The sequence below is a fragment of the Sporosarcina sp. P1 genome (genome assembly GCF_002743155.1).
GTDB lineage: Bacteria > Bacillota > Bacilli > Bacillales_A > Planococcaceae > Sporosarcina > Sporosarcina ureae_B.
In genome coordinates this window covers 1-57,671 of the sequence record NZ_PDYS01000006.1, presented here as the reverse complement: position 1 = coordinate 57,671, position 57,671 = coordinate 1, and the positions used below count along the sequence as shown (strand labels likewise).

At 39.5% G+C, this 57,671-nt stretch carries 61 protein-coding genes, 1 other RNA gene and 2 riboswitches (1 of these 64 running past the window's edge); of the genes, 43 read left to right on the top strand and 19 right to left on the bottom strand.

Annotation, left to right across the window (positions count from 1 at the left end; all coding sequences use genetic code 11):
* The 3 genes from CSV73_RS08245 to CSV73_RS08235 form a co-directional block, all read right to left on the bottom strand.
* On the bottom strand, nucleotides 1–659 hold the 5' portion of the coding sequence (locus tag CSV73_RS08245) for a GMC family oxidoreductase (RefSeq protein WP_099627160.1). It extends 1,087 nt beyond the left edge of the window; 659 of the gene's 1,746 nt are visible here — the first part of the coding sequence; its start codon is at nucleotides 657–659; its stop codon lies beyond the left edge, outside the window.
* A 17-nt stretch (nucleotides 660–676) separates the two neighbouring features.
* The gene (locus CSV73_RS08240; protein ID WP_233202857.1) at nucleotides 677–1,510 is read right to left on the bottom strand and encodes a gluconate 2-dehydrogenase subunit 3 family protein; all 834 of its coding nucleotides are present in this window, start codon (nucleotides 1,508–1,510) and stop codon (nucleotides 677–679) included.
* Nucleotides 1,511–1,734: 224 nt separating this feature from the next.
* A complete protein-coding gene (locus CSV73_RS08235; protein ID WP_085131807.1) occupies nucleotides 1,735–1,965 on the bottom strand; it encodes a translocon-associated protein subunit alpha in 231 nt (76 codons plus the stop codon).
* A gap of 294 nt (nucleotides 1,966–2,259) precedes the next feature.
* Between CSV73_RS08235 and CSV73_RS08230 the strand changes: the two genes are divergently transcribed.
* The gene (locus CSV73_RS08230; RefSeq protein ID WP_085131806.1) at nucleotides 2,260–2,772 is read left to right on the top strand and encodes a flavin reductase family protein; all 513 of its coding nucleotides are present in this window, start codon (nucleotides 2,260–2,262) and stop codon (nucleotides 2,770–2,772) included.
* Between the two features lie 106 nt (nucleotides 2,773–2,878).
* Here CSV73_RS08230 and CSV73_RS08225 read toward each other — a convergent pair whose 3' ends face one another.
* Nucleotides 2,879–4,285, bottom strand: coding sequence for a purine-cytosine permease family protein (locus CSV73_RS08225; protein WP_085131805.1), 1,407 nt, complete (start codon nucleotides 4,283–4,285; stop codon nucleotides 2,879–2,881).
* A 513-nt stretch (nucleotides 4,286–4,798) separates the two neighbouring features.
* The gene (locus CSV73_RS08220) at nucleotides 4,799–5,683 is read right to left on the bottom strand and encodes a hypothetical protein (protein ID WP_085131804.1); all 885 of its coding nucleotides are present in this window, start codon (nucleotides 5,681–5,683) and stop codon (nucleotides 4,799–4,801) included.
* A gap of 216 nt (nucleotides 5,684–5,899) precedes the next feature.
* Here CSV73_RS08220 and CSV73_RS08215 point away from each other — a divergent pair, with 216 nt between their 5' ends.
* The 4 genes from CSV73_RS08215 to CSV73_RS08200 all read left to right on the top strand — a co-directional run bounded on the left by CSV73_RS08215 (nucleotide 5,900) and on the right by CSV73_RS08200 (nucleotide 10,405).
* Nucleotides 5,900–7,000 carry a hypothetical protein gene (locus CSV73_RS08215; RefSeq protein WP_099627158.1) on the top strand — a complete coding sequence of 367 codons (1,101 nt, stop codon included), beginning with the start codon at nucleotides 5,900–5,902 and terminating at the stop codon, nucleotides 6,998–7,000.
* Between the two features lie 100 nt (nucleotides 7,001–7,100).
* Nucleotides 7,101–7,946, top strand: coding sequence for a response regulator (locus tag CSV73_RS08210; protein ID WP_158232311.1), 846 nt, complete (start codon nucleotides 7,101–7,103; stop codon nucleotides 7,944–7,946).
* Complete coding sequence (locus tag CSV73_RS08205; RefSeq protein ID WP_099627157.1) at nucleotides 7,939–8,979, top strand: HEAT repeat domain-containing protein; 1,041 nt, start codon at nucleotides 7,939–7,941, stop codon at nucleotides 8,977–8,979. Before CSV73_RS08210 ends, CSV73_RS08205 begins: the two co-directional genes overlap by 8 nt.
* A gap of 1 nt (nucleotide 8,980) precedes the next feature.
* Nucleotides 8,981–10,405, top strand: coding sequence for a glycosyltransferase family 2 protein (locus CSV73_RS08200; RefSeq protein WP_099627156.1), 1,425 nt, complete (start codon nucleotides 8,981–8,983; stop codon nucleotides 10,403–10,405).
* A gap of 244 nt (nucleotides 10,406–10,649) precedes the next feature.
* On the opposite strand, the gene CSV73_RS08195 is transcribed toward CSV73_RS08200, so the two are convergent.
* On the bottom strand, nucleotides 10,650–11,540 hold the full coding sequence (locus tag CSV73_RS08195; RefSeq protein WP_099627155.1) for a catalase: 891 nt from the start codon (nucleotides 11,538–11,540) through the stop codon (nucleotides 10,650–10,652).
* A gap of 113 nt (nucleotides 11,541–11,653) precedes the next feature.
* On the opposite strand from CSV73_RS08195, the gene CSV73_RS08190 reads away from it, so the two are divergent.
* Nucleotides 11,654–12,205 carry a YusW family protein gene (locus CSV73_RS08190; protein ID WP_085131798.1) on the top strand — a complete coding sequence of 184 codons (552 nt, stop codon included), beginning with the start codon at nucleotides 11,654–11,656 and terminating at the stop codon, nucleotides 12,203–12,205.
* A gap of 81 nt (nucleotides 12,206–12,286) precedes the next feature.
* Here the strand turns inward: CSV73_RS08190 and CSV73_RS08185 are convergent, their stop codons facing one another.
* Nucleotides 12,287–12,631: a DUF3899 domain-containing protein gene (locus tag CSV73_RS08185; RefSeq protein WP_099627154.1), complete on the bottom strand. Its 345-nt coding sequence runs from the start codon at nucleotides 12,629–12,631 to the stop codon at nucleotides 12,287–12,289.
* A gap of 191 nt (nucleotides 12,632–12,822) precedes the next feature.
* On the opposite strand from CSV73_RS08185, the gene CSV73_RS08180 reads away from it, so the two are divergent.
* From CSV73_RS08180 to ytvA, 6 genes are all read left to right on the top strand, one after another.
* Nucleotides 12,823–14,553, top strand: a complete 1,731-nt coding sequence (locus CSV73_RS08180) for a peptide ABC transporter substrate-binding protein (protein WP_099627153.1) — start codon at nucleotides 12,823–12,825, stop codon at nucleotides 14,551–14,553.
* A gap of 172 nt (nucleotides 14,554–14,725) precedes the next feature.
* Nucleotides 14,726–15,658, top strand: coding sequence for an oligopeptide ABC transporter permease (gene opp3b / locus CSV73_RS08175; RefSeq protein ID WP_099627152.1), 933 nt, complete (start codon nucleotides 14,726–14,728; stop codon nucleotides 15,656–15,658).
* Complete coding sequence (gene opp3C, locus CSV73_RS08170; RefSeq protein ID WP_099627151.1) at nucleotides 15,658–16,683, top strand: oligopeptide ABC transporter permease; 1,026 nt, start codon at nucleotides 15,658–15,660, stop codon at nucleotides 16,681–16,683. Before opp3b ends, opp3C begins: the two co-directional genes overlap by 1 nt.
* A 15-nt stretch (nucleotides 16,684–16,698) precedes the next feature.
* The gene (locus CSV73_RS08165; RefSeq protein WP_085131793.1) at nucleotides 16,699–17,763 is read left to right on the top strand and encodes an ABC transporter ATP-binding protein; all 1,065 of its coding nucleotides are present in this window, start codon (nucleotides 16,699–16,701) and stop codon (nucleotides 17,761–17,763) included.
* Nucleotides 17,763–18,695, top strand: a complete 933-nt coding sequence (locus tag CSV73_RS08160; protein WP_099627150.1) for an ABC transporter ATP-binding protein — start codon at nucleotides 17,763–17,765, stop codon at nucleotides 18,693–18,695. Before CSV73_RS08165 ends, CSV73_RS08160 begins: the two co-directional genes overlap by 1 nt.
* Before the next feature lie 185 nt (nucleotides 18,696–18,880).
* Nucleotides 18,881–19,618 carry a YtvA family blue-light photoreceptor gene (gene ytvA / locus CSV73_RS08155; RefSeq protein ID WP_085131791.1) on the top strand — a complete coding sequence of 246 codons (738 nt, stop codon included), beginning with the start codon at nucleotides 18,881–18,883 and terminating at the stop codon, nucleotides 19,616–19,618.
* 45 nt (nucleotides 19,619–19,663) lie between these two features.
* Here ytvA and CSV73_RS08150 read toward each other — a convergent pair whose 3' ends face one another.
* On the bottom strand, nucleotides 19,664–20,152 hold the full coding sequence (locus CSV73_RS08150; protein WP_085131790.1) for a DinB family protein: 489 nt from the start codon (nucleotides 20,150–20,152) through the stop codon (nucleotides 19,664–19,666).
* 80 nt (nucleotides 20,153–20,232) lie between these two features.
* Between CSV73_RS08150 and CSV73_RS08145 the strand changes: the two genes are divergently transcribed.
* The 6 genes from CSV73_RS08145 (at nucleotide 20,233) to CSV73_RS08120 (ending at nucleotide 24,720) form a co-directional block, all read left to right on the top strand.
* Nucleotides 20,233–20,871, top strand: a complete 639-nt coding sequence (locus tag CSV73_RS08145; RefSeq protein ID WP_099627149.1) for a pentapeptide repeat-containing protein — start codon at nucleotides 20,233–20,235, stop codon at nucleotides 20,869–20,871.
* 168 nt (nucleotides 20,872–21,039) lie between these two features.
* Entirely contained in the window at nucleotides 21,040–21,594 is a 555-nt protein-coding gene (locus CSV73_RS08140) for a GNAT family N-acetyltransferase (protein WP_099627148.1), read from the top strand.
* A gap of 93 nt (nucleotides 21,595–21,687) precedes the next feature.
* Nucleotides 21,688–22,353 (top strand): peptide-methionine (S)-S-oxide reductase MsrA, encoded by a 666-nt coding sequence (gene msrA, locus CSV73_RS08135; RefSeq protein WP_085131788.1) that lies wholly within the window; start codon nucleotides 21,688–21,690, stop codon nucleotides 22,351–22,353.
* Nucleotides 22,354–22,449: 96 nt separating this feature from the next.
* Nucleotides 22,450–23,622, top strand: coding sequence for an MFS transporter (locus CSV73_RS08130; RefSeq protein WP_099627147.1), 1,173 nt, complete (start codon nucleotides 22,450–22,452; stop codon nucleotides 23,620–23,622).
* Nucleotides 23,623–23,633: 11 nt separating this feature from the next.
* Complete coding sequence (locus tag CSV73_RS08125; RefSeq protein WP_099627146.1) at nucleotides 23,634–24,218, top strand: histidine phosphatase family protein; 585 nt, start codon at nucleotides 23,634–23,636, stop codon at nucleotides 24,216–24,218.
* A complete protein-coding gene (locus CSV73_RS08120; protein ID WP_085131785.1) occupies nucleotides 24,208–24,720 on the top strand; it encodes a YcxB family protein in 513 nt (170 codons plus the stop codon). Before CSV73_RS08125 ends, CSV73_RS08120 begins: the two co-directional genes overlap by 11 nt.
* 34 nt (nucleotides 24,721–24,754) lie before the next feature.
* Here CSV73_RS08120 and CSV73_RS08115 read toward each other — a convergent pair whose 3' ends face one another.
* The gene (locus CSV73_RS08115; protein ID WP_099627145.1) at nucleotides 24,755–26,377 is read right to left on the bottom strand and encodes an ABC1 kinase family protein; all 1,623 of its coding nucleotides are present in this window, start codon (nucleotides 26,375–26,377) and stop codon (nucleotides 24,755–24,757) included.
* Between the two features lie 29 nt (nucleotides 26,378–26,406).
* Entirely contained in the window at nucleotides 26,407–26,598 is a 192-nt protein-coding gene (locus CSV73_RS08110; RefSeq protein ID WP_085131783.1) for a hypothetical protein, read from the bottom strand.
* A gap of 127 nt (nucleotides 26,599–26,725) precedes the next feature.
* Between CSV73_RS08110 and CSV73_RS16460 the strand changes: the two genes are divergently transcribed.
* Nucleotides 26,726–26,875 (top strand): hypothetical protein, encoded by a 150-nt coding sequence (locus CSV73_RS16460; protein WP_157111232.1) that lies wholly within the window; start codon nucleotides 26,726–26,728, stop codon nucleotides 26,873–26,875.
* A 49-nt stretch (nucleotides 26,876–26,924) separates the two neighbouring features.
* Here the strand turns inward: CSV73_RS16460 and CSV73_RS08100 are convergent, their stop codons facing one another.
* Nucleotides 26,925–27,671, bottom strand: coding sequence for an AAA family ATPase (locus tag CSV73_RS08100; protein ID WP_085131782.1), 747 nt, complete (start codon nucleotides 27,669–27,671; stop codon nucleotides 26,925–26,927).
* Nucleotides 27,672–27,721: 50 nt separating this feature from the next.
* Entirely contained in the window at nucleotides 27,722–28,513 is a 792-nt protein-coding gene (locus tag CSV73_RS08095) for a class II aldolase/adducin family protein (RefSeq protein ID WP_085131781.1), read from the bottom strand.
* Nucleotides 28,514–28,688: 175 nt separating this feature from the next.
* Here CSV73_RS08095 and CSV73_RS08090 point away from each other — a divergent pair, with 175 nt between their 5' ends.
* The 3 genes from CSV73_RS08090 (at nucleotide 28,689) to CSV73_RS08080 (ending at nucleotide 30,776) form a co-directional block, all read left to right on the top strand.
* A complete protein-coding gene (locus tag CSV73_RS08090) occupies nucleotides 28,689–29,510 on the top strand; it encodes a Cof-type HAD-IIB family hydrolase (protein WP_099627143.1) in 822 nt (273 codons plus the stop codon).
* A 145-nt stretch (nucleotides 29,511–29,655) separates the two neighbouring features.
* Nucleotides 29,656–30,192: an acyl-CoA thioesterase gene (locus tag CSV73_RS08085; protein WP_085131779.1), complete on the top strand. Its 537-nt coding sequence runs from the start codon at nucleotides 29,656–29,658 to the stop codon at nucleotides 30,190–30,192.
* Nucleotides 30,193–30,428: 236 nt separating this feature from the next.
* On the top strand, nucleotides 30,429–30,776 hold the full coding sequence (locus tag CSV73_RS08080) for a rhodanese-like domain-containing protein (protein ID WP_085131778.1): 348 nt from the start codon (nucleotides 30,429–30,431) through the stop codon (nucleotides 30,774–30,776).
* Nucleotides 30,777–30,930: 154 nt separating this feature from the next.
* Here the strand turns inward: CSV73_RS08080 and tatA are convergent, their stop codons facing one another.
* Nucleotides 30,931–31,143, bottom strand: coding sequence for a twin-arginine translocase TatA/TatE family subunit (tatA, locus tag CSV73_RS08075; RefSeq protein WP_029054194.1), 213 nt, complete (start codon nucleotides 31,141–31,143; stop codon nucleotides 30,931–30,933).
* Between the two features lie 135 nt (nucleotides 31,144–31,278).
* Between tatA and CSV73_RS08070 the strand changes: the two genes are divergently transcribed.
* From CSV73_RS08070 to CSV73_RS08060, 3 genes are read left to right on the top strand one after another with little or no spacing between them, the layout of a single operon-like run.
* Nucleotides 31,279–32,694 carry a spore germination protein gene (locus CSV73_RS08070; RefSeq protein WP_233202856.1) on the top strand — a complete coding sequence of 472 codons (1,416 nt, stop codon included), beginning with the start codon at nucleotides 31,279–31,281 and terminating at the stop codon, nucleotides 32,692–32,694.
* Nucleotides 32,691–33,788, top strand: a complete 1,098-nt coding sequence (locus tag CSV73_RS08065) for a GerAB/ArcD/ProY family transporter (protein WP_099627142.1) — start codon at nucleotides 32,691–32,693, stop codon at nucleotides 33,786–33,788. The genes CSV73_RS08070 and CSV73_RS08065 overlap by 4 nt, the downstream gene beginning before the upstream one ends.
* The gene (locus CSV73_RS08060) at nucleotides 33,785–34,909 is read left to right on the top strand and encodes a Ger(x)C family spore germination protein (RefSeq protein ID WP_099627141.1); all 1,125 of its coding nucleotides are present in this window, start codon (nucleotides 33,785–33,787) and stop codon (nucleotides 34,907–34,909) included. Before CSV73_RS08065 ends, CSV73_RS08060 begins: the two co-directional genes overlap by 4 nt.
* A gap of 360 nt (nucleotides 34,910–35,269) precedes the next feature.
* Here the strand turns inward: CSV73_RS08060 and CSV73_RS08055 are convergent, their stop codons facing one another.
* Both CSV73_RS08055 and CSV73_RS08050 read right to left on the bottom strand, forming a co-directional pair.
* Nucleotides 35,270–35,767 carry a DUF3231 family protein gene (locus CSV73_RS08055; RefSeq protein ID WP_085131775.1) on the bottom strand — a complete coding sequence of 166 codons (498 nt, stop codon included), beginning with the start codon at nucleotides 35,765–35,767 and terminating at the stop codon, nucleotides 35,270–35,272.
* 66 nt (nucleotides 35,768–35,833) lie between these two features.
* The gene (locus CSV73_RS08050; RefSeq protein ID WP_233202855.1) at nucleotides 35,834–36,319 is read right to left on the bottom strand and encodes an antibiotic biosynthesis monooxygenase family protein; all 486 of its coding nucleotides are present in this window, start codon (nucleotides 36,317–36,319) and stop codon (nucleotides 35,834–35,836) included.
* A gap of 152 nt (nucleotides 36,320–36,471) precedes the next feature.
* Here CSV73_RS08050 and CSV73_RS08045 point away from each other — a divergent pair, with 152 nt between their 5' ends.
* A complete protein-coding gene (locus CSV73_RS08045) occupies nucleotides 36,472–36,795 on the top strand; it encodes a four-helix bundle copper-binding protein (RefSeq protein ID WP_085131773.1) in 324 nt (107 codons plus the stop codon).
* Between the two features lie 56 nt (nucleotides 36,796–36,851).
* Here CSV73_RS08045 and ssrS read toward each other — a convergent pair.
* Nucleotides 36,852–37,046: non-coding RNA, 6S RNA (gene ssrS / locus CSV73_RS08040), on the bottom strand.
* A 111-nt stretch (nucleotides 37,047–37,157) separates the two neighbouring features.
* Here ssrS and CSV73_RS08035 point away from each other — a divergent pair.
* The gene (locus tag CSV73_RS08035; RefSeq protein ID WP_085131772.1) at nucleotides 37,158–37,391 is read left to right on the top strand and encodes a hypothetical protein; all 234 of its coding nucleotides are present in this window, start codon (nucleotides 37,158–37,160) and stop codon (nucleotides 37,389–37,391) included.
* Nucleotides 37,392–37,808: 417 nt separating this feature from the next.
* Here the strand turns inward: CSV73_RS08035 and CSV73_RS08030 are convergent, their stop codons facing one another.
* The gene (locus tag CSV73_RS08030; protein ID WP_085131771.1) at nucleotides 37,809–38,444 is read right to left on the bottom strand and encodes an HD domain-containing protein; all 636 of its coding nucleotides are present in this window, start codon (nucleotides 38,442–38,444) and stop codon (nucleotides 37,809–37,811) included.
* A gap of 282 nt (nucleotides 38,445–38,726) precedes the next feature.
* Here CSV73_RS08030 and CSV73_RS08025 point away from each other — a divergent pair, with 282 nt between their 5' ends.
* Nucleotides 38,727–39,242 (top strand): type 1 glutamine amidotransferase domain-containing protein, encoded by a 516-nt coding sequence (locus CSV73_RS08025; RefSeq protein WP_099627140.1) that lies wholly within the window; start codon nucleotides 38,727–38,729, stop codon nucleotides 39,240–39,242.
* A gap of 219 nt (nucleotides 39,243–39,461) precedes the next feature.
* The gene (locus CSV73_RS08020) at nucleotides 39,462–39,644 is read left to right on the top strand and encodes a hypothetical protein (protein WP_085131769.1); all 183 of its coding nucleotides are present in this window, start codon (nucleotides 39,462–39,464) and stop codon (nucleotides 39,642–39,644) included.
* An 86-nt stretch (nucleotides 39,645–39,730) separates the two neighbouring features.
* On the opposite strand, the gene CSV73_RS08015 is transcribed toward CSV73_RS08020, so the two are convergent.
* Complete coding sequence (locus tag CSV73_RS08015; protein WP_099627139.1) at nucleotides 39,731–40,492, bottom strand: glucose 1-dehydrogenase; 762 nt, start codon at nucleotides 40,490–40,492, stop codon at nucleotides 39,731–39,733.
* 150 nt (nucleotides 40,493–40,642) lie between these two features.
* Nucleotides 40,643–41,773 (bottom strand): methionine biosynthesis PLP-dependent protein, encoded by a 1,131-nt coding sequence (locus CSV73_RS08010; protein WP_099627138.1) that lies wholly within the window; start codon nucleotides 41,771–41,773, stop codon nucleotides 40,643–40,645.
* A gap of 79 nt (nucleotides 41,774–41,852) precedes the next feature.
* A riboswitch (SAM riboswitch) is annotated at nucleotides 41,853–41,953 on the bottom strand.
* Nucleotides 41,954–42,108: 155 nt separating this feature from the next.
* Here CSV73_RS08010 and CSV73_RS08005 point away from each other — a divergent pair.
* The 14 genes from CSV73_RS08005 to CSV73_RS07940 all read left to right on the top strand — a co-directional run bounded on the left by CSV73_RS08005 (nucleotide 42,109) and on the right by CSV73_RS07940 (nucleotide 57,303).
* Complete coding sequence (locus tag CSV73_RS08005; RefSeq protein WP_085131766.1) at nucleotides 42,109–42,444, top strand: DMT family transporter; 336 nt, start codon at nucleotides 42,109–42,111, stop codon at nucleotides 42,442–42,444.
* A 2-nt stretch (nucleotides 42,445–42,446) separates the two neighbouring features.
* A complete protein-coding gene (locus CSV73_RS08000) occupies nucleotides 42,447–42,761 on the top strand; it encodes a DMT family transporter (RefSeq protein ID WP_085131765.1) in 315 nt (104 codons plus the stop codon).
* Nucleotides 42,762–42,767: 6 nt separating this feature from the next.
* Nucleotides 42,768–43,295 (top strand): methylated-DNA--[protein]-cysteine S-methyltransferase, encoded by a 528-nt coding sequence (locus CSV73_RS07995; RefSeq protein ID WP_233202854.1) that lies wholly within the window; start codon nucleotides 42,768–42,770, stop codon nucleotides 43,293–43,295.
* 5 nt (nucleotides 43,296–43,300) lie between these two features.
* Complete coding sequence (locus tag CSV73_RS07990; protein WP_099627136.1) at nucleotides 43,301–44,023, top strand: FadR/GntR family transcriptional regulator; 723 nt, start codon at nucleotides 43,301–43,303, stop codon at nucleotides 44,021–44,023.
* A gap of 151 nt (nucleotides 44,024–44,174) precedes the next feature.
* Entirely contained in the window at nucleotides 44,175–44,894 is a 720-nt protein-coding gene (locus tag CSV73_RS07985) for a (Fe-S)-binding protein (RefSeq protein WP_099627135.1), read from the top strand.
* A gap of 23 nt (nucleotides 44,895–44,917) precedes the next feature.
* A complete protein-coding gene (locus CSV73_RS07980) occupies nucleotides 44,918–46,339 on the top strand; it encodes a LutB/LldF family L-lactate oxidation iron-sulfur protein (protein WP_099627134.1) in 1,422 nt (473 codons plus the stop codon).
* Nucleotides 46,340–46,341: 2 nt separating this feature from the next.
* Nucleotides 46,342–47,058: a LutC/YkgG family protein gene (locus tag CSV73_RS07975; protein WP_085131761.1), complete on the top strand. Its 717-nt coding sequence runs from the start codon at nucleotides 46,342–46,344 to the stop codon at nucleotides 47,056–47,058.
* 248 nt (nucleotides 47,059–47,306) lie between these two features.
* Nucleotides 47,307–48,776, top strand: a complete 1,470-nt coding sequence (locus CSV73_RS07970) for a nicotinate phosphoribosyltransferase (protein WP_085131760.1) — start codon at nucleotides 47,307–47,309, stop codon at nucleotides 48,774–48,776.
* Nucleotides 48,777–48,792: 16 nt separating this feature from the next.
* A complete protein-coding gene (nadE, locus tag CSV73_RS07965) occupies nucleotides 48,793–49,617 on the top strand; it encodes an ammonia-dependent NAD(+) synthetase (RefSeq protein WP_099627221.1) in 825 nt (274 codons plus the stop codon).
* Nucleotides 49,618–49,739: 122 nt separating this feature from the next.
* Nucleotides 49,740–50,690 carry an AAA family ATPase gene (locus CSV73_RS07960; protein ID WP_099627133.1) on the top strand — a complete coding sequence of 317 codons (951 nt, stop codon included), beginning with the start codon at nucleotides 49,740–49,742 and terminating at the stop codon, nucleotides 50,688–50,690.
* The gene (locus CSV73_RS07955; RefSeq protein ID WP_099627132.1) at nucleotides 50,687–51,865 is read left to right on the top strand and encodes a DUF58 domain-containing protein; all 1,179 of its coding nucleotides are present in this window, start codon (nucleotides 50,687–50,689) and stop codon (nucleotides 51,863–51,865) included. Before CSV73_RS07960 ends, CSV73_RS07955 begins: the two co-directional genes overlap by 4 nt.
* Nucleotides 51,862–54,030 carry a transglutaminase-like domain-containing protein gene (locus CSV73_RS07950; RefSeq protein ID WP_099627131.1) on the top strand — a complete coding sequence of 723 codons (2,169 nt, stop codon included), beginning with the start codon at nucleotides 51,862–51,864 and terminating at the stop codon, nucleotides 54,028–54,030. The genes CSV73_RS07955 and CSV73_RS07950 overlap by 4 nt, the downstream gene beginning before the upstream one ends.
* Nucleotides 54,031–54,234: 204 nt before the next feature.
* Nucleotides 54,235–55,788 (top strand): glutamine-hydrolyzing GMP synthase, encoded by a 1,554-nt coding sequence (guaA, locus tag CSV73_RS07945; RefSeq protein WP_369802579.1) that lies wholly within the window; start codon nucleotides 54,235–54,237, stop codon nucleotides 55,786–55,788.
* A riboswitch (purine riboswitch) is annotated at nucleotides 55,788–55,889 on the top strand. It overlaps the preceding gene by 1 nt.
* A 79-nt stretch (nucleotides 55,890–55,968) precedes the next feature.
* Complete coding sequence (locus CSV73_RS07940; RefSeq protein WP_099627130.1) at nucleotides 55,969–57,303, top strand: NCS2 family permease; 1,335 nt, start codon at nucleotides 55,969–55,971, stop codon at nucleotides 57,301–57,303.
* Nucleotides 57,304–57,671: the final 368 nt, after the last annotated feature.

Below are 57,671 nucleotides of genomic sequence, written 5' to 3'. Positions count from 1 at the left end.
TTTAATTTTTCACCGTCTGGATTCGTATACGCTTGTGATAAGTTTCCGGAAGCAACTTGAAATGGGTGATAACCCATTCTCTTAGTCGTTTCTTTAAATAGCTTTACAGCGGGCGATGCTAGCATAGGAGGGTTAGGATAATCATTTGAACGTTTATCGCCAAGTGGATCGGGTTCGCCTGAAATACCAGCGGTTTTTTCCCACTTATCATAATAAGGTTCCATTTCATCATACGTGATGCCCCAGTCTTGAATCGTCATACCTTCAGGGATTTTCTCTTTGCCGTAACGTTCAATTGTCTTGGAACGTAATTCAAAATCGATAGCTCTCCATCGATATGTAGCACCTGCCCAGTGCACACTGCCGCCACCTAAATCGGTCCCGGCCATCATTTCTGCTCTTGTCCGGACGGGAAGAGCGGTATCTTCTATTTTCACGCGTGACGTAATCGTTTCAGGCGAAAGATTTTGCATCATCTCGTAACGGTCGGTATAGCGTAATTCATCTTTAACACCGATATAATCCTGTCGTTCTTGTTTTTTACCTCGTTCTAGGGTGACTACTTGATAACCAGCTTTAGCTAATTCGGCAGAAACTACTCCACCTGCCCAACCACTTCCCACTACGACTACATCTACTTTTTTTAGTTTTTTCGCCATATGAGTTCCTCCCGTTATTAGTGACCTTGGTAATTCCGTAAGCTCTCAGGTTTCATTACGATGAAGTCTTCTTTTTCAATATCTGCTGTATAACTCATACGTGGACCAGGGAATTCCTTCATCCTCCAGCCTTCCATATTACGGTTCCCGCCATAGACTGGATCGGCATAAGCACCTTCAATGGTTGTTTGTAATAATAGATTAAAGAATGTCGTCGAAGCGACACCGTTCATCTTCGCTTTTCCGCTATCGAACATCTGCAAGATCTCGTCTTGCTGTTCGGGCTCCAACTTGCGGAAGTTCATTTCGAATTTCTCTTGAGCTGTTTGTTCCAGTGCATGTACACCTTCCATGAAAATATCACCTCTTGTCATAGGAGTTTGATATCTGAAGGCTGGCGTAGGTACTTGCGTTTCAGCATTTGGACCTTGATCTTGTGTCGTATCTGCTTGGCTTTCATATGGATCTATCGCACCTGTTTGCAAAAAAGGCCCTTTCATATATTCTTTTCCGTTCATTCCCCATTCTCCGGCAAGTTGTCTATCGATAAAATAGGGGACACCTAGTTCAATAGCGCCTGGCCCTAGATCATCTTTAGGGAATAGCCTTTCAGTAGCAGCGGAAAGTATTAGAAAATCTTCAGCATTACTAAAGAATGTACGGGCCTCCAATAAGTGAGTATCCTCTTTTCCCATGTCTGCAGGGGCGCTTGGTTTTTGGAGCTGGTTAGTCAATAATCCGCCGAATAATGATCCACCAACTAGACCTCCAGCTAATAGGCCGGTATTTTTCATGAAATTCCTACGACTTATTCCTTTTTGCGTGTCTTCAGGTTGTCTAGGTTCTGTCACGTTGCTCTCCTCCTTGTATATATGACTTTCATAATTTACCAATGCACCTCTACTAGACATGGTGTGACGAATGGATAGAAACTATACGTTGTGCCAGGACTTTACACATTAAAACAGGGGAAAATTGAGTGATTCAGAACGTAGAATGAATATATATAATAAAAACCCCTCTATAAATCATCGTATTTGCGTGATTACAGAGGGGTTTTTCGTATTATAGGTTATTAATCGTTAGTTTTAACTTCAGTATCTGTGTCAGGTTCCATGTCTACTTCGGGCTCGTCCACATTCACATCATCATCTGGCGTTACATCAGCTGGTTGATCTACTTCAACATCGTCATTTTCATCGATTACGGGATCGTCATCTCCACAAGCACTAAGAACACCAACAGAAAGAATTGCAGCGGTTCCTACTTTCAATAAATTACTTTTCTTAAGTTTATTCAAATTCATTATAGATTTCCTCCTCTAGATGTTTGATAGACTTTCTTATGTTATTAATATCCTTATTTTAGTTTTGTAAACATAAAATATTAGAAGTGATTCTTTAGTAATGATAATGACAATAAAGTAGAAGATGACAAACGGTGGAGAAATTGCATATTCTAAAAGAAAACGTGACACCAAGAGGAGAAAACTGAAGAAAGGTGGTGAAAGTGCTATGATGGATGTAGACATGCCTACTTTAAGAGTGATGGACTAGATCTGTTACGCAAATTGGCTTATTTATAAAGGAGAGAATGTTTCATGAAAAAAGAAGAACAACAGAATTTATTCAAAGAAATTATGGGGAATTATCCTACTGGTGTAACAGTGGTGACTGCAGTAACCGAAGATGGTACACCAGTTGGACTGACAGTAAACTCGTTTGCCTCTGTATCCTTGGATCCGATGCTTCTCTTATGGTCTATTGATCATAGAGTTTCTTCTATTAAAGCATTCACAGAAGGAGGTAAATTTGCTGTACACGTACTTGCTGGAAACCAACAGGAGCTTTGTAATACATTTGCAAGCCGTGTAGAAGATCGTTTCTCCACATGTAAATGGGAAATGTCAGATAATGGGTTACCGATTATCGAGGATGCATTCGGTGTATTCGAATGTAAAACATTCCAAACCATTGAAGCTGGAGATCACACCATTATTATAGGCGAAGTAATCGATCTAAAAGTTGAGAAAGATAAAGATCCTATGTTATATCACCGTAGAGTATTTGGATCTGTGCCGCCAGTTTTCTATCAACAAGATGACAAAGCGTGAATTTGAATCATTTTACAGCAATACAAAAGCCGTCTTCCAGGAGACGGCTTTTTTTATGCATATTCTATTATTTACGTACTATACAGTTTTCTAAAGTGGCTTAATATTACCCTAGTTTATCGTCTGCTGTAATATCATTTGGTTCTCGTACTAAATAATATTTACCTTTTGTATACAGAGCGATAACTACTGTCAAGACAGCAGCCAATATGGCAGCGATAAATGCAGCTGTAGATTGTAGGAATATGCCTAAATAACCAGCCGCGGCGATAGAGCCGAATGTGCTTGCTATAAGTAGCGATGCAACACCAACGGGATTCCATTTATATAAATACTCTTGTCTTGCAACGTAATAGGTGGGGCCAATTTTTAGCCACTTCTTGACGACTACTGCATCTGTCACGAGAATAGCAGCCCAAGAAAATAAGAACACACCTTGGAATGTCATGACCGTATCTAAGTGATCAACAATACCACCAAGCATTAATAAAATAGCACTTACAGCTGAGATTACTACCCAGAATCTACGTCCTGGCGTGAAGCGGAATACATTCTCGAAAAAATTTGATAGTGATAAAGAACTGCTGTAGATATTGGTGACATTAATTCGCAATTGTGTCAACATCGTAAATAATGCACCACCAATGCCTAGCAACAGTACGATATATACGCCTGGATCTTTTTCCAAGAATCGCACACCGAACCAAATACCAAGTCCACCCATTACTCCGTAACAAAAAATCTGCGGGATGAAACCGATTGCAATCGAACCGAACTTTCTATCGGATGGCTTTAGGAAACGTGCATAGTCTGATGCGAGTAAAGCCGTTAATCCCATAATTCCATTGTGCATCCCGATACAGAACAATAGTGCAGTTCCCCCAAATTGAACGCCTTCGGGCATATAAGAGAATACGGGCCCTGTGTAAACAGCCGGTTTGATGAACGATAATATAATGGCTGTGAAAAGGAATACCATAAATATTGGCATAGACCATTTTTGAAGTTTGTCCAACTGCTCAATTCCGAACCAATTCAATGGAATAACAAGTGTGCCAAAGATGATAATTAAAATCCATTTAGGAAAGTCAGGCGTGAAATAATGAACAGCTGAAACGAGGATTAACCCTTCAAACGCGCAATACATAATGAAGTTCGAAGCGTAAATTAATGAAGTTAGCGATGATCCGATATAGCCAAATCCCCCACCACGTGATAAAAGGTTAACGTTCATGCCGGATTTAGCGGATAGATATGCAATGACAGTACCAAGCAAACCGGCGACGATGATAGCATAGATAGCCGAAACGATAGCGTTTGGTGCACCGAATTGCAAAGCCATGACACTGCCCATTTGAAAATAAAAAATGGCAGTCGCGATGCCGAACGTGATATTGGTAATACTCAGCCAACTCTTATTGCGATCTTCCAAAGGAACACGATCTAAGGAATAATCTTTTTCTGTTTCATCTTCTTCTATAGTATTCAGTGCTCTTTCTTCTTCTGTTGTCATACACATCAGCTCCTTGTAGTAAGTCGTCAATCTCTCTTGCCAGCTTTGCTAGTATGTTCTGATTCATGCAACATGATGAATTAGATTCGTTCATTGAATTGACACGTTACTATTTTAACAAAATTGTAATGAAAAAATCAAATTTAAAATATATTTGTGAAAATGACTATATAAAATTCTTATTTTATAAAAGGTTATAGAATGATAGAGAAATCAGACGTAGAAAAAAATCCTTAAAAGTATAGTTTTTAAATGAAAAGATGCAGTCTTTTATCTGGCTAGTACTTTTCTAACTGAAAGGACTAGTAGATGAAAGGATCAATCGTTAGTACCGTTACTGTAAACGATGGAGTATAAAAAAAGATGACTTCAGCACAATACTGAAGTCATCTACTAGTAGCGTAATTACTGCAACTCAATTCAAACCAGTTCACAAATTAGGGCTTAGCCCAAAGGTAAGAAAGTTTCTTGAAAATCTTTTTCAAGGAGGTTGTTTTTCCCATACCTAATCTATTATTTACGTATCATCCAGCTTTCTAATGAGTGAATAGCAATTCCACGGAACGCCTCAGCATGACTGAATGATTGTTCTACTTCTTTTAACTGTTTTTCCATATATGCATTATTTTTACCGAAGAAAGATAGATAATCACCTTCAGAAGATTTACTAGTTTCTATTGCTACACGTGCTTGCTTGCCTCTAGCGCTCGCATAATCCATTTCGCTTTGTGCTAAACTGATCATTCCATTACTACCACCTGCTTTGTTACGATAGGCCATGACATTTATACTGTCGGATTGGTCGATCAGCCATTCTGAAAGTACACCTTCACCCATACTATTCGAATAGTAGATGGAATCGAACCAAAACGGTATATCAATTCCAAAATGTAATCCAAGGCGAGTAGATTTACTAGCCGCGAATTGGATATTTTGCTGATAGCTCTTGATAGTCTCTTGTAAATTAGAATCCCATGTAGGTAAAATATACGGTTCGATATCCAAATGAATACCGGCAAACTGTTCATTATTCTCTGAAACGGATTGATACATTTCTACCCATTGAAAGAAACTTTGAACGGATTCTTGGTCAGTTGCCCAATACGGTGCGCCATCAAGGGCGTGTACTTCTATATTTTGCTCGCTAGCTTTGCGAATAAAGCGTTGATAAGCATCATTCGGAATATCTGCGTTGACTTGCAAATACAGCGTTGATACATTTTTTTTCTTTGAAAATTCGATGAGTGCATCAGATTGACTAAGTATTTGCGATGTATGCCACAACCAAGTAGCTTTTGGTTGGTCAATGCGCATCGTTAACATTGGTTTTAACCAAATGAAGTTAGATAGAATCAATAGACTTGCCACCATCCAAATTACTCGTGCTTTTTTAGACATAGTAGTCACCTTTCTCTAGTAACGTAAGATAGAACAGTATTTCATGATGTTTTAGTACTACTAATAAATTATACACTAAGATATCTGCTATATTCTAGTATATTTATACTGCAATTATGTACATTCAGATTGTTTGAGAGAATACTAGACTGTATAATAAGAATGAAATGTGAAAAATTGGCTAGTAATCGATATAAGTAAAGGAGAGACATATTAGTGAAAAAAATAGCCATAGCCATACTGTTGATTTTACTCGTGTTGTCTCCACGAATCTATTGGGCCTTAAAAGAAGAGAAAGTAATGGATATCGCTGTGATCGATAAATCGGTCGCGAAGAAAGATTATCGTGAGCATAACGGTTTATTTCATGTATTAGAAGGTAAGAAAATTGTTCGGCCTGACAGGGAAGCTTATGATAGGAGTCTTGATTATTATGGATTCGATCCATACGACCAGGTCGCGCTGGAGCCATTCCATGAACGACCACTTGATATGATCTATGTTGCGGATACATATGGCGTATTCAGCGATGATCTTAAAGCCAAACCTGATGGTTCTCGATCCGAACTACTATATGGCGGTATGGAATTGACGGAGTGGAACGAACTAATGGCTAGCAAAGGCGAGGATACGACATTAATCGCAGAATTCAATAGTTTTGCATCGCCAACTAGTGAAGAAATGAGTACGATCATGCAAAAGGAACTGGGAATTACTTGGACAGGCTGGATCGGCCGGTATTTCAATGACATGTCGAATGCAGAAGTACCGAAGTGGCTTGTCGAAGGGTATAAAGAGCAGAAGAATAGTGAATGGTTGTTTGCCGGTTCTGGTCTTGCGTTTGTCCATACATCTGGAAAAGTGATTGTCTTAGATGGACAAGAAAATAAAAGTGCTGCCCATTTCAAATTAACAAAAGACGGAGAGGAAAAGTTTCCGAAAGTGTATTCATCGGATTATATGTATTGGTTCGATGTAGTAGAGCCAAATGAAAAAACCAATACTTTGGCGACATATGAATTTGATTTGACGGAAAAAGGTCGTAGTGTATTGCAAGAGGCGGATATTCCGGAAATATTCCCCGCGGTGTTGCATCAAGAACACGCGAATACCTATTATTTTGCGGGAGACTACGCAGATTTTGATAAGAACCCCATTGTTAAATGGCAAGGGATACATACTGTATATAAATACTTTGCTAAAGATGTATCTGCCTTCTATTGGCTTACATATTTTCCGATGATGGAAGAGATCTTAGATGAAACCTATCACAGAAAGAACAGTGAAAAGAGTAGCGATTCCTCTACTAGAAAATAGGAGTGAGTTTACTAACATAGGGATGGGAGATTCGCTGATTGCGCATAGTCTATTTGAAAAAAGACTACTAATAAGTCAGCTGAAGAAGGGTGTAATGAGTATGAAAATAAATAAAAATGAACTGAATATGCTGGATGCTTCTCTCTTTCATCAACTCTTTCATTGGCAGATGGCGAATACGAAACGTTTCCGTCAAGTGTTCACCATAGTCTTTGTCAAAAGTCCTGAAAGTCCAGAAATTAAGCAAATTCTTCTAGAGCAGATGCGTACTTCAGATTTATTGTTCAGTTTCCCGACCGGTGAACCGGATATCATTTTAATGGTGAATACCGGCGAAGATGAAGCAGATGTCTTTATTGAGAGATTGCGCCGTACTGAATCGACTCGCTCTTACCGAGTAGGCGTTTCGGTAATTGAAATTCGTAATGGAGATGCAACGCTTGAAGATGTACTACAAGTGGGAAATGATTCAGTAAACCGTGCATTACAATTACCAGGTGGTACGCCTTATGTAAAAGATCGCACCTTTAGAACATTAGAGCGACAATGTGTGCGAGTGAGTATTATTGACAATGACCCCGTTATCACGATGATTATACAAAAACTGGTGGAGCGTATTTCCATAAAACAACTGGATCTGGATATCCAAGTATTCCATGATGGACAATATTTCATTGAATCCAAATGGTACCAGTCTTCCCACACACATTTAGTTATTATGAATGACATTCTTCCGAGAAAGAATGGATTAGAAGTATTATATACATTACGCGAATTGCCGAATACGCAGAAATATCATGTCTTTATGATGACCAAGAGAAAAAGTGAAGCGGAAATGATTTACGCCTATCAAAACGGTGTTGATGAATATATAACGAAACCATTTAATCCAAAGTTATTTGAATCACAAATTAAGAAAGTATTGAGACGGATTTATTATGGATAAGATATTAATATCATTGTTATTAGTCATCGTAGTGTTGTTGATTATACTATTCGCTTTGTTCTTTTTACTTGTGTTTTATAGAATGCAAGAAGTGAAAAAAAAAGAGAAGGTTATAAAGTATATTGAAGATCGTCAAGTCGACTGGTATGAATATTTACTAGAAGAAGATATGTCACTTGAAGGGCTTAAACCCCATGGGAATCTAGAACTCGAAGCGATTGATGAATTGTTTTTTCGCGTTAACTACCACATCTCTTCAGATGAAATTAAAGAAAAGGTAAATGCTTTTGCCGCTGTATATATGAGTGATTACTATAAGGGAAAACTTGCTAGTCGGAGTAGGGAATTGCGTATTAATACACTCAATAAAATCAGCTTATTTCACTTGCGATTTATGCTGGATCCGGTTTCCGCGCTGTTGGAAAAGAAGAAAAAACATTCGAAAACTGAATTATTATTAATGTATGAGATTATAGGAAAGTTTTCTCGTACTGATTTCGTAGCACACTTCATCGCGCCGAAAGTTCCGCTAGGTGAATTTGATTATAAAAAATTGTTGATGGGGCTAGATGAAGAACAGATTAATTTACTAGCTGAAGACTTCGATGTTTTGCCTGAATTGCTTCAGCTGACGATGATCGAAATTATAGGTGTTCATCATTACCTTGATTGGCTTCCTTTATTGCATAAGTGTTTGGATAGTTCGGATCAAGAAATGCGAATTAGGGCATTAAAAAGTATTGCTGAACTGGAAGTAGCGGACTCGCTTGAGTTATATGAGCCATTCTCCCATTCAACTATCTGGGAAGAACGCCTGATGACAGCTAAGATTTTCCGTTTTGCACCGACAGAAGAAGCATTGCCTATACTTAAACACTTGATCAAAGATCCTACTTATCAAGTTCGTGCACAAGCCGCAAAATCGATTAAATCTTTAAAAAATGGTCATCAAGCACTTTACTCTGTAATAACCATGTCATCTGACGAGTTTGCGGTCGATGTAGCGGAAGAGATGTTCGGAAAGGAGTACTAAGATGAACGCACCTCTAATAACGTCGTCGTTTTTTGGGTTTATTGGCTATATACTGCTCGTCTATATGCTAGCTGTTATTTTTTCATATACATCCATGCTAATTATCGCATTTATTCAGTTAGGAAAAGAACGAAAGTTGCAGAAAAATTTATCGGATGAAGGAGCTGTAGATTTTATATATACGCAGCCCGTAACGATAATTGTTCCTGCTTACAATGAGCAAGAAGGTGTGCTTGGAAATATTTATTCGTTGTTGGCATTGCAGTATCCTCAATTTGAGATATTGGTGATCAATGATGGATCTGTAGACAATACGGAAGATATTATAATTGAGCATTTCAATATGAAGCCAATTCGAAAAGTAGTGAATCAACAACTTGAAACGCAACCTATCGAAGCTATCTATCAATCCGATATGCACCCCAATTTACTGTTGATTACGAAAGTGAATGGTGGGAAAGCGGATGCCTTAAATGTAGGAATTAATGTGTCGAAATATCCATATTTCTGTTCAATCGATGGAGATTCCATATTGGATAGTACATCACTGCTGCGTGTAATGAAGCCTATCATGGAATCCAATAAAGAAGTTATTGCGACAGGCGGCACTGTACGGATTGCGAATGGTTATGAAATCCAAATGGGGCAAGTGGTCAGAGAAGGTTTGCCAGGCTCGGCTATCGTAATAATGCAAATTATAGAGTATATGCGTGCGTTTCTTATGGGACGAATGGCGCTTAGCAAATACAATATGGTGCTAATCATATCCGGAGCATTCAGTGTCTTTTCAAAAAAATGGGTAATGCAAGTAGGCGGATATACGAAGAATACAGTTGGAGAGGACATGGAACTAGTAGTTAAGCTACATGAAGAAATATCGGATTGTAAAGAAGATAAAGAAATTGTTTTTACACCAGATCCGGTTTGTTGGACAGAAGCTCCTGATAACTTCAAAGATCTACGTACTCAGCGTCGACGTTGGCATCAAGGACTGGCCGAAAGCCTCTGGTTACATAAGAAAATGGCATTTAATCCTAAGTATGGTTCGGTAGGGCTGCTATCAATTCCTTATTTCTTGTTCATTGAATTGCTCGGACCCGTGATAGAATTGGCTGGCTATGCTTATATGGTCTTGTCTCTATTTATGGGGGAAGCGTATATAGTCTTCGCTGGAATTCTTGGTTTATTATTTATTTTATATGGATCATTGTTTTCGATGGCATCCATTTTATTGGAGGCATGGAGTCGTAATACATATCCCGCAGTGAAGGATTTAGTTCGTCTAGTGATGTTGTCACTAACCGAAGTATTTTGGTACAGGCCACTAACCTTAATTTGGCGCACAGAGGGGATTATTAGTGCTTTGCGCGGAAAACGTGAGTGGGGAAGCATTCAACGTAGAGGATTGTCAGAAGATCGTGAATGAAAAATGCCTGACGTATCGTGACTGTTATATCAGGCATTTACGTAGTAAATATAAAGGGGTACGTCACAATATATTCAATCCTACAGTAAAGACTTCAGTAACTACCTGTAGAGACGTTAACGATTGACCACCATTATCCGTGAATGTATGTATTCATACTGGGTTCGAAAAGGATGACTAAATGGTAGTGTCGGAGAATATATTGTGATTTTTTTATGACTTTGACATAGAGAGTCTACTAGGTTTATCTAACGCCGCGTCGCTTGGCAGATTCAGCGTACGCCGTGGATCGGAAATGTAGTATGGGGTCATCACTGCATTCTATTCCTTCTATAGTAACCGTTGGATCAAAGATGAAGGACTCAGCGTTATCTACACGAAGAGAGTTCAGTGTTAGGGTTCCTGCTTCAATTTTCTTTCGATCATCGGGCCAGGCGATAGTTGGGTCATCAATTGCATCTCCATGTTCGGCGAATTGTATAAGTAAGCGAAAACGTACAGACTGGTCGAGTCTAACTTTATGAATAAGTTCATTTTCCATTGAGCTGTTGACATTACCATCATCATTTTGGGGAACAGGTTGCCATTCAAATCGGACAGCCTGTTTTTGCATGTCCTTATTTCTCAAATAATACGCATGGATTGAATAGTAATGGAGGGACTCGAAATTACGAAAAGGCTGTAGTTCTTTTAAAATGGAACCAAATGCTTTGTACTCTGCATCATGTATCAATGCATCTATTCGTTGTGCCCATGTACTACGAGAATCGAATGCCTGCACCAAACGAATAAAGGCATCTGGAGTTTTACTAATAAAAATCGGTATATTGGCCATAGTCAAATTTGTGAATGTACCATCAAATAATTGAAAACGCACTGCCATTCCTTTAATTGGATTCAATAGCTCGCTTGGATTTCGGCTTGTAGAGCTATGAGAAAAACGTACAACAGCTGAAACTTCCCTTTGCTGTAAATGGGCAGCTGTTGTCCAAGGTATGGCAGCCCCGGTTGGTTGGAAAGTCGCGTCAAATGCGACACCAATTGCATGTGCACGTCGTAAATGACTTTCTGTATGCACCGCTGATTCAATAGAATCAATAGCTTCTTTAGCAGTTACCGGACCTTGATTATTCATTTGAAATCACTCCTTTACATATAACATACCCTTCATTAATTAAAATTAAGCGATTAAAAAAATAGAATTGGGGGTATTAATAGTGGCAAGACAACTTTTAGGAGGAATAGTATATGAATCGTTTGTTACTAACTGGAATATCTGTCATGGCACTCAGCCTTGCAGCATGCGGGACTGATACGACGGATGACAATGTGAAAGAAAACTCAGGCACAACACCGCCTGTGGAACAACCTGCTGAGCCTACAACTGAAGATACTAACAAAAACTCTACTGATGGAGGTAATACAGACGCTGTGCAACAAACAGATTCTGCAACGGATAATATGAAAGCAGATATGGATAAACTTTCATTTAAAGAAATCCAGATTGAAGTTTTGTACAGTGGTGATAAAGAATACGAAGCGGATATTGAACAAGACGAAAATGAACCAATTGAAGCGAAAGTGGAAGATGAAGTAAATGGTGTATACTTGAAAAATCAAGAAGCATTTGATGATTTATACCCGAAGGTTAAACAACTCGATTTGACGAAAGACAGCACAAAGCAGGAAGCGATTGATCAAGTGCTGAAAATCTTTGGCTTGGATGCAAATTACGAGAAAATTGAAGTAGAAATTAAATTTAATGATGGAAGTAAGTTAGATGTAGAAGAACGTAAATAAGAGCAAGAACAGCCCTTCCTTTTCAAGGAAGGGCTGTTTTGGGGTTGAAGATAACTTAAGAAGTTCTGTCAGGATCAACATTTATAAATAGTACACTCCAAGCGCAACAATCATTAAAATGAAAGTGGGTATACCAGCGGCGAAAAACCACGCCGGACTCGCTGACATCGCCTCGGATGGAGCACGCATTGAATCTAGCACTTCCCTCTGGCCTTTCAAAGCAAAGACCTTTCGTGTACTCTTCATGAAAAAATCAAAAGAGCCTGTACGAATAATAAATACCACCGAACCGATAAATAGTAGAAATCCACTGATGAAAAAGGAAGCATTGATATAGCCGAGTAGTGAGATTTCACCATATACCGAAAAGGCAGAAATAACAATCACTAATTGAGATAGTAGAAATACAATAATATTACGTTTCATATGGAATCCTTCTTTTCATTTATAGAATTAGTAACTACTATCTATCATACAGGACATAAATTAAAATGTGTAGAATCTTCTATGATAGTTCAAAATTATGACAATAGCGTTGTTAGCGTTTACATCTAGAAATTCTTCTTGTATAATGAAAAAGCTAGCACTACAAAAACATCAAAGGGGAGGTCAACAATTTGAAAAGAAATAAGTGGCTTATATTAATGGCTTTAACATTAGTCTTAAGTATGTTCTTAGCTGCATGTGGTGGTTCGAAAGACGAAGAAAAGCCAGCAACAGACGGGGACGACAAGGACAAAGATGCGGCAACCGAAGAGAAAAAGCATGCCAAAGACGAAGATGGAGAGCCAGATGCTGAGCAAGTATTATACTTAGCTGAATCTGCGGCTATCCCATCAGTTGACTCATCAATTGTAGAAGATCAAGTAGGCTTCAATGTATTAAACAATATCAATGAAGGTTTATATCGTTTAAACCAAGATAATATTGCAGAACCTGCAATGGCTGCAGAAGAAGCAAAAGTCAGTGAAGATGGATTGACGTATACATTCAAACTTCGCGATGCAATGTGGGCTGATGAAACACCTGTTACAGCAAATGATTTCGTCTATGCTTGGCAGCGTGCAATTGATCCAGCAACTGGTTCACCTTATGGACCCATGATGATGTCTGGCGTAGTGAAAAATGCGACAGCAATCTCTGAAGAAAAAATGGAAGTATCTGAGCTTGGAGTTAAAGCTGTAGATGAAAAGACGTTTGAAGTAACACTGGAGCGTCCAGTACCATATTTCTTGTCACTCATGTCATTTGGAACTTTCTATCCACTTAAAGAAGAGTTCGTAGCTTCTAAAGCGGATGCATTTGCAACAAACTCTGATAACCTTCTTTCAAATGGACCATTCGTTTTAACTAAATGGGATGGAACTGGAGATAGCTGGACTTATGTTAAGAACGAACACTACTGGGATGCAGAAAATGTGAAGCTTAATGAAATTCATGTAAACGTTGTTAAAGATTCTGCAACAGCAATTAAACTTTATCAAGATGGTAAGTTGGATCGTGCGGGAGTTTCCGGTGACCTAGCTATGCAATACCGTGATGATGAAGAAGCCGTTATTCAACCAGAAACATCTGTATTCTATTTCAAGTTTAACCAAGAGCGTGATGGTAAAGAAACACCACTCGCTAATGAGAATATCCGAAAAGCTATTGCTAAAGCTTTCGAAAAGGAAGACATGGTAGATGTAGTACTTGCCAATGGTTCATTAGCTGCAAACTACTTAGTACCAACAGACTTTGCATTTGATGAAGATGAAAAAGACTTCCGTGAGTTGAGTGGTAACCACTTGGAGTACAACGTGGAAGAAGCACAAGAACACTGGAAAAAAGGTCTTGAAGAACTAGGCGTTGAATCTCTTGATCTTGAAATTCTAGGTGGAGACACTGAGCTTTCTAAGAAAATGGACGAGTACTTCAAGTCTCAACTAGAAGGTAACTTGGAAGGATTAACAATTTCATTGAAAGAAGTACCATTCTCTGTACGTTTGGATTTGGATGGTAACCAAGACTATGATATTCAAGTATCAGGTTGGGGACCAGACTTCCAAGATCCGATTTCATTCATGGATTTATTCGTAACAGATGGTACAAACAACTTGATGTCTTACTCTAATCCTGAGTACGATAAATTGATTGAAGATTCTAAAGGTGACTTGGCTCTTAAGCCAAAAGAGCGTTATGAAGCATTCGCAAAAGCTGAGAAGATTCTACTTGATGAAGACGCTGCAATTGCACCGATTTACCAACGTGGTTTGATCTACTTGCATAAACCTTACTTCAAAGGCTTAGTGAATCATCCATTTGGAGCAGACTATAGCTACAAGTGGGCATATATTTCAGGTAAATGATTGTAACGAAGTAAGGATTTAAGTTTAATAGGGGAGAGTATATGGGGGTAAATATCCATATACTCTCTTTTTAGTAACGGCGAATAGTTTCAATATTTAATTTATTGTCGAAAAATGTCAAGTGGTTACTTGCATAAGTAAGTAAGAAACTCTTTTGGAGGTGTAACGTACCATGGTTAAGTATATTGGAAAACGCATCGTGTATATGTTCATAACACTGTTTTTAATCGCAACAGCCTCTTTTTTCCTTATGCAAACATTGCCAGGTTCACCGATCGCTTCTTACAACAAGTTGAATGACACACAAAAAGCAATTGTTGAAAAGAAGTATGGAATCGATAAGCCTAAGCCTGTGCAGTATGCAATCTATATGAAAAACTTGGCAAAAGGCGATTTAGGTACGTCGTTTGTATTTAAAGGGAAGAGCGTCAACGATTTATTGGCTACGAGATTGAAACCTTCTTTAATCTTCGGAGCGCAAGCGATGGTCTTCGGGACCATTGTTGGAATCCTGCTAGGCATGCTTGCCGCATTGAAGCATAATACATTCTGGGATTATGGAAGCACCTTTTTTGCAATACTCGGTATTTCGATTCCGTCCTTTGTATTTGCATCATTGCTACAATATTGGATTGCTTCAGAGTGGCATCTACTACCAGTCGGTTTGTGGAATGACGGTTGGAAATCTAGTGTCCTGCCATCGCTTGCACTCGCTATGGGGCCGCTTGCCCTATCCGCGCGCTTTATACGGACTGAGATGATAGAAGTACTGAATTCAGATTATATTATTTTGGCTAAGGCGAAAGGTGCCAATGGTTTTGAAATTGCTTTCAAACATGCATTCCGAAATGCATTAATACCTTTAATCACGGTTCTCGGACCATTGGCAGCTGGTTTAGTAACGGGTTCACTTGTTGTAGAACAAATTTTTGCTATTCCAGGGATTGGTGAGCAATTCGTATCGTCTATCATGACGAATGATCATGCTACAATCATGGGTACGACATTATTATTCTCAGCCTTTCTTATTTTCGTTATTTTTATTGTGGATATTTTATACGGTGTTATCGACCCACGTATCCGCGTGTCTGGAGGTAAGGGATAATGCACAATGAAAATGGACAAGAAAAATTAACACCAGAACATTTTGAACGAGTGACAATCGATGCGCATCATTCAGAACGTATAGAGAAACCGAGTTTGAGTTTCTGGCAAGATGCATGGCTAGGTCTCCGTAAAAATAAGGCCGCTATTGTCAGTATGGTCGTTCTTTTATTGGTTATACTCATGGCACTCATCGGTCCACATTTAAATGGACATGCGGGTGATACACAAAACTTACGCCATGCAAATTTACCGCCTAAAATACCTGGCATTGAAGCAACAGGACTTTTTGATGGGGATGGTAAGCTAGCAGGGAAGACTGTCAATCTATATGAAATGAAAAAAGTTGATGAATATTATTGGTTCGGTACAGACGGACTCGGTCGAGACTTGTTTACAAGACTTTGGGAAGGTACTCGTGTATCGCTATTCATCGCATTTGTAGCCGCAGCCATTGATATGGTTATAGGTGTCGCATACGGAGGGATTTCTGGATACTTCGGTGGACGTACGGATGACATCATGCAACGCGTTGTTGAGATCTTGATCGGTATTCCTACATTAATTGTCGTTATTTTGATGATTATGATTATGGACCCGGGAATAACCGCCATCATTGTCGCGATCACCATAACTGGTTGGATAGGCATGTCGCGTATTGTACGTGCACAGACATTGAAATATAAATCACAGGAATTCGTATTGGCTTCACGTACGCTAGGTGCCAAGGATGGAAAAATCATTACTAAGCACTTACTGCCGAACATGCTGGGGATTATTATCATCAACACGATGTTCACGATTCCAAATGCGATTTTCTTTGAAGCGTTCTTAAGCTTTATCGGAATCGGACTCCAACCACCAGCTGCTTCATTAGGTACATTAATCAATGACGGATACAAAGTGATGGAGAATCAGCCATACGTGCTATTGTTCCCAGCCATTGTCATCAGTGTTCTTATGATTGCATTTAACTTGATAGGTGACGGACTGCGCGATGCACTAGATCCTAAAATGAAAGATTAAGAGGAGGAGAGCAAGTTGACAAAAATATTAGAAGTAAAAGACCTCGAGCTTTCCTTCCACACATTTGCGGGTGAAGTGAAAGCGATCCGTGGCGTAAATTTTGATTTGCACAAAGGAGAAACGCTTGCTATCGTAGGTGAGTCGGGATCGGGTAAATCTGTTACGACGAAATCAATCATGCGGCTTCTTCCTGAATCAAGTGCTGAATATAAGAGTGGGGAAATTCTATTTGAAGGAAGAGATCTAACAAAAATTCCTGAAAAAGATATGCAAAAGATTCGAGGGAAAGATATATCGATGATTTTCCAGGATCCAATGACTTCATTAAATCCAACTATGACAATTGGAAGACAAATCATGGAGCCGATCTTAAAACATCAGAAGTTGAACAAATCAGCAGCGCGTAAACAGACGATTGAATTATTGAATCTGGTCGGTATACCGAATGCAGAAAATCGTTATAAGATGTACCCTCACCAATTTTCTGGTGGGCAGCGTCAACGAATCGTCATTGCAATTGCGCTTGCGTGTAATCCGAAAGTATTGATTGCAGATGAGCCGACAACAGCACTGGATGTCACGATTCAAGCGCAAATTCTTGAGCTGATGAAAGACATTCAGAAGAAGACCGATACTTCTATCATATTTATTACGCATGACCTGGGTGTAGTAGCAAACGTTGCCGATCGAGTAGCTGTTATGTATGGTGGTCGAATCGTCGAGATCGGTACAGTAGACGAAATCTTCTATAATCCACAACATCCTTATACATGGGGCTTACTAAGTTCAATGCCTTCTATGGATTTAGAAGATCAAAAGCTATATGCGATTCCCGGCACACCTCCTGATTTATTAAATCCTCCAAAAGGAGATGCGTTCGCTTTGCGAAGTGAATATGCGATGAAGATTGATATGGAGCGTCAGCCTCCTTTCTTCAAAGTGAGCGATACACATTACGCAGCGACATGGTTATTGCACTCGCAGGCACCAGAAGTTGAACCGCCTGCCCTAATTATTGAGCGTATGAAAACATTTAAAGGTAGCCGGTACTATGTTGATCAGACGGGAGGTACTGTGTGATGTCAGACAATTTAATTGAAGTACGTAACCTTAAACAATATTTTAATGCAGGGAAATCTACTGAAGTCCGTGCGATTGATGATATTAGTTTCACTATTAAACGTGGAGAAACCTTTGGTTTAGTAGGCGAGTCAGGTTGCGGTAAATCCACAACAGGGCGTACTATGATCCGATTATATGACGCGACAGCGGGTCAAGTCCTCTATAATGGTGTAGATGTACACGCACCCAAAAGCAAAAAGGAAAATCATGCATTGAATAGAAAGATGCAAATGATATTCCAAGATCCTTATGCTTCTTTGAATCCACGTATGAAAGTTTTGGATATTATTGCAGAAGGATTAGATATTCATGGTCTAGTAAAAGGTAAAACGGATCGGAAGCAACGGGTAATTGATTTGCTTGAGACTGTTGGTTTAAATCGTGAACATGCTGAGCGTTATCCGCATGAGTTCTCAGGTGGTCAGCGTCAGCGTATCGGAATTGCACGTGCATTAGCTGTAGATCCGGAATTCATCATTGCGGATGAGCCGATCTCTGCTCTAGACGTTTCCATCCAAGCGCAAGTCGTCAATTTGTTAAAAGAGCTACAGGTAGAAAAAGGGTTGACGTATTTATTCATTGCTCACGATCTATCGATGGTTAAATACATTTCCGATCGTATTGGCGTGATGTATTTCGGTAAACTGGTGGAGATGGCTCCAGCGGATGAGTTATATCGAAATCCAATGCACGCTTATACTAAGTCTTTACTGTCAGCGATTCCACTACCTGACCCAATTTATGAACGTTCTCGTGTGCGCCATCCGTATAATCCGAAGGACCATCAATATGGACCTGACGAAAAAGTGGAATTTCGTGAAGTGGCACCTGAACATTTTGTATTATGTTCAGAGAAAGAACTCGCCGAGATGCAAGCTATACGTGTATAAGACAATATCCCTCTGATTGTGTAGAAATCAGAGGGATTTCTTTATCGTAATTAAATCCACTAGTTGTCCTGATAGTTTGTATGTTTCATCAAATATTGTGCTACTATGGAAAGAATAGATACCATTTGAATTGATAGGGTGTGTTTAAAATAAAGAATTTAACGGAGGCAGTTCAAAGAAAATTAATGGATGAGATCATTAATGGGAGTAGAGTTGCAGCTTTAGTAACAGATGCTTCGCAAGAGGATAATCCGATAATTTTTGCTAACAAAACATTCGAAACGATGACAGGGTATACTCAAGAAGAAACATTGGGGCGTAATTGTAGATTTCTTCAAGGTAAAGATACAGACCCAACTACAGTTTCGAAGATCAGAAGAGCTGTTTCTGAAAGAGTACCTTTGACAATCGTAATTAAAAACTATAAAAAAGACGGTACGTTATTTTGGAATCGGCTCAGTCTTCGTCCAATTATTATTGATGGAGTGCCATATTGTATTGGTACGCAGACAGATGTTTCTGTACAATACAAACAAATAGAAGAGCTGCATACGAAAGATCATGAAATAGAACAGCTCATGTTACCTATCATGAGAATTTATGATAACCTGGCGGCTGTTTCCTTAATCGGTCAAATGACGGAAGAACGCTTTAATCTTTTGATTACGAAACTGAGCGCCTACGTTCACTCAAATGAAGTGGATCATGTAATGATTGATATAACGGGTTTATATTGGCAACAAGGAACTTCGATTGATCGGTTGCTGGAAATTCAGCAAGTATTGAAGCTTATGGGATGTCAGCTTTATATTACAGGCATCTCTCCAGATCTTGCACAAAAATTAGCGTCAGCTAAAGATCCTCAGCAAATATTAAAAACCTTTTCAAGTATTCAGCAAGCAATTTACTATATTCAGCAATAGAGAAAAGACCTCTACCATAACGCAAAGTTATGGTAGAGGTCTTTATCAGATACTGAGTTGTTCTTTTACTTCTTTAATCTGTTCAATATGACGTAGTTCATGATAGCCGACAAATGGAATCCACTGCGTAAGACTCATTTCGCCAAAAATAGGATGGGGATACGATTTTACTGCTAATTGGTCTTCCGTTGCGTTTTCAGCTATATCATGTAAAGCAGAATGGGTAGCAGAAAGTTTACTTTTCAAGTCATGGAGAGTAGAAAAATCTGAAGTTGGTGTCACAAAATCAGGCGCATCTACTTTTTTAGAACGATCCACAGTAAGTTGAATCGGCTTCACTGTGGTAATGTTCTGATCGTCGTTAGAAAGCTTAGTCTGAATGGTTTTAGCAACGCTACCTTCCATTAAGTACAGATGTTGCACAATTTGTTTAATAGACCATCTGTTTTCAGCTGGTTTTCGATTAATCACTTCATCTGACAAGTCTTCTACTTGCGCTAATAGCTCTTTACGTGCTTGATCATTAATTTCCATAGTGGTCACCCCTTTTATTCATAGTACCACTCGTAAGACGATAAATCTTTTATAGAAGCTTGAGAATAGGAGTTCAAATTATGAAACTACATCAGCCTAAAATACCGGGGCATTTAACACCGGTACAGTTACAAGACTTACTACACGAAGAGGATTCATCCCTCCAAAATGCAAGTGTTATCGATTCACGAATAGATGGGCAAACAATAGAACGGGCACAATTAACAAGTATGCTCATTAAGAATTCTAGTTTTCAAGGAGCTATTCTAGCGGAACTATTCGCTACAGATGTTCGATTTGAAAACTGTGATTTTTCCAATGCAGACTTGACGGGTATAAGTATTCACCGAGTGAGTTTTCATAATTGCAAAATGCTTGGTGTCAACTTTACAAATGCCCGATTTACGGATGTGTTATTTGAGGAGTGTATTTGCAATCTTTCTGCGTTTGTCCATACAAGGTGGGAGAGAGTACAGTTCGATAACTGCCAAGTAAAAGATGCAGATTTCTTCGATTGTAAACTTAAAAACACATACTTTCTGAAGTGTAATCTGGATGCGGTAAGCTTTGACGAAACACCTCTTAAAGGAGTAGAGATCAAAACTTCAGAATTCGAGAGCATGACAGTATCTATGAAAGAATTGGATGGTTGTATTGTATCCTCTATGCAGGCGATTCAATTCGCTACCATGTTGGGATTAGATATCCGTGATGAATAGAGCGACATAATTAAGTTTTAAAAATACTCATGAGAATAAGATCTCATACATTTACTCTCTCCTAAATTATGCTACACTCACTCATTGATTTTCTTTTCCAACAGCCTTAAAGTAGGGGTATAGTGAATGTTCACCGAATAAAATAATTGCTTTTAAAGGGGCTATGCTATGTTTGTACATCAAGTAACAGAGGATATTTCATTGAAACTGATAGGACAGAAAGATGCAGACGTATTATTCGCACTGGTAGATGGATCAAGAGAGTACTTACGTGAGTGGTTGCCGTGGGTTGATTCCATGATGGATGTGGATCAGTATGGTCCAATCATAAATGCGTGGTTACAACAATTCGCCGAAGAAGATGGATTCCAAGCAGGTATAATGTATAAAGGAGTCTTGGCGGGTTTTGCAGGATTCCATTCAGTTAACTATACAAATAGGCAAACGAGTATTGGCTATTGGCTGGCGCAAGATTATCAAGGAAAAGGTATTATGACTGCGGTCGTGTCTGCGCTACTAGACTATGCATTTGAAGAATATGATCTACACCGTGTAGAAATCCGATGTGCTACGGAGAATAAAAGAAGTCAGGCAATTCCTGAGAGATTAGGATTTAAGAAAGAAGGAGTCATTCGTGACGGCGAGTTTCTATATGACCACTATCATGATTTAATCGTATACGGTATGTTAGAAGATGAGTGGGGAAAACATAAAAAATCTTGAGACGTTTCATGCAGAGTCCTTCTCGAAATGGACTCTGTTTTTTATTATGTTATTTTGTATAGAGTACACTTAACATAAAGGGGATGGCTAGTCATGTTAACTACTATTGAAATTGATAAAGAGCTAACGAAGAACAGAGACCTTGAAACCGCAACATTTGGAATGGGTTGTTTTTGGGGACCAGAAGCGCGCTTTGGCAGCTTGCCAGGTGTCATCAGAACACGAGTAGGGTACACAGGCGGAACTACGCCAGCGCCAACATACAAGACGATGGAAGATCATACTGAAACGTTGGAAATTGATTATGATCCGACGAGTATATCTTACGAAGAAATACTTCTACATTTTTGGCGTAATCATTATCCAAACCGTGATCAATACAAAGGGCAACAATACGTTTCATCATTGCGCTATCATAACCTGCAACAAAAACAGATAATCAGTTTAGTCAAGAGAGAAATGGAGATAGAGCTTGGAGAATCAATTGAAACAGAAATCACCCCATTAGGCCATTTTACATTAGCTGAAAACCGCCATCAGAAATATTACTTGAAGCGTTATCCGAATATATTGGAGCAGTTACATTCATTATATCCTTCTGCAGAGTCGTTGATTGATTCGACGTTTGCAGCAAGAATGAATGGATTCGTTAAAGGTTTTGGCACGCGTGATCAAATTGTGAATGAAATGGAAAGCTGGCCATTACATGAAAATGTACGACAACAACTCATTCAGCAGTTCTTGAAATTAAAGTGGTGAAATCACTGGAACTCTGAATCTTTTCTTCTTGTAACTTTATTCTGTGGTTGCTATGATATTCCAATATCAACTTAGACTGAACGTAGGAGAGAGTAGATGAAAAAGGAAACCATCACGTTGGGTCTGCTACTGACCAATTTACTAATTGCATTTTTGGGAATTGGATTAGTTATACCTGTTATGCCAAGATTAATGAATGAATTACATATATCGGGTACAGTGGTTGGCTATATGGTCGCGACTTTTGCGATGGCTCAACTGCTTGTTTCACCTTTTTCAGGAAGATGGGTAGATACATTTGGCCGAAAAAAGATGATTGTCGTGGGTTTAATCATTTTTAGTTCTTCCGAATTCTTATTTGGGACTGGACAGACATTGCCGGTACTATTCGCATCTCGGATTTTAGGTGGGATTAGTGCTGCTTTCATTATGCCAGCTGTTACTGCCTTTATTGCTGATATTACAACAATGGAAACACGCTCTAAGGCATTAGGTTTTATGTCTGCTGCCATATCTACGGGATTTATATTAGGTCCAGGGGTTGGCGGATTTTTAGCGACATATGGTACTCGAGTTCCTTTCTTCTTCGCTGGAGGACTCGCTTTGTTTGCGGCGATCTTTTCCTTTATTGCATTGCGTGAACCGGAACGTTATCGAGAAGCCGTAGCGGAGGATGCAACTAAACCGGGGTTAAAGAGGATTTTTGCTCGCCATTATTTTATTGTCTTTATTATTATATTGATTTTATCTTTTGGCCTAGCATCATTTGAATCCATTTTCAGCTTGTTCGTTGATCATAAGTTTGGATTCACACCTAAAGACATTGCCATCATCATTACAGGAGGCGGGCTAGTCGGAGCGGTTGCACAAGTCGTGTTATTCGACAAACTGGCGAGAACGATAGGGGAGAAACGTCTAATCTTTTTCTGTTTAGTCTTTTCGTCCATTTTAGTTTTTCTGACGACGTTCGTCCAAAGTTATGTTTCCGTACTGGCTGTTACGATGATTATCTTTGTAGGGTTTGATTTGATACGACCTGCAGCAACTTCATACTTGTCAAAAATCGCGGGAAATGAGCAGGGGTTTGTTGGTGGCATGAACTCGATGTTTACGAGTGTTGGAAATGTATTTGGTCCAATCATCGGTGGGGCTTTATTTGATGTAGACGTAGACTATCCATTCTATTTTGGAGCATTTGTATTATTACTTGGCGTAGTGTTGAATTATATATGGATTAAGAGGTCGCCATCTTTCAGACCTAATATCTAGGGGGAATTGAATTGACCATTATTGGTTTTGTTCGGCATGGTGTGACGGCTTGGAATAAAGAAGGTCGTGCACAAGGAAGTTCAAATATTCCGTTGGACGAAGAAGGGGTAGAGACTGCCAAAAAGCTGGCACTGCGCTTGGCAAGTGAGGAATGGGACGTTATTTACACTAGCCCTATGACACGTGCTAGACAGACAGCAGATTTACTGGCTAGGCAGTCGGGGGTTGAAGTCGTGGAAGATAATCGACTTCGTGAGCGTAGTGGCGGTTTAATTGAGGGAACGACGGAATCGGAACGACAGCAGAAGTGGGGACCCCAGTGGAGGGAACTGGATTTACAGTTTGAAACGGCAGAAAATGTTATAGCGCGAGGTCTTGAATTTGTGAATGAACAGGTCCGAAAGATTCCCAATCAACGTCTGATCGTCGTGAGTCATGGTAGTTTTATCAAACGGATCATTGTGGCCTTGATGGAAGATGAAAAATATACAGTCAAGATCGATAATGCTTCATTGACTATAATAAATATAGAAGAGAAAAGTTGCTTGCTGTTAAATGACACAGCACACCTTACGGGAGGAATAAATGGAAATTGATTATGATTTAACGGAACAAGATGTGGTTGCTTTTAATTTGTATCATGTGAAAACTTCTAAAGTCGGTAAAAATTCATTACGATGGCAGCGGTATATATCACCGTTAATATTTTTATTGTTTGCATATTTTTTATCGATCTTTACTGATATGACGAAAGGCCCGTTGTTTGCTACGTTTGGAGTAACTGCTATTCTATGGGTGATCTTTTATCCGAAGTATTTCTACTTTCATATTACACGGCAAGTGAGCAAGATGCTTAGAAGTGGTAAGAATGAAGGACTTGTTGGGACACATTCTATGAAGATGAATAAAACAGGAATTGCAGATCAGACAGCCATGGGTGAAACAAAGGTACAATGGGCTGGCGTGAAACAGCTAATAGAAGACTCGGCTTATTTCTATATTTATACGAGTACGGTGAGTGCATATATTATTCCAAAGCGAGATGTATACTCGGTCGATGGGCTGAAAAGTTACATCCAACAGCGGATGATTACGTAAATAAAAATCAGAGGCTACCGAGCCCCTGATTTTTTTATTTTCCCAAGCGATGATATTTCCAAAATGAAATGAGTAGTATTACACTAGACCCAATCAATAGTTCGACATTGAGATCTATCAAGCTATAAGTAAATGTAGCGAAAGATCCAACCGCGATGAATCCGGCAAATAGACGGTTTTGCATCTTCACTTGAAATTTACGATGATCTATATCTCGTTGTTTGAGATAAGCATGGATCAATGCAGGTTGCTCCAAATAGGAAGAGATTTTTGGAGCAAAGCTACGAACCTGTCCAACACCGTTTAATACTGTGCGTTGAAATTCTTTTCTATTCGTGAATGGGTTTTTATCTTTACTCTTCTTCTTAGCCCATTCAACTAAACGGGGGCGTGTAATAGCAAGTAAATCTATTTCGGGATCTAGTATATAAAGCACGCCTACAAATACTGAGACTGCACGACCTAAAAATGCAAATTCAGCAGGCATTTGAACAGGTTGAGTTCGAACGATGACTTGCAGATCTTGTAGAAGATTCTCTACAACCATACTATTCATATCATATAAATCATTTGACTCGTACGCTTTAACAACTTTCTCGATTGCGTCAGCCAATACTTTACGATCCGCATTTGGCAGTAAAAAGTTCATAGTTTCGAGTCCGTCGATTACCCGATCGTATTGTTTCAAAATTATACCTTCTGTAACAATAAACATTGCGTCCGCATCTTCTTTTGTAATATGTACTACCATACCAAAATCGATCAATACGAGCGTACCGTCTGGCCGTATAAGAATATTGCCGCCATGAGGATCCGCGTGGAACTGACCACCTTCCAGAACTTGTTCTAAAAATAAACGAAAGAGTCGGGTAGATAAATCTTTGCGATCAATATGATGTTGTTCGAGAAATGCCAGATCGGTTATTTTAGAACCTTCAATCCATTCCATTACAAGCACTTTGCGAGTCGTATATTCATCATAGTAGACGGGAAATTTTACCCCTGTCATATTAGGAAAGCGTTCAGCAAAACCTCGTCCGTTTCTCATTTCTTCCAAAAAGTTTAATTCCGCTCCGATTACATCTGTCATTTCTCTATACAGTACATTTAAATCAATCTGTTTGCTTAATGAAGACCATTTTTTCGCGAGCCAAATGACAATTCGTACTGCTTTAAAATCTGCACGCAAAATTCGTTCAATGTTGGGACGCTGAATTTTTATAGCGACTTCTGCCCCATTATGTAATACTGCTTTGTATACTTCGCCGATAGATGCGGATGCGACAGGCTTCGACGTAATATCTCTAAGATACTCGCTATGCGGTTTTCCCCATTCATCATCTAGTAATTGTAATGCCATTTCAGAAGGAACTGGTGTTACTTGATCAGTCAGACCTTCTAATTCTTCAATGAATGATGCGGGCATGATATCTGCACGTGTAGAGAGGAATTGCCCTAGTTTGACGAGTAATCCACCTAATTCAAGAGCCGTCTTTTTATAGACTTTTGCTTGATTCGTAACTAGTGTATTCCATTTTTCGGTGACAGTCGGTGTGAAATTACCTCGGTGACGTTTCTGGAATAATAGGACTTGAATAAAAAAAGTGACCGCCATCCAGACAATGCGTATAATACGATAACTAGCAGAACGCTTCATAGGTAGCACTTCTTTCTGCAAAAAGATATTTACTTTTTAATGGGTTTCATCTCTTTCAGGCCAATTCTCATAGCGGCTACAGCACACGTAACATTCAATATGATTGCGATCGCTAAAAATAACCATTTCAATTTTTCAGGTAAATCGAGAAAAACCGCTGAAAATAAAAATGCGAAGCCGATTACAAGCATGGACAAATAGATAGCCAATTTCTTAGACAAAAGTAGTCCACCTTTCCTAAATACTACCCTCATTGTATCATGAAAAAACAGGTAATTAAAAATGTGAGTTTTTATTTCATGAATACGGGGAATAATAAAGTTACATAATCAGACAGGAGTGTGGAAAATGACAAAGAGTTATGCAGATACACCCAAAGATGATCACGATAAGAGTTCAGCAAAATTAGCTAACGATGCAGCAAAAAAAGCAGAAGAACAAGTAGAAGAAATAAAGAAGGAAGCAAGGGAGCAAGTTAAAAAAGAAAATAAGGAATGACAAAAAGCGATTATTTCCTCGGAAATAATCGCTTTTTCATCCAGTTCATTTATTTCAGCAAATAATGTAATATACGATCTTTATCATCAAAAAACTGCTTCATAATTTGGTAATGGCTAGTTTCTTCTAGCGTCGTTTCTTGCACACCTTCATCTGTGAATTCGATAATTTTTGCACCAGGATAAGATAGTAGAAGTGGGGAGTGTGTTGCAATTATGAACTGTGAGCCTTCACCTACCAAATCGTGAATCCTGCTCAACATGGACAGTTGACGCATTGGTGATAAAGCTGCTTCCGGTTCATCTAGTAAGTAAATGCCATTCCCTCTAAAGCGATGAATGAAAGTAGCCCAAAATGATTCGCCATGGGACTGTTCATGTAGTGAAGTGCCCCCGTAGCCATCAATAATCCTAGGACTAGGACTTGGTGCACTATCTAACTCTTCAATTGTAGTCGCTAAATTGTAGAAAGTTTCAGCACGCAGAAAGAATCCATCAGTTGGTCTGATGACGCCTTTGATGAGTGTAATATATTCATCCAATTTGGAGTGGGAATCATAAGTGGAAAAGTTGAAGTTAAGTGAACCACCTTCCGCATTAAAACCAAAGGCAACTGCAATAGCCTCAAGTAACGTAGACTTTCCCATACCATTCTCTCCGACAAAAAATGTCACGTTCGGATGAAAGTCTAGCTCGGTTAGCGTGTTGATACTAGGCAAATGAAATGGATAGTCTTCAAATGATGGAACTCGATCACGCTTCAAACGTATTCCACGAATGAATGGGTCTGTATACATATGATCCCCCTTTTCTCTATTTCATTTTAAAAAGTAGTAACGTAAAGTAATCAATCCAATAGGTCGGGTTCTTCACTCACAATTTTTTCCCATAGTGGTTGGAAGTTTTCCCAACCATCAATATCTCTACCAACTTGTTTTGCAGTGCTTGCTGCATGCTCAGGAGGAATCGGACTTACTACACCGGCAGCTTCTGCGAGTAATTGAACCTGGCATGAACGTTCCAACGTAATAAACCAAAATGCAGCAGCATCAACAGTTTGTCCAACCGTTAACGGGCCGTGATTCTTTAGAAACATCGCTTTATTATCCGCTAATGCATTTGCAACTTTTACCCCCTCATCATCCTCATACACGACACCAGAAAACTCATTCAATACAGAGTGATCATTGTAAAACGCGCAAGCATCTTGTGTTAATGGATCGATCAATCTACCAGTTGATGCCCATGTCTTTCCGTATACAGGATGCAAGTGAACTGAAGCAGTGACGTCCGGTCTTGCTTCGTGAATAGCAGAGTGGATCACGAGGGCAGATTTATGAAGAGAATATTTACCCTTTACTACTTCTCCGTCAGGATTTACCATCACAAGATCGGATGCTTTGATCTTGCCAAACGGTATGCCATAGGGATTAACCCACATATGATCTTTGAACTCTGGATCACGATACGTCGCGTGACCTGCTACACCTTCAGTAAAACCGAAACGATCAAACAGACGGAATGCCCCTGCTAATCTTTGTTTATTATATTGACGTTCTTCTTCAAGAGTCGAAAATGTTGGATATTGTAAATAATCTGTTATATTCTCTCCCCTTACACGTTCTTCAGTAATATTCATTAAATAAACCTCCAAATTTTTTTAATAAAAAAATACGCTCTCTAACAACAATAACGTGCCCTTACAAAAATATCAAATGCAGTATATAGTGAAATTTCAAGCAACTTTACAGCGAATATGGCCAGTAATTGATAAACTACATGGTAGACAATGAGATATGAAAGGGGAATAGAAAATGAATCTAGATAAAAAGATCGTATTCTTTGATTTAGATGGAACATTAATGAATCATGATAAAACAATTTTGGAATCGACGAAACAATCTCTTACGGCATTACGGGAGAAGGGCATATACACTGTTATTTGTACTGGCAGAGCTCCACTTATGTTCAACTGGTTGCTAGAAGAACTATCGTTTGATTCCTATGTTTCCATGAATGGACAGCATGTAGTATTGGATGGAGAAGTAATTTACTCGAATCCTATGAAGCCAGAAGTTATACGACAACTTACCGAGTTTGCGCATAAACAAGGACATGGATTGACATACTCCACGTTTGAGTCGTTCGTAACGAACGTTGAAGAACACCCACTTGTTCAGGAGGGAACCGCACGTTTAAAAATACCGTATCCTCCTGTAGATCCTAATGTATATTCTCACTCTGTCGTGAATCAAGTACAAATTTACTCTACTCCTAAGGAAACCAAAAAGTACATGGAGTTATTCAAGGATTATACCTTTATAAGATGGGATGAAAACTCGGTAGATATGTTGCCTGAAGGGGCTTCTAAGGCAATTGGTATTCAAAAAATGCTTGATCAAATGAATATTCCTATTGAAAACAGCTATGCATTTGGGGATGGTGCGAATGACATGCAAATGATCAAGATGGTAGGTATCGGGGTAGCAATGGAGAATGCTATACCCGAATTAAAAGAAGTAGCAGATCTCGTCACTGCATCTTGTTCAGAAGATGGTATTATGAAAGGCTTGATCAGTTTAGGGTTGCTAGAAGAAAAAGATATTCCATTACTGCATGACAGTATGAAACAGTAATACAAAAGATATAATTAAAATTTCAATCTTGACAGTTGTGTGAACGAAGAGTATCGTTAGATGATATACAAAAAAACAATTATTCAATTTTTCAAATTACTCAAGGAGTGATTTGTTTCACATCTTGGAGGAGGCCATATTTACAATGAAACTAGAAAAGCAGTGTCGAGAATCAAGGGTCGTACGAACGAGCAGAGTATTCCCAAATGATGTCAACAACCATAATACATTGTTTGGCGGACGTTTAATGAGCGATATCGATCAAATTGCATCGATTTCAGCAGCTCGACACAGCAGAGCAGATTGTGTTACGGCATCTATGGATTCCGTAGACTTTCTGTATCCAATCCGTCCTTCCGATTCAGTCTGCTTTGAGTCATACGTGACTTGGACTGGAAAATCTTCTATGGAGATTTTCGTAAAAGTTATTGCGGAGGATTTGGCGACTGGTAATTGTAAAATTGCAGCCACCTCATTGTTAACATTTGTTGCATTGGACGAAAATAAAAAGCCACTAACTGTTCCACGTGTCATTCCTGAAACAGAAGAGGAAATATATTTACATGAAACTGCACCGCAGCGCGCAGAAATTCGCTTAATGCGTAAACAGCAAAGTAAAGACTTGGCCTCAGTATTAACGAATAATTATCCATGGCATGATCCAGTACAAGTGAACGCATAAAAATTCTTAGTTAACTTAGTTTGACTGAGAATTTTTATAAAGTATGTATAATATGTAACATTGTGCTCCATACTACTTATAGATAGGACGTTCTCTAATCAATTTCTTGGAGGATACCTATCTTTTTATTGTTCAAAAATATATTTAATAATATAAAACGTCTGGACGTATAAAAAAACAGTTAATTAAAGCTATAATGAGAAGTATCATAGAAAAATAAGGAGATGGATTGATTTATGGTTAAAACGATAACTGCTGAGCAATTATATAGGAAGATAAAAGGTGAGGAAGCACTTATCCTAGTAGACGTACGTGCTGAGGATAAATATAATCATTTTCATATCAAAGCTACGAATGTGGAAGATATCAACGTACCGAAAACGGAGATCTTCTCGTTAGAAGATAAAGTAGAGAAAGTGATTCCACAGTTGCCGAAAAACAGTGAAATCATTATTACTTGTACGACAGGAAATTCCGCGACCACATGTGCAAACATCCTTTCTAGTAGGGATTACGATGTTACTGTATTGGAAGGTGGGATTACTGCGTGGAAAGAATATGTTAGTAATAAGTCACTAGAATGAATACAAGTTGGCAGGGTAGCAATATAACACATGATTTGTTTCTTTATGTACGTATTATTTATGGAAGAAAATGTAAAAAAACATCATATAGAAAAAGAGATATCCGTTGGAGTGCCATGCACAAAACCTTCGTAGATATCTCTTTTTATTTTTATTATTTTACTTGCTCTTTCGTCTCAACTTTTTGTACTTCTATTTTCTTAGGTTCATCGTCGTCATCCATAATGTCTTTTGCTGATTTTTTGAATTCAGACAATGTTTTACCAACTGCTGAACCGATTTCGGGTAATTTACGGGGGCCAAACAAAATTAATATAATCACTAAAATAATAATTAAGCCAGGCACTCCGATTGCGGCTAAGTTCATAGCGATTCCTCCTTTCATTGCTGAAAAAGATATAGTTCTCTATACATCATAACCTATTTTGATCTCATAAAACACTATTTGAAAATTTAAATGAGTAAGAGTATTTCCTTATTTTCGTGATTAAGTTTCCAATGATTGGACAAACTAACAGGTAACTTGTTGGATGAGAAAGAAGTGATAATTTTGGATGAAACAACCTGTCATATAGAACAGCCTGAATACTTTACACGTTTAGCTAAACGACTGGAACCGACTGCGGATTTAGTGAAAAAGACTTTGAAAAGTAAAGATCGAGTCGTGCACTTACTGTATTTGAAAAGTGTAGTGGATATGATGCAACTACAAACAATCGTGGTGAAACCTTTCTATGAGATGTCATCAGAACAGAATTTTGCAGAGTATATTCATTCATTACCTTATGAAACCAAGATGCCAACTGGGGACGAAGAGGTTCTTATAGAAATAACGAAAGGCAATGTATTTGTCATGATCGACAAGCAAATAACGTTGCTGGAGTTGAAAGTGGTAGCAGCCAATGCGGTGCAAGACGCCATTATGGAACCTACAATTCACGGTCCTCAACTCGGACTCAGCGAGAGTATTGAAACGAATATTAATCTAATGCGGCAACGTTATCACAAACCTTCCTTGATTGTTGAACCTCTTCAATTGGAAGATGCTTCAAATCGTGATATTGCATTAATTTACGATGGAGAAAAAGTAAATCCTCAGCTATTGAAGAAAATAAAAACGCGTATTCTCACTTTAGATGTGGAGCTGGTTCAGGCAAGCGGAGACTTACAGTATTACTTGAACAATAAAAAATACAGCCTGTTTCCAACAAGTCTTTTGACTGAGCGTCCCGATCGAATTCTTCATAATATGGCGAGTGGGAAAGTCATTATCTTAGTAGATGGAAGCCCACACGCAATTATTGCCCCTACAACGTTCTTTGATTTTATGATTTCAATGGAAGACCTGTATTATTCCTTTTGGGTAGTATCGCTTATACGATTTCTACGATATGCCGGGCTGTTTACATGTATTATGTTGCCGGCTATATATGTTGGAGTCACTTCGTATACACCAGAAGTCCTCAGATCTGAGCTTGCGCTAACAGTGGCAGCAAGCAGGATTGGTGTTCCGTATCCCTCATTTATTGAAGTCTTTTTTATGTTAATATTTATCGAACTACTGACAGAAGCTAGTATGCGTTTGCCGAATAGTATTAGCGCTACGGCTACAACAGTTGGAGGACTGATACTTGGAACCGCGGCAGTAGAAGCAGCATTGACTTCGAACATTATGGTCATCGTCGTCTCACTTGTAGCGATTTCCACATTTGTTATCCCAATCAGTGAAATGAATTATGCTGTCCGGGTTTGCCGTTTTTTTCTATTGGTATATACGACGTTGTTTGGTATTGCAGGGATGATGCTTGGAATACTTGGGTTATTGTTATACCTGGTGAACAAAGACAGTTTCGGTGAGCCGTATTTACGAATGTTTTGGAAAAATAGACAAGAAGAATTAAAGGCGGATGATTCATGAGCCGATTTGTCTATCTTTTACTCATATCAAACATGATCGCAAATCTTATTGCCTCTAGTCCGAGAATTTTATTCGCTAAAAGTGAACATGGGGCAATTGTAACGATGATCATCGCGCTGTTTTTTGGAGTATTTATGAACTGGGCATTGATCACTTCTTTTAAAGCGTTTCCAGGGAAAAGTTTACCGCAAATTTTAACGTTATATCTATCGAAATGGATTGCTATTCCTGCGTTATTTATCTTTGGAGTCATTTGGTATGTTTCAGGTCTTCAGACACTGATTACCTATATAGATATTCTTTTACGATTTATAACACCCGAGATGTCTATTTATTTAGTAATTGCGATGTTCATTCCAGTGATTACATTTGGAATAATCATGCAGAGTCGAAATATATTATTTACAATTGAATTGGTGTTTATTTTAGCGCTTCCTGTTGCTGCATATTACGTAATAAAACTTTACTTTACTGAACAAGTTAGCTGGGATCAAGTGGCAATTGCGATGACATTTATTGATAACCCACCAGACTATACAGTATTCTCTGCGACGACCTATTTATTTGTAGGAGCTTTTGATATCATCATTTTCAATTCGCTACTGAAGAAAAAAATGACTTTCGGTATTAAACAAGCACTAATTGTGTTCAGTCTAGGAGTTTTTATGATTTTCACGACCTATTTTATACCGATTGGTGTATTGGGATTTGATCAGGTGGAAAATATTCTATACCCATGGATTCTGACCAGTGATTCTATTCGAATGAAGTTCGGAGTAATTGAGCGAGTGATATTTATCTTTTTGTTACTTTTCTTAGCTATTGCTTTCTTAAATATTACAATTCATTGGCATGTTGCTTGTAAATTATTTCAAAGTGTCTTTGATATAGAAAAAATGAAAATAAAGTCGCGTGAAAAAATTAGTTTTATGATAGTGATCGTGATATTTTGGTTAATTGCGATCTATACCACATTAAAAGTGACTGAGTATGATCTGTTTCTTTATAGTAAGTATTTCTTTAATTCGATTCCCATTGTATTCATTGGCCTGATGATTATTATGCTTGTAGTGAATAGGAGGGTGAAGTCTTGAAATTCCTCTCAGTGAGTAAATGGCTTATGGCGTTTTTATGTATGAGTGGCGTGTTGTTGCAATCTGGATGTGCTTTCAAAGACATTGATAAACGACTATTTGTGTCTTCGATTGGGATTGATCCTGCTGAACATATCGAGAATGGATACAAAGTAACAATGAAAGTCGCTTTGCCATTTGGTGCTATTAAGGATTCCGCCAAGCCGAGCTTTGCGTATCTTTCTCGTGAGGGACATTCGATAGGTGAAGCGATTCGCATGCTGGAAACGCATGTAGATAAGATATTGGAACTGGGGCATATGAAAACAATTATCGTTCATGAAAAACTTGTTAGGGATGATATGCAATCATTCATGGATTATTTTATTCGTCGCGGTGATATTCAATTAATCGCATATGTTGCAGGGGCTAGACCTTCTGCAGAATCTATTTTAAAAGTAGAACCTAATACTGAAGCGCCAGCATCAGTTGCTTTAATCAACTTCTTTGGTGGAACAGCGAATGATAGCCCATACGTCGTGACGACTTATTTGTTTCAATTGCGCAGAGATATACTCTCGGAAGGTATTGATCCTGTTTTACCACTAATTGAAACAAATGAAAAAGGCGATGAATTAATAGTGAACAATTCCATTGTAGTTGATACAAGGGAAGAACCGATTGTGCTATCTACTATTCACACGAAATACTATAACTCATTATTGAAAGGTTCAAATGGATTCACCTATCTGATCAGAGATGGAAGCCTTGAGTTATTGTTGAACATTAATCAAAGTAAAATGAAATATAAATTCGTACCTAGTAAAGGAAGTGTAGCGCCAAGTGCAATAGATATGCACATTGTGATGAAAGGAACGATAGGTGAAGCCAATAAAGATTTATCTGTAGCTAAATTGGATGAGTATAATCGATTGGCCTCAAAAGATGTGAAACAAAAAGTTCTACAATTTCTAACTAAAATGCAAGAGGAAAGTTTAGATCCTTTTGGTTTTGGCTTACGCTACCGAGCTACACGTTTGCATACAGAAGAAATATTTACTACGTGGCAACAGGCATATCCTAATATAGAATTCAAAGTGACTGTGGACGTCAAATTACAAGGGACAGGGACGATAGAATAATTAGTTCAAAAACGTCATCCATCAAAGTATAGGATGATGTTTTTTATTACTTTTTGTGACGACTTTTTACTATCTATGATTACGTCGCTCTTTATTTTCTAAGTTAGCTGGTTGCTGGCGTTTATGATCGAAGGTTACTCCTCACCGAACGCCATACTATCCAGCCTTTGTAGTCGTTCAAGCTGAACAGGTCGTCCTTGGTGTTTTCTTTCGGTCTTTCGTTTCTTTATGAGAATATACGTTCTTCCGAATTTCTAAATGAATGTATTTTACTTGGCTAAACTGAGTGCAACTAAAGAATCTATTCACAATAAGAAAAAACTTCGCCAAGCGTATATCGCTGGCGAAGTTATGTGGTGATTAGTGCAAATGAAGTGGTGGAGGGATGATCCAACCTTTGGACTTATTCAAGCCCAGCAACTTGGCACCAAATGCGACTTTCTCCATATGACATTTAGCAAATAGTGTCGCAACATCTTCACGTAAACATTGACCCATCGCCATACTACATGAAACTAGTCCTTGGCCGACGTTGATGGACATAGCACCACTGATTTCGGGATCCATAAATCGTGCGCCGGCAGGAATATCCTCTGGGTTAGCTTTTGGTCTTTCTGGAAGGGCAGGAGGTGGAGTGATACCATTAGCTTTTAATATTTTACCGAAATCTTTATTCTCAGCTTTCATTGTTTTTATTGCTTCTTCTAGTAGCCGAATTAGGTCTTCATCTCCTGCATGATTAACAAATGCTTCATAACCACTGATTAGACCGTTATTCGCACCCATAAACGCCCATATAGCAGTGATTTCCCCGTAATGCATAGGCTGATCTTTTGGATTACCATCTAAAATACCCACAAAAACACTCTCCTCATCATTATTTTCACTTCAAGAGTAGTCTTTGCAGATATCGCTTATTTATACTTATTTTTTATAAGTCGTAACAAATGAAGGTCCTGAGAAGATATTAGGACGTTGATCGACACCATCTTCTGTACCGCGTTTCGCATGCGCTTTTCCGTAAGCTTGCGATTCTTGCCAATTTTTAAAGGATTGTTCGTCTTCCCACATAGTCAAAATCACGTAGGTGCCAGAGTGTACTGGTCGCAATACACGGATCGCTACGAATCCTGGCTCCGCCTCTATTAAACGTGCGCGGTTATTAAAGCGCTGTTCAAAAATCTCTCTACCTTTCTCAGTTACAGGAATATTGTTTAATACAGCGAAACGCCCAGATGGTAAATCTCCGCTTTGATCCAACACATCGTATTCGACGGCATGGTCAAGAGTGGTCGTTTCCGCTTCTTGCAGTACAAGCACTTCTTCATCATTATTCATTAATGACGCACGCGCTTCTTCTGGTAAGTTACCTGCTTCTTCTAGTGGACCTGTCCATTTAAATAGTTTCAATTCAAACACCTCATCTTTTTCTATTTTGTTAATTACTATGTATTATAGCTGAAAAATGAAAATGCTTTCAATGAATAAGGAAACAGTGAAGTGGGTTTGAGATTAAAATAAAAGGGGAGAATAAGAAACAAAATACTTTTGGAGGCGATTTAATGAACCAAAAATATGCGGATGTATTGGCTATATTAGAGGATTGTGTAAAGACGTGTAATCATTGTTTTGACGCTTGTCTAAAAGAAGAAGACGTTCGTATGATGGTTGACTGTATTCGACTTGATCGAGAGTGTGCAGATATTTGTTCATATGCAATCCAGGCAATTACCCGACAGAGTCCGTTTACAGATAAAATCTTGCAGCTATGTGCGGAAGTATGTGTTCAGTGTGCAGAGGAATGTGGTAAACACGATCATGATCATTGCAAGCAGTGTGCTGAAGCATGCCGCAACTGTGCGGAAGCTTGCCGCAGTATAACTTAATTCCTTATATAAAGATAAAACACCTTCCATTTTTAAGAAGGTGTTTTTCTCTGTTTATGTAAGCCGTGTTTGCCGTACTTAGTCATAGAAAGTTTTAAACCACCACTCCTCAAAGTGGGTGTTTGCGGAAAACGTTCCTGTATGTCTGGATTGCTAAAAAGGAATCCAGCATGCCATTTCCGTTTCGTAATAAACTCCCTTTTACAGCTTAAAGGTTAAAACTTAATGTCATACGAACAATACAGCTTGTAGATTTATCTTACACCCGGAATAGCGTAAATGCAATGGAAAGTTCTTCTGTTTTTTGAAACTAAAACGTATGATATAACGTATAGAAATGAAAAGACAAGGAGTGATCATGTATGGAACAGCATGAAAACAACTCGGAAAAGCAACAGCTGGTTACAAGACAGACGGAGGAAATCAGTACGTTGAATCAAGAAGTGGGTAAACTTCGTAAAGAGGTAAAACAGCTTCGTGAGGATATTGAGCTCATTGATATATTTCAAAAGAAACCTATCATTTCATCTGCAGTAATCGGGCAAGTCGGCAGTATAATTATCGCCATACTAGTTATCATAGGGATATTCTTTTAGATGGAAGACACTGCAATGCAATTATAAATTGGCGGCACTAAAGTTCTTGCTAGTTGTGTTGAAAAAGGGTTTTAGCGCGACATATAGTGCGCCTTAAAAGTGGTAACACTTGCTTTTAAGGTCACGTATTATCATACGCAATAAGCGTGGGCAATCGGGAGACCGTGATCAAAGAATGAGCATTTTTGATTAAAAGTGTCATAGAAATGCTCATTCAGATTAATAGGATAGAAAATCAGATTTTCATTATGCATGGTCAGGAGGAGAAAAAACTAAGTCCTTCAGAACTGAAACGCTTAATTTATTTATGGATGTAGAAGCGATTTACTCAGATTAAAGAAGCAGAACGCACTCTCGTGACTTCAGTCGTAAGAAGTTCACTGCTCTAGTTCTACCTTCTTCGCTTGTAAATACCTTTTACTTTTCCTCTATTATACGCATGGTAATGTCAATTAACTCATTATGTTCAGTAAATCGTTCACTGAGCATATCTGTAAGTATATGTTTTAAAAAGTATTCTACACAGTTCATGTCTTGGAACATCAGTATTGTCCTCAATGCTTCCTCGTAGATTTCTATAAACAATGGCTCCGGATTATCCTTTTGGATCTCACCAAATGATTCGTACAGCAAATCAATTTTATCAGCAACGGATAATATGCGCCCCTCCAATGATTCATCCTTACCTTCTTTCAATCGTTCCAAATAGATAGCTTGAAACTCAGTAGGGAATTCTTTTTCTATAAACTTTCTGGTCATTTCCTCTTCCACTTCACCGAATAGCTTCTTCAATTCTTTCGAAGCGTATTTTACAGGTGTCTTAATATCCCCTGTGAATAGTTCTGCATAATCATGGTTTAATGCTTTTTCATATAGGCTTTTCCAATCCACATTCTGTCCAGATTCCTCTTCGACAGTCCCAAGAAACTGGGCGATTTTTGTCACTTTAAATGAATGACTAGCGACTGAATGCTCCTGAAATTTGAACTTTCCAGGACAACGAATAATTTGTTCTAAATCAGATAGGCTTTTAAAGTATTGGTGTACCCCCAACAATATTCATCCCCTTTGTTTAGTATTTACAGTTTTAAAACCTGTTCATTCGTTTTTAAGAAGTCATCCCTACATACAGCTTTGTACTATATACGTGCCCTCATGTAGACATAATTATACGAGTAGGGGAGGACTCTACTAAGCAAAAAAGATATTCAATAACTATTACTATAATAACTCACTTGGTGGCTGAAGGGGAACTAGATTTCGAGTGATGATGTTTAGCCTCTTTATAATGTGGAATAGTATGTACAGAACATCATATAAGGAGTGGTAAGCATTATGGCTAAAATTGCAACAGTACTTGGAGATATGTTTGAGGACTCGGAATACATGAAACCGGCTACTGCTTATAAAGAAGCTGGACATGAAGTAGAAGTGATCGGTGCGGAAGCAGGAACAGACGTAACGGGTATGAAAGAAAATACAAAAGTGAAAATTGATAAAGCAATTGCTGACGCTAAATCGTCAGATTACGACGCATTGTTTATTCCGGGCGGATTCTCACCGGATATTTTACGTGCAGATGATCGTTTCGTAAAATTCGTTAAAGAATTTATGGATGCAAAAAAACCTGTTTTTGCAATTTGTCATGGCCCACAATTGCTCATTACAGCAAAAGCGCTTGAAGGGCGCGATGCAACAGGATACACATCCATTCGTGTAGATATGGAATATGCGGGTGCAAAATACGCAGACAAAGAAGTCGTAGTCTGTCAGAACCAACTCGTAACAAGCCGTACACCTGATGATATTCCAGCATTTAATCGCGAATCACTAAAACTGCTAGAAAAATAAAAAATATTCTGATCGTCAAGGTGTAAAAGCCTTGACGTTTTTTTTGTGACTTCAGCACATTATACCACCGCTTACAACATACGATAACAGTACATATTAACATTCGTTGAAAAAGATTCTCAATTGCACTTGAAAAACGTTCTCAATGAGAGTATGCTAAAAGCAACGAATAAAGCGCGGAGACGATCGCGTCTTACAAATGAAAGGTCGGGATCTAACATGTATAAGATTGTTGCGTTGGCGGTATTAGCGGGGATTGTATTAGGTGCAGCAGCTGGATTTTCCTTTGGAAGTAAAGAGCTGGTAGGTATGTTCGCTGGAATGGCCGCGCTCACGTTTATTGCGGCACCGGCAGCGGTCGTCTATGCAAGTGAAAAGAAAAAATGGCATCAAGCTCACTAATACAAAAAAGCATCCAAATTATTGGATGCTTTTTTGTATCGATGTAATCGGCTATTTCCAAGTGCTTTATCGTGAATTACTACATCTTAATATGCAGACCATCCGTTGTCAGCTTCCATAATGATACCGTTAACATAGGAAGATTCGTCTGATGCAAGGAATAGCGCAATGTTTGCAATCTCTTCTTTTGTTCCGGGGCGGCTCATCATGTTTACGCCCCTTAGCGCTTGCTTCATTCCGAACTCATCCGGTTGTGACAAGCTATTTGTAATATTAGTTGGTATGTGTGCTGGAGCAATCGCGTTACAACGGATATTTAATGGACCGTAGTGGGAAGCAACGTTTTTCGTCATCCCTGCCACTGCGTGTTTTGATGCCGTATAAGCAAAGCCACCTCGACCACCCGTCACCGCTGAGATAGAAGCCATGTTGACGATAACACCTGCTTTTTTCTCTTCAAAGATAGACAATGCTTTACGGGTTGCGCGCATCACACCTGTTGTGTTGATTGCCAATACTCTATCCCATACTTCATCCGTTACTGTAGCTGCGGAATACATATTGTCCATAATACCAGCATTATTCACTAGGATATCAAGTGTACCGAATTGCTCAACTGCTGTATCCATCATTTTTTGTACGTCTTCTTCAACTGTTACATTTGTTTTAACTACTAATGCTTCACCACCAGCACTTTTAATCGTCTGGACAGTTTCTTCTGCACCTTCAATATTCATATCTGCAATGATAAGCTTTGCACCTTCACGGGCATACAATTCAGCAATTTCCCGTCCAATCCCAGATCCTGCGCCAGTTATTACTGCTACTTTATTTTCCAAACGTTTCAAACTTATCGCCTCCAATTATATTAGTACGATTTGATTATATTATATACTTTCATGCCAAATTATTGAAAAAGTAGTTTCTGTACTTTGGCTGCAAAAAAACAACTCGAACTATCATAGTTAAAATGACTGTTCGAGTTGTACTGGTTACTATTATTGAACTTTTACACCTTCTACTACTTCTTTCGCAGCATAAAGGGCTTGTTTTACATCAGCAATCAAATCTTCTACATCTTCTACACCCACCGAGAAACGGAGCAAACGGTCGTCTACTCCACGGCGATTACGTTCTTCTAATGGAATATCCATATGCGTCTGTGTAGTCGGATACGTGATGAAGCTTTCGACACCACCTAAACTTTCCGCGAATGAAATTAAGTTCATATTTTCAAGGAATGGCCCCACCCACTCACTATTCTGTACTCGGAATGACAACATACCACCGATTCCAGCGTAAAGCACGTCAACAATGAGAGGTTCTTGTTCTAAATAAGATACCATCTCTTTGGCATTTGCATCATGCTGTTTCATGCGTAAATGCAAAGTCTTTAGACCGCGTACTACAAGCCATGAATCAAGAGGGGACAATGTAGCTCCAATCGCATTATGGTTAGTAAATAGACGTTCGCATAAATCCTTACCTTTTGCGACGACTAGACCTGCAAGCACATCATTATGTCCACCGATATATTTCGTTGCGCTATGAATGACGATATCTGCACCTTCTTCTATTGGTCGTTGGAAATAGGGTGTTAAAAACGTATTGTCGACAATGAGCAATAAACCATGCTTTTTCGCCAATTCTGCATACGTACTAATAGCGATGTTTTGCATTAATGGATTTGTAGGCGTTTCCAAGAAGATCGCTTTTGTACGTTCAGTAATCGCTTGCTCGACTTCTGAAACATCATCGAACGATAGGTAACGCGTCTTCACATTGTACGTCTCTTCATATTGATTAAATAGACGATAGGTGCCGCCATATAAGTCTTCAGGTGCCAATAGTTCCGAACCTGTTTTAAATAAAGATAAAATGAGTTGAATAGCTGCCATTCCAGAACTGCAGGCAAATCCTTGATCACCTGATTCCAAGTTTGCGATTCCATCTTCTAGGACAGAACGCGTAGGATTTTTTGTTCGTGTGTAATCGTATCCCGTGGATTTACCTAGACCTTCATGGTGGTAGGCTGTAGACAAGTAAATCGGCGTATTGACTGCTCCGGTTTTCACATCACTGTGGTTTCCAATTTGTACTAATCTAGTTTCTAATCCGTTGTTTGTCATGAATATCCATCCCCCCAACAAAATAAAAAAGAACCTCTTCTTTTCGAATAGGCCCTCGAACATACAAGTGTATACAGTATTCTCATCTTCAAGGTGGTATCACCCTTGGAATTAGCACCGTGCCTGGGGCTGGTTGCTGAGACATCGCTGGGCCTATCCCTCCGTCTCTCTCGATGAGAATATTCATAATATAGGCAAAACTGTTGACGGATTTATTCTATCATGCAGATATACTAGATGCAAGTTTCCTTTTACCGTCAGTTGATGATTATTTGTTTCAGTAAAAGATTTGCTATACTATAAATAATATTCATGACGGGAAGGAGATTTTCATTTTGGCTTGGGGTTATGTCGCGCTAGCGGCTGTTATAGAAATCTTCTGGGTAGTCGGTCTCCGTTACTCTGAAACTGTAATTCAATGGACCGGAACTATTGTGGCGATTGTATTCAGTTTTTATTTCATTATTAAAGCATGTGAAAAATTACCTTCAGGCACAGTATACGCAGTTTTTACCGGATCAGGTGCCGCTGCAATCCTTTTGGTGGATATCTTCGTCTTTCAAGCAGGCTTCACATGGGTTACGCTGACCTTCATCGGATTAATCGTCATCGGGGTAGTCGGTATCAAACTGACAACAGATGAAAAAGCAGATACAGAAGGAGGTGGCTGACAATGGCTTGGGTGTACTTAGCTTTGGCCAGTCTCGGTGAAATTTTTGGTGTAGTGAGTATTAATTATTATTTACAGAAGCGTTCAATTAAAAGGTTATTACTTATTGTGGGGATATTTGGTTTTGGTTTTGTTTTCCTGTCTCTTGCTATGCGCGAGATTCAGATGAGTACAGCCTATGCGGTATGGACAGGACTAGGTGCAGCGGGAGCCGTATTGATGGGGATTTTGCTATTCAAAGAATCCGCTAGCATCAAACGTCTCTTCTTTTTATCGCTCATTATTCTAGGTGCTGTTGGCTTGAAAATATTCGGTTAAAGGGGAGTGGACACACTGGTTTATTGGACGCGATTTGATTTCGACGGATGGTCTGTGACATTAGCTTCTACAGAAAAAGGACTTTGCTACATGGGACTAGCTGAAGATAGTTTGGAGCATATGAAGGATTGGTTAAAGCGATTTGGTATTGAAGGTTTACAGGAAGATGAAAGAAAACTTGAAGTCTATAAAAGTCAGATCAAAGAGTATTTATCAGGAAGAGCTTATGATTTTCCAATGTTGTCCCTTGATTTAAAGGGAACACCGTTTCAATTGCAAGTGTGGGAAGCGCTACAACGAATACCGTATGGGGAAATTACAACTTATTCAGAGATTGCGGAACAGATGGGGAAGGTATCTTCTGTTCGTGCAGTAGCATCTGCAATAGGCAAGAATCCCGTATTGATCATAGTGCCTTGTCATCGTGTTATTGCAAAAAGTGGACGATTATCCGGCTATCGAGATGGTGAAGAGCATAAACGGAGCTTGCTACAACTGGAGAAATCCAGCCGGATAAGTGAGAGAACGGAGTGAACGACATGAAATATAAGCAAATTAAACCGAAGAAAATATATGAAGAAGTAGCGGAAAGTTTATTTGGCTCCATTCAGTCTGGGGAGTTGAAACCAGGTGATAAATTGGATTCTGTGCAGCAACTGGCTGAAAATTTTACGGTCGGTAGGTCGACCATTCGGGAAGCTTTATCAACTTTACGTGCTAGAGGGCTTATCGAGATGAGACAGGGAGAAGGTACATATGTCAAGGAATTCTCATCCGTCGATATGATCTTCCCGTTACAGAGTGCCTTGCTTATGAATCAACAGGATATTCAACATTTATTAGCGGTGAGAAAAATAGTTGAGACTGGAGCTGCAGCGAATGCAGCAGAATCCCGTACAGCAGATGACATGAAAAAGATGGAAACGGCACTCGATGAAATGAAAAAGCATGCCGGAGATATTTTGCTAGGTGAAAAAGCGGATTTAGACTTCCATTTTGCAATCGCAGAAGCAACGAAAAATCCTTTATTGGTAAATTTGCTTAGTCAAGTTGCAGGGCTAATGAGCGAATCGATGAGAGAGACGCGTCGCATTTGCCTCTATACAGATACAGCGACAGTAGAACGCTTGCATGATGAACACGAAGCCATATTTTTGGCAATTAAATCACAGCAACCAGATCATGCAGCAAGTACTATGCAAGCTCATCTTCTGAATGTGGAATCTGTTTTAATCAACCATTGGCAGTCGGTAAAGGAATAAAAAAATCACTCATTATATGTTGAGTGATTTTTTTATTGAAATAGATGAATGTTCTGTTAATGGGAAGATAAATGTAGTATGCTATGTAAAATGTTAGTCATCTGATGACCTGTTGACTATATAAAACATTATGGTGAAGGAGTGAAGTGAAATGAAAGTAAGCTTATTCATAACATGTCTTGTGGATATGTTTTATGCAGATGCCGGTAAAGACATGGTAGAAATATTGGAAAGGCAAGGCTGTGAATTATCATTTCCAAAAGGCCAAGTATGCTGCGGACAGCCTGCTTACAACAGCGGTTATGTAGAAAATTCAAAATCAGCAATGAAGAATATGATTAAGACTTTTGAAAATGCGGAGTATGTTGTCACTCCTTCAGGATCTTGTGCCACCATGTTTAAATTATATCCTGATGTATTCAAAGATGATCCCAAATGGTTAGAAAGAGCACAGGAGCTGGCGGATAAAACGTATGAATTCACGCAGTTTCTCGTGAATGTATTGCAAGTGGAAAATGTAGGAGCAAAATTGGTAGGAAAAGCGACCTATCATCCGTCTTGCCATATGACGAGATTACTAGGCGCTAGTGAAGAACCGAGGAAGCTATTGAATCAAGTGGAAGGACTCGAAATGATCCCTTTACCGAATGCTCATAATTGCTGCGGATTTGGTGGAACATTCTCCGTTAAGATGGGGGATATCTCTGAACAGATGGTTGATGAAAAGGTCAATAGTGCCATGGTGACTGAAGCAGATTATTTAATTGGAGCGGACTGTGGTTGCTTGATGAATATTGGGGGGCGTGCAGAACGTATGGGCAAGAAGATCCGAGTTATGCACATTGCACAAGTATTGAATAGTCACGAATAAACCAAAAAATTGGGGTGATAGCAATGGCAATGAAGTTCAGTAAGAAAAACTTTACAGATCGAACAAAGGATAATATTTCGGACGATTTCATGAGACAGGCAGTGGCGAGTGCACAAGAACGCTTGCACGGAAGAAGACTAGATGCTGCAGAAGAGTTAGGCAGTTGGGAAGAATGGCGTTCACATGGAGAAGAAATTCGTCAGCATGTACTTGAAAACTTGGACTATTATTTACATCAGCTAAGTGAAAATGTAGCAAAACGTGGCGGTCATGTATTTTTTGCAAAGACTGCTGAAGAAGCGAGTGATTATGTTCGGGAAGTCATCAAGAAAAAAGATGGCAAAAAAGTCGTCAAGTCAAAATCGATGGTAACAGAAGAGATCAATTTGAACAGTGTTCTGGAAGAAGCTGGATGTGAAGTCATAGAGACAGACTTAGGCGAGTATATACTTCAAGTAGATGATCATGATCCCCCCTCGCATATAATAGCGCCAGCTCTTCATAAAAACAGAGAACAAATCCGCGAAGTGTTTGCGGAAAAACTGGATTATCATAAGACATCTAAACCGGAAGAATTAGCTTTACATGCACGAGAAAAACTGCGTCAAGAATTTTTAGATGCAGATATCGGTATTACAGGATGCAACTTTGCGATAGCTGAAACAGGCTCGATTAGTCTGGTAACGAATGAAGGGAATGCACGACTAGTCACTGCATTGCCGAAAACCCAAATTACAGTGATGGGGATGGAGCGGGTAGTACCCTCTTTTGAAGAGTTCGAAGTACTAGTCAGTCTATTGACGCGAAGTGCCGTGGGGCAAAAACTTACCAGTTATGTAACTGCATTAACAGGTCCGCGCGAAGAAAGAGACGTAGATGGTCCTGAAGAATTCCATTTAGTCATCGTCGACAACGGGCGTTCTAAAATTTTAGGGACAGAATTCCAGTCTGTGTTGCAATGTATCCGATGTGCCGCGTGTGTCAACGTATGTCCTGTTTATCGTCATATCGGTGGACATTCTTACGGCTCAATTTATTCGGGACCAATTGGTGCTGTGCTATCGCCATTGCTTGGTGGGTACGACGATTTTAAAGAGCTTCCTTTTGCTTCCACACTTTGCGGAGCGTGTACGGATGCTTGTCCAGTGAAAATTCCTCTTCACGGACTACTTCATACACATCGACGCATCATTGTGGAAGAAGAAGGTCGATCACCTATATCTGAAAAACTGGCAATGAAAGCATTCGGGATTGGTGCTTCTTCCAATCCGTTGTATTCTATGGGCTCAAAGGTAGCATCTACTGCGATGAAACCTTTGACAAAAAATGACCGTATATCAAAAGGTCCGGGTCCGCTGAAGGATTGGACAGATTTACGGGAGTTCCCGGCTGTCGGAAATACGCGTTTTCGTGACTGGTTCTATGATCAAAAAGGGGGGAAATAAGCATGACAGGATCTATTCAAAATCGTGATGCTTTTCTAGGTACGATTGCCACACAATTAGGTCGCGAACCAATGAAGAAAATAGAAAAGCCGATATGGAAACATCAGCCCCAGCGTGCAGTGTTAGCGGACGCTTCAATAGATGAATTACTCGGAGTATTACGTGTACAATGTGAGCAAATTCATACAGATATCGTCGAAACGACAAAAGAATCGTTACCCGTTGCGTTGGATGAGGTAGTAAAAGCTTACGGTGGTGGACCATTATCTCTATGGAGAGACGAACGTTTTGGAAAGTATGGATTATCGCACTTAGTAGAGACAAAGTGGCCCTCAGAACAGATTGAAGTCAATAGCTGGGATCCTTCACTCGGAGAGAAGAATATCGAATTGGCTGAACAAGCAAATATCGGCATCACATTCAGTGACATGACCCTCGCGGAATCCGGCACCGTTGTACTATTTAGTAGTGCAGAAAAGGGGCGTTCAGTCAGCTTGCTTCCAACGCATTATATTGCCTTAATCCCTAAAAGTACGCTAGTCCCAAGAATTACCCAGGCATCAGATATGATTCGTGAAAAACTAAACAATGGCGAGCAAGTCCCATCCTGCATTAACTTCATCACAGGTCCAAGCAACTCTGCGGACATTGAAATGAATCTCGTCGTCGGTGTACACGGTCCTATTAAAGCAACATATATTGTTATAGACGATTGCTGAAAAATGAAGTGACGACTTCCATCATTTAGAAAGTGGGAAGCTAAAACAGAAACCAATTTCACTAGAAATAATTACGTGGGACAGAAGGCAAACTCCGAAATGAATCGGAGCTGACTTCTGTCTTTTCTATGCTAACTTAAAAAACTTACATTTCTGAAGTCAATTCAACAGTTGATGATTACTTTGCTGAGAAATAGGGGAAATAGTGTATAATGACAATATTATTGCAGCGGAAGAAGGAGACGACTATGACTTCATCATACAAAGACGACAGTTTAGCGTTACATACAGACCTTTATCAAATCAATATGGCCGAATCGTATTGGGCGGACGGCATTCATGAACGGAAATCAGTATTTGAAGTGTATTTCAGAAAAATTCCATTCGGTAACGGTTATGCAATATTTGCAGGCCTTGAACATGTACTGAAGTATCTTGAAGAGTTTTCATTCACAGAAAGTGATTTGGCTTATTTAAGAGAAGAGCTTGGGTTTTCTGATGATTTCCTTGATTATTTGAAAGGCGTCCGTTTCACAGGTGACGTGTATTCCATGAAAGAAGGAGAACTCGTTTTTGCGAATGAACCGATCATCCGGATTGAGGCGAACTTGATTGAAGCGCAATTGATTGAAACAGCATTGCTAAATATCGTTAACTACCAAACGTTAATCAGCACAAAAGCTAGCCGTATCAAGCAAGTAGTGAAAGATGACGTAGTGATGGAGTTCGGGAGCCGACGTGCGCATGAAATGGATGCCGCAGTTTGGGGTGCGCGTGCAGCGGTCATCGGTGGCGTGGAATCTACGAGTAACGTACGCGCGGGAAAACGTTTCGGACTGGCTGTTTCGGGGACTCATGCACATTCATTTGTCCAAGCCTATAGAGATGAGTACACTGCATTCAAAGTCTACGCACAACGTCATCGAGACTGCGTGTTCTTAGTGGATACGTATAATACATTAAAGATTGGCGTCCCTACAGCCATTAAAGTGGCAAAAGAACTTGGAGACAGCATTAATTTCATAGGAGTACGACTCGACAGTGGAGATATTGCGTTCTTGTCAAAAGAAACCCGCCGTATGTTAGATGAAGCAGGTTTCACGGATGCGAAAATCGTAGTATCGAATGATTTGGATGAGTACACGATTTTAAACTTGAAAGCCCAAGGAGCTCAAGTGGACATTTGGGGTATTGGAACCAAGCTGATTACGGCATATGATCAACCAGCGCTTGGAGCAGTCTATAAAATTGTGTCCATCGAAAGCGATGATGGGGAAATGCAAGATACGATTAAAATCTCAGCAAACATAGAAAAAGTGACAACGCCCGGCCGCAAAAAACTCTATCGAATCATTGACCTCGAAAATGGCAAAGCGGAAGGTGACTATATTACGATGCATGACGAAGATCCGACGAAGGAAGAACGCATCAAAATGTTCCACCCCGTGCATACATTTATCTCAAAATTTGTAACGAATTTTGAAGCGGTGAACTTACACGAGCAAGTTATTCGCGATGGAATAACCATTTATAAAAACCCACCAGTTTATGAAATTCGTGAATTTGCACAAAAAAATCTTTCCCTACTGTGGGAAGAATATAAACGTTCGTTGAATCCAGAAGAATATCCTGTCGATCTTAGTCAGAAGTGTTGGGATAATAAGAGACGTAACATAGAAGAAGTGCATGAAATGGTTGAGAACTACACAAAACGATGAAAAGGAAGTGGGAGCGTTGACATTGCAGCAAGAAATTATCCAAACATTACGTGCGAAGCCGGAAATCGACCCGCAGCAAGAGATCCGGACTTCCATCGACTTTATGAAAGCATATTTGAAAAAAAATACATTTTTACAAGGTTTCACATTAGGTATCTCAGGTGGTCAAGACTCTACATTAGTCGGCAAACTAGCGCAGATGGCAATTGATGAGCTGAATGAAGAGTTAGAAGAAGAAAAGTACCATTTCTATGCACTCCGTTTACCGTATGGTGTGCAGTTTGACGAAGATGATTGTCAGGATGCATTGCGTTTTATTAGTCCGTCGGTCGTCTATTCAGTGGATATTAAAGAAGCGGTAGACGCCAGTGAAAGAGCTTTGATCAAAGCAGGTCTTTATATCTCTGATTTTGATAAAGGAAATGAAAAGGCGCGCGAACGTATGAAAGTACAGTATTCTGTAGCGGCCGTTCATCACTCGGTCGTTCTAGGTACAGATCACGCAGCTGAAGCAATCACTGGATTCTACACGAAATTCGGTGATGGTGCAGCGGATCTTATGCCAATTTACCGTCTGAATAAACGCCAAGGAAAACAATTACTAGAAGAACTAGACTGTCCACCTCATTTATACAATAAAATCCCTACAGCTGATTTGGAAGGTAATAAACCCGCCATTCCAGATGAAGTAGCGTTAGGTGTGACGTATGATGAAATCGATGACTATCTTGAAGGAAAAGAAGTATCGACTGCAGCGCGAAAGCAAATTGAAGGACATTATTTGAAATCAGCCCATAAACGACACTTGCCTATTACGGTATTTGATGAATTTTGGAAATGAAAACTGCCGACCTCTTATTAGATAATGGGTCGGCTATTTTTCTGTTTGTCGGGATTATTCGTTTCAGGTATGATAGTTTCATACAAAAAGACGGATTCAGTTCGTGACGGGAGAGAACAACTATGCATTCACAATGGATCGAACGAGTATTGGACAATATTGACAAAGTTATTGTTGGAAAACGTGATATAGCGAAGCTAAGTATGACAGCATTATTAGCTGGCGGTCACGTATTACTGGAAGATGTACCGGGCGTTGGCAAGACGATGCTAGTCAGAGCACTAGCGACTTCAATCGGTGCAAAGTTTAAGCGTATTCAATTCACTCCAGATTTATTACCTTCTGATGTTTCAGGCGTCTCCATCTATAATCCACAGACGATGCAATTCGAATTTCGTCCAGGACCGTTGATTGGGAATATCGTATTGGCTGATGAAATTAACCGAACATCACCCAAAACACAGGCTGCTTTATTAGAAGGGATGGAAGAGGCGACGATTACGGTAGATGGAACGACTATTCAATTACCAAGACCGTTTTTCGTAATGGCAACACAAAATCCTATTGAATATGAAGGGACGTACCCTTTACCGGAAGCACAGCTTGATCGTTTTATCTTTAAACTGAAAATGGGTTATCCGACAAAACAACAAGAAATGGAATTATTGAAAAGAGCGGAACGGCAAACGCCAATTGAGCAAATTGACGCCATTCTAACAGTGGAGGAATTACTAGAGCTACAGCGTCATGTACGCGAAGTGACTGTAGACGATACGATTGTTTCTTATATTGTAGATTGTGCAGAAGCAACGCGCCAGCATGAATCGGTTTCTTTAGGTGTAAGTCCACGTGGTTCGATGGCATTAATGAAAGCTTGCCAAGCTTACGCATTCATAAAAGGGCGCACGTTCGTCTTGCCTGACGATGTACAATATTTAGCGACGTTTACATTTTCGCATCGAATGATTTTGCGCCCTGAGGCGAAATATGAAGGAATCGATACTGAGGAAATAGTTAACCGAATTCTCGAACGTCTACCAGTTCCAGTACTGCGCAGGTCAGCTACTCTATGAATGGTTTGCGATCATTCGGACGTTTCGCGAGTGTCCTAGCCATTGGTACAGCTGCCTACGTCTTTGCAAAATTTCAAGGGGGTTTCGTTAGCTGGTTCATCTTCTATACGTTGATTCCATTTGTGATATACTCCGTGCTCCTTTACTTGTATCCGTTACGGGATCTCACAGTTGCGCGATATATTGAAGAACGACATGTAACAAGGAATGGACATGTAACCATACGAGTGGTTCTAAAGAGAAATTTCCCATTCCCTTTACTATATGTAGTTCTGATGGATAAACGAGTACATGATAAGCGCGAAAAGATTGAACGGAAAATTACGCTTCTAGGATTTCGGAGAACATATGAACATACCTATTTGCTGAAGAATGTTCGGCGTGGTGAATACACCATGCCAACAGTAGAAGTGGAAGTAGTAGACTTTTTTAATTGGATTCGTAAAAAAAGAGTATTTGTCGTTCGAGACCATTTTTTGGTTTATCCGAGCGTGACAGCTATGGTGTATGAATCGGCATCTAAAGGAACTAGTGAAGGACAGCAACTTTCCGCTTACATGCTAGCAAAAGATGCAACAACACCCTCTAGCATTAGGGAATATGCGCCAGGAGATCGGTTGTCTTGGATTCATTGGAAATCATTTGCTCGTACTTCGAAATTAATGACAAAGGAATTTGATGAACAGCGATCAGAGCAATATACGTTGCTATTGGATTGCGGAATATCTGAAGCATTTGAAGATGCTGTGGAGTTTGCTGCATCGATTGTAGTATCTGCCGGACAGAGTCATGCCAAACTAACCATGATCACAGCAAGTGACCAACCGAAAGTGTTTCCATTGATACAATCCTCAGATCAGACTAGGCAAGCATTAGTACATCTTGCAAAAATCCAGCCTGAAGACATACAAAAGGTAAGGTTGCCAATAGATAAAGCAATGCCTAAGGATGCGATGTTGCTTATTACAGGAAATCTTCGCATGGATTTCATCCATCACGTATTGACGTGTACTCTTGACGCAACCGCAGTGGTCTGCTTTGTGGTGATGACAGATCATATAAATGAAAAATCACTTGAACCTATTATTAATCAAGTGAAACTGCTCGGTATTACTGTGAAATTAATTTATCCATCTGATTATTCATCGACGTTACAAAAGGCGGTGAATTCATGAAGAAACCGATAGTAAGTTGGAAAGTGCTGATGTTTTTATACGCGCTTAGTATCGTTTTACTGTGGGAGTGGTTTATCCCAATTATGGATTTGACAGATTTCGGACATCCTTCTTTATTCATCATCTATCTGATACTCTTTTTTGCATTAGCTTTATTTCGATTATCATGGTGGGGCGGCGGTGTAATCCAGATACTTTATGTGTTATGGGCTATTCATTATATGTATTTCGATCAACTATGGATTTCTATAGAAACGACAGGCTATATTTTGCAAGACGTCCAACGGAATATCCTGTTGCTAATCAAAGGTGATCTGGGTGAATTATCGAATTTATTCCGTACGTTATTATTGTTTACATTAGTTTGGATGATCGCCTATTTGCTTCGCCACTGGATTGAAGTCCGGCGTAGTATGATGATGTTCTTTAGCTTTACTATAGTGTTTGTAGCGTTGTTGGATACGTTCACTCCATATGATGCTACTTCGTCTATTGTGAGAATTATGATAGTAGGCTTATTGATCGTAAGTTGTCTTACATTAATTAAATTATCAGGTGACGAAGGATTATCACTTCGTCCAAAAAGATTACTTCTGCTTTCATTGCCGGTGATACTGATAGTTGTATCTGTCGGTTTACTTTCCAGAAATGCACCAGTATATCCTCCCGCATGGCCTGACCCCGTACCGTTCTTATTATCTTTAAGTGGAGTGGAGGAGAAGGGATCTGATAAAGGACAAGCTCGGGCGGGTTATGACCCCGATGATTCGCAACTAGGTGGAGCTTTCGTCCAAGACAGTCAGTTAGTGTTTGAAGCATCTGTAGAACAACGTCAATATTGGCGTATCGAAACGAAGGATACATATACTTCGAAGGGGTGGATACAAGATAAAGAATCAAACAAGGAACTACTGTTTACAGGTGAAGATTTGTGGGCACCCGTTGTAGAGGGAGAAGTGTCGCTTGCTACACTGGATTTCACTGAACCATTGCCGTTTCTTGCTACTCCCTATGGCACGACGAAGATTTCCTCACCTGAAGGTTTTGACCTCATGCACGAGATGACGGCAAACCGACTGTATTTGTTGATGGGTCTGCAGGAGAAAATTGAACAGTATGAAATGGAGTTTGTAGAACCTACATACACTATGTCAGATTTGCAGAAAGCAGAGATGGTGAACTATGAGACGGTTCAGGAGGATTTGGAAAGCTATTTGCAACTTCCGGATGAATTACCGGAACGCGTGAAGGAACTCGCTTTATCGATTACAGAAAATGAAACCGCAGTCTATGACAAAGTGAAAGCCGTAGAGCAATACTTTAAAAAGAACGGTTTTGTTTATGAGACCCAAAATGTTCCGGTACCCGATGAGGATCAGGACTATGTAGATCAGTTTCTATTCGACACGAAAAAGGGCTATTGTGATAATTTCTCTACTTCCATGGCCGTCATGCTAAGGTCGGCAAATATACCAACGCGCTGGGTAAAAGGATTTGCACCTGGGGAAATGGCGTTTAAAGCATCGGGGAAAAATGTTTATCGCGTGACGAATGATGAAGCTCATTCATGGGTGGAAGCATATATTCCTGAAATAGGATGGATGCCGTTTGAGCCGACGATAGGTTTTACACATCCGACAGAGATTGAATTCGATATTTCCAATGAAAGTCCTGAACAAGAGGAAATTAAAAAAGCCGAGAAACCGGAAGTGGAAAAAGAGAAAGAACTTCCTAAGAAAACAAAAGGTTCGCCTGCATTCGACGCGTTCAAACAAAAGTTTGCTTGGTTGTTCAGTCAATGGTGGCTTTATGCATCGCTACTCGTGTTGATAGTAGGGACGTGTGTCGTACTATATAGCAAGAGAAGCAATTGGTTACCGAAATGGCGTATAAAACAATTGAGGAAACTACCGAATGGCCGCGTGAAATTCGAACAGCAATTTGCACAGTTATTACAACAACTAGCGCGTACCGGCTTGCCAAAGGATACCGCAATGACACTTACCAACTATGCAATACTTGTGGATGGACGATATGGCGGAGACCGAATGACCACCTTGACCCGCGCGTATGAAATGGGGATTTACGGAAACAATTGGCAATCCCAAGATTGGGATAAGTTGAATGAAGTGTGGGAAGATTTAATTATTAGCACAACTTGTTGATTTTTTAGCGAAATATGAGTAAAATATAGAGCGGATGATGCAAGAAATATCCTCGACATTTCTTGCGCTAACGAACGTCAGCTATCATCGAATAGCAGTACCTGGATTCTTTGATGGAAAAGACGCGTGGAAAGTTGACTTTCTAACGCGTCTTTTGTAGTTGAGGCGTGAAATGGTATTAAAAAATTGGAAGAGGTGGATTAGTTGTCAAATGCTCCTGTGTTAGCCGGACAAGAAAAAATTGTAGTTCTCGATTACGGCAGTAAGTATAATCAGCTCTTCACGCGTACAATCCGCGAATTCGGTGTGTATAGTGAGTTACACGCACATACAACAACAATTGAGGAAATTAAAAAAATGAATCCAGTCGGTATTGTACTTTCCGGCGGTTCAGCATCTGTTGGAGACGAGAAAGCGTATGCTATTGATCCAGCAATATTCGAATTAGGTATTCCTGTATTAGGCATCAGTTATGGAGCTCAAGTAATCGTCGATCATTTAGGCGGAAAAATAGAAAAGAATACAGGCAACGAAAGCAAAGAAGAAACGTTGACAGTGGATACGACGTCTACATTGTTTGCTGGTCAAGCCGACAAACAAAATGTTTGGGTGAGCCATAGCGCTAATATTGCAGAGTTACCTGAAGGCTTTACTGCATCTGCAAAAGACTCCACTGGCAATATTGTAGCGACTTCAAATGATGGACAACAGATTTATGCGATTCAATTCCATCCCGAAGATTATCGTTCAGAAAACGGAAAAGATTTCCTGCGTAACTTTGTTTTTGAAATTTGTAAAGCTTCAGGCGACTGGACAATGGATCGCTTCATTGAAATTGAAATAGAGAAGATCCGCTCGGTAGTTGGCGATCGTAAAGTACTTTGCGCACTAAGTGGCGGAGTTGACTCTTCAGTGGTAGCTGCTTTGATCGACCGTGCAATAGGGGATCAGTTGACATGTATTTTTGTTGACCACGGATTACTTCGTAAAGGCGAAGTCGAAAGTGTAGTTAAGACCTTCAGTGAACAGTTCAGCATGCACTTCATTAAAGTAGATGCACGAGAACGCTTCTTGAAAAAGTTGGAAGGTGTTACAGACCCTGAGCAAAAACGTAAGATTATCGGTAATGAATTTATTTACGTATTTGATGAAGAGTCAGCTAAATTAGATGGCATCAAATACTTAGCGCAAGGTACGATTTATGCAGATATTATCGAAAGTGGAACTGCAACTTCTGCAACTATTAAGTCTCATCATAATGTGGGTGGTTTGCCTGAAGACATGGACTTCGAGTTAATCGAGCCATTACGCGCATTATTTAAAGATGAAGTACGTGCGGTAGGAGCAGAACTTGGATTGCCTGAAGAAATCGTTAACCGTCAACCATTCCCAGGTCCGGGACTTGGAGTTCGTGTGCTTGGTGAAATTACGGAAGATAAGCTTGAAATCGTTCGCGATGCAGACTTTATCTTACGTGATGAAATCGCAAAGGCTGGACTCGATCGTTCAATTTGGCAATATTTCGCAGTATTACCGAATATCCGCAGTGTAGGTGTGCGTAACGAACAACGTTCTTACGACTATGCGATTGGTATCAGAGCGGTTCATTCAGTAGATGGCATGACAGCGGACTGGGCTCGTATACCTTTCGACGTATTAGAAAAAATCAGTACTCGAATTACGACTGAAGTTGATCAAGTCAATCGTGTTGTATATGATATTACAGCGAAACCACCTGGCACAATTGAGTGGGAATAAGTTAAACAACAGAATATGATCGTATAACGCTGGGAATATGGCCTAGAAGTCTCTACCGGAACACCGTAAATGTTTCGACTACGATCCTAAATAGAAATATATTTTCTATTGGATTAAAGAAGAGGCATGCGAATTTTTTCGCGTGCCTCTTTTTACATAAGGAGAGTTAGGAAGGTCACAATGAAAAAATACTTTGAGTTTGATAAGCTTGGCACCAATTATCGTCGCGAAATCATTGGTGGAATTACTACTTTTTTAGCCATGGCATATATTTTGGCAGTAAATCCAATTATGTTATCTTTGGACGTTGTACCTGATCTGCCTGATTCCATGCGTATGGATAAAGGCGCTGTATTTGTTGCTACTGCGCTTGCAGCTGCAGTTGGAACGTTATTTATGGGCTTGATAGCCAAATATCCGATTGGCTTAGCACCGGGCATGGGTTTAAATGCATTCTTCGCTTTCACGGTAGTGCTCACTTATGGTATACCATGGCAAACAGGATTAACTGGAGTACTATTCTCTGGATTAATCTTTATAGTTCTTTCATTGACAGGATTACGAGAAATTATCATAAATGCAATACCAGCCCAGCTGAAATTTGCGGTAGGTGCAGGGATCGGTTTGTTCATTACATTCCTAGGATTACAAAATGCCAAAATTATTGTAGCAGATGAAAATACGTTAGTGGGCTTGGGTGATTTAACAGCTGGTCCTACATTGCTAACGATCTTCGGATTAGTCATCACGATTATTATGATGGGTAGAAAGATCAAGGGCGCCATTTTCTATGGCATGATTATGACCACTGTTTTAGGTATGGCGGTCAGTCTAATAGAAGTGCCACATAAAGTAGTAGATAAAATCCCGTCAGTCGCACCCACGTTTGGTGCAGCTTTCGATGCGATCATTAACGACCCAGGCTCATTGATGACAACACAATTTCTCGTTATTGTTATCACATTCCTATTCGTTGATTTCTTCGATACAGCGGGAACATTGGTTGCAGTTGCTACTCAAGCAGGTTTAATGAAGGAAGATCGTCTTCCACGTGCGGGTAAAGCATTGCTTGCGGATTCCTTGGCGACAGTAACAGGAGCAGTAATGGGTACATCCACTACGACTTCTTATATTGAATCCACTGCAGGTGTTGCAGCAGGTGCCAAAACAGGCTTTGCTTCTATTGTAACTGCCTTGTTGTTCTTACTTGCATTGTTCTTCTCTCCTTTATTACTAGTCATCACACCTGCGGTTACAGCTCCGGCTTTGATTATTGTAGGGGTATTGATGGTATCGACCTTAGGAAACATACAATGGACTCGTTTCGAAATCGCGGTTCCAGCATTCTTTACGATCATCGCTATGCCGTTGACGTACAGTATAGCGACAGGTATCGCAATCGGTTTCGTTTTCTATCCTATCACGATGCTAGTCAGCGGTAGAAGAAAAGAAATTCATCCGATTATGTACGGACTCTTTGTGATCTTCATCTTGTATTTCATTTTTATTGAATAGAAACGAACCGCTTCCTAAGTTGTTGGAGGCGGTTTTCTTTATGATCTACGCACTCCTTTGATGATATGAAAAGTATCGAATCTAAAAAAGAAGAAAGAAGTCGAAAAAAGTTGTTTATAGTTGTTGACAGTTTGAATTGTGTCTGATATAGTAATAGAACAGTCAAGAAAGCGACTGCAACATGAACCTTGAAAACTGAACAGCAAAACGTTAACGAAATATAGTTTGTGCATTTAACGATGACATAAACAAAATGAGTATCTTAATTGATGCCAGCAAATGAAACTCGAGCTAATCGATTTTTCATCTACTGGGTGTCGAGTTGTAGTGAAGTGCTAGGAAGTGATCGAGTGAAGAAGGGAGCGTAC

Excerpts from the sequence above, each read along its gene's own strand:
- CSV73_RS08235 (WP_085131807.1), bottom strand. The coding sequence starts at position 1,965 with ATGAATTTGAATAAACTTAAGAAAAGTAATTTATTGAAAGTAGGAACC.
- CSV73_RS08230 (WP_085131806.1), top strand. The coding sequence starts at position 2,260 with ATGAAAAAAGAAGAACAACAGAATTTATTCAAAGAAATTATGGGGAAT.
- CSV73_RS08225 (WP_085131805.1), bottom strand. The coding sequence starts at position 4,285 with ATGACAACAGAAGAAGAAAGAGCACTGAATACTATAGAAGAAGATGAA.
- CSV73_RS08220 (WP_085131804.1), bottom strand. The coding sequence starts at position 5,683 with ATGTCTAAAAAAGCACGAGTAATTTGGATGGTGGCAAGTCTATTGATT.
- CSV73_RS08210 (WP_158232311.1), top strand. The coding sequence starts at position 7,101 with ATGAAAATAAATAAAAATGAACTGAATATGCTGGATGCTTCTCTCTTT.
- CSV73_RS08205 (WP_099627157.1), top strand. The coding sequence starts at position 7,939 with ATGGATAAGATATTAATATCATTGTTATTAGTCATCGTAGTGTTGTTG.
- CSV73_RS08200 (WP_099627156.1), top strand. The coding sequence starts at position 8,981 with ATGAACGCACCTCTAATAACGTCGTCGTTTTTTGGGTTTATTGGCTAT.
- CSV73_RS08195 (WP_099627155.1), bottom strand. The coding sequence starts at position 11,540 with ATGAATAATCAAGGTCCGGTAACTGCTAAAGAAGCTATTGATTCTATT.
- CSV73_RS08190 (WP_085131798.1), top strand. The coding sequence starts at position 11,654 with ATGAATCGTTTGTTACTAACTGGAATATCTGTCATGGCACTCAGCCTT.
- CSV73_RS08185 (WP_099627154.1), bottom strand. The coding sequence starts at position 12,631 with ATGAAACGTAATATTATTGTATTTCTACTATCTCAATTAGTGATTGTT.
- opp3b (WP_099627152.1), top strand. The coding sequence starts at position 14,726 with ATGGTTAAGTATATTGGAAAACGCATCGTGTATATGTTCATAACACTG.
- opp3C (WP_099627151.1), top strand. The coding sequence starts at position 15,658 with ATGCACAATGAAAATGGACAAGAAAAATTAACACCAGAACATTTTGAA.
- CSV73_RS08160 (WP_099627150.1), top strand. The coding sequence starts at position 17,763 with ATGTCAGACAATTTAATTGAAGTACGTAACCTTAAACAATATTTTAAT.
- ytvA (WP_085131791.1), top strand. The coding sequence starts at position 18,881 with ATGGATGAGATCATTAATGGGAGTAGAGTTGCAGCTTTAGTAACAGAT.
- CSV73_RS08150 (WP_085131790.1), bottom strand. The coding sequence starts at position 20,152 with ATGGAAATTAATGATCAAGCACGTAAAGAGCTATTAGCGCAAGTAGAA.
- CSV73_RS08145 (WP_099627149.1), top strand. The coding sequence starts at position 20,233 with ATGAAACTACATCAGCCTAAAATACCGGGGCATTTAACACCGGTACAG.
- CSV73_RS08140 (WP_099627148.1), top strand. The coding sequence starts at position 21,040 with ATGTTTGTACATCAAGTAACAGAGGATATTTCATTGAAACTGATAGGA.
- msrA (WP_085131788.1), top strand. The coding sequence starts at position 21,688 with ATGTTAACTACTATTGAAATTGATAAAGAGCTAACGAAGAACAGAGAC.
- CSV73_RS08130 (WP_099627147.1), top strand. The coding sequence starts at position 22,450 with ATGAAAAAGGAAACCATCACGTTGGGTCTGCTACTGACCAATTTACTA.
- CSV73_RS08120 (WP_085131785.1), top strand. The coding sequence starts at position 24,208 with ATGGAAATTGATTATGATTTAACGGAACAAGATGTGGTTGCTTTTAAT.
- CSV73_RS08115 (WP_099627145.1), bottom strand. The coding sequence starts at position 26,377 with ATGAAGCGTTCTGCTAGTTATCGTATTATACGCATTGTCTGGATGGCG.
- CSV73_RS16460 (WP_157111232.1), top strand. The coding sequence starts at position 26,726 with ATGACAAAGAGTTATGCAGATACACCCAAAGATGATCACGATAAGAGT.
- CSV73_RS08100 (WP_085131782.1), bottom strand. The coding sequence starts at position 27,671 with ATGTATACAGACCCATTCATTCGTGGAATACGTTTGAAGCGTGATCGA.
- CSV73_RS08095 (WP_085131781.1), bottom strand. The coding sequence starts at position 28,513 with ATGAATATTACTGAAGAACGTGTAAGGGGAGAGAATATAACAGATTAT.
- CSV73_RS08090 (WP_099627143.1), top strand. The coding sequence starts at position 28,689 with ATGAATCTAGATAAAAAGATCGTATTCTTTGATTTAGATGGAACATTA.
- CSV73_RS08085 (WP_085131779.1), top strand. The coding sequence starts at position 29,656 with ATGAAACTAGAAAAGCAGTGTCGAGAATCAAGGGTCGTACGAACGAGC.
- CSV73_RS08080 (WP_085131778.1), top strand. The coding sequence starts at position 30,429 with ATGGTTAAAACGATAACTGCTGAGCAATTATATAGGAAGATAAAAGGT.
- tatA (WP_029054194.1), bottom strand. The coding sequence starts at position 31,143 with ATGAACTTAGCCGCAATCGGAGTGCCTGGCTTAATTATTATTTTAGTG.
- CSV73_RS08065 (WP_099627142.1), top strand. The coding sequence starts at position 32,691 with ATGAGCCGATTTGTCTATCTTTTACTCATATCAAACATGATCGCAAAT.
- CSV73_RS08045 (WP_085131773.1), top strand. The coding sequence starts at position 36,472 with ATGAACCAAAAATATGCGGATGTATTGGCTATATTAGAGGATTGTGTA.
- CSV73_RS08035 (WP_085131772.1), top strand. The coding sequence starts at position 37,158 with ATGGAACAGCATGAAAACAACTCGGAAAAGCAACAGCTGGTTACAAGA.
- CSV73_RS08025 (WP_099627140.1), top strand. The coding sequence starts at position 38,727 with ATGGCTAAAATTGCAACAGTACTTGGAGATATGTTTGAGGACTCGGAA.
- CSV73_RS08020 (WP_085131769.1), top strand. The coding sequence starts at position 39,462 with ATGTATAAGATTGTTGCGTTGGCGGTATTAGCGGGGATTGTATTAGGT.
- CSV73_RS08010 (WP_099627138.1), bottom strand. The coding sequence starts at position 41,773 with ATGACAAACAACGGATTAGAAACTAGATTAGTACAAATTGGAAACCAC.
- CSV73_RS08000 (WP_085131765.1), top strand. The coding sequence starts at position 42,447 with ATGGCTTGGGTGTACTTAGCTTTGGCCAGTCTCGGTGAAATTTTTGGT.
- CSV73_RS07990 (WP_099627136.1), top strand. The coding sequence starts at position 43,301 with ATGAAATATAAGCAAATTAAACCGAAGAAAATATATGAAGAAGTAGCG.
- CSV73_RS07985 (WP_099627135.1), top strand. The coding sequence starts at position 44,175 with ATGAAAGTAAGCTTATTCATAACATGTCTTGTGGATATGTTTTATGCA.
- CSV73_RS07980 (WP_099627134.1), top strand. The coding sequence starts at position 44,918 with ATGGCAATGAAGTTCAGTAAGAAAAACTTTACAGATCGAACAAAGGAT.
- CSV73_RS07975 (WP_085131761.1), top strand. The coding sequence starts at position 46,342 with ATGACAGGATCTATTCAAAATCGTGATGCTTTTCTAGGTACGATTGCC.
- CSV73_RS07970 (WP_085131760.1), top strand. The coding sequence starts at position 47,307 with ATGACTTCATCATACAAAGACGACAGTTTAGCGTTACATACAGACCTT.
- CSV73_RS07960 (WP_099627133.1), top strand. The coding sequence starts at position 49,740 with ATGCATTCACAATGGATCGAACGAGTATTGGACAATATTGACAAAGTT.
- CSV73_RS07955 (WP_099627132.1), top strand. The coding sequence starts at position 50,687 with ATGAATGGTTTGCGATCATTCGGACGTTTCGCGAGTGTCCTAGCCATT.
- CSV73_RS07950 (WP_099627131.1), top strand. The coding sequence starts at position 51,862 with ATGAAGAAACCGATAGTAAGTTGGAAAGTGCTGATGTTTTTATACGCG.
- CSV73_RS07940 (WP_099627130.1), top strand. The coding sequence starts at position 55,969 with ATGAAAAAATACTTTGAGTTTGATAAGCTTGGCACCAATTATCGTCGC.